The organism is uncultured Acetatifactor sp., assembly GCF_948601915.1.
Classification (GTDB): Bacteria; Bacillota; Clostridia; order Lachnospirales; family Lachnospiraceae; genus Acetatifactor.
This window is the reverse complement of sequence record NZ_CAPDXS010000003.1, coordinates 21,752-76,120: the sequence shown is the minus strand read 5'-3', so window position 1 is coordinate 76,120 and position 54,369 is coordinate 21,752. Positions and strand designations below refer to the sequence as shown.

At 57.1% G+C, this 54,369-nt stretch carries 41 protein-coding genes and 2 pseudogenes (1 of these 43 running past the window's edge); 7 read left to right on the top strand and 36 right to left on the bottom strand.

Annotated elements, in window-relative coordinates:
- Positions 1–140 precede the first annotated feature (140 nt).
- Positions 141–1,685 (top strand): S9 family peptidase, encoded by a 1,545-nt coding sequence (locus Q2B33_RS01130; protein ID WP_300563773.1) that lies wholly within the window; start codon positions 141–143, stop codon positions 1,683–1,685.
- A gap of 86 nt (positions 1,686–1,771) precedes the next feature.
- Here the strand turns inward: Q2B33_RS01130 and Q2B33_RS01125 are convergent, their stop codons facing one another.
- Both Q2B33_RS01125 and Q2B33_RS01120 read right to left on the bottom strand, forming a co-directional pair.
- Positions 1,772–2,506, bottom strand: a complete 735-nt coding sequence (locus Q2B33_RS01125) for an SGNH/GDSL hydrolase family protein (protein ID WP_300563775.1) — start codon at positions 2,504–2,506, stop codon at positions 1,772–1,774.
- Positions 2,507–2,545: 39 nt separating this feature from the next.
- On the bottom strand, positions 2,546–4,468 hold the full coding sequence (locus tag Q2B33_RS01120) for an ABC-ATPase domain-containing protein (protein WP_300563777.1): 1,923 nt from the start codon (positions 4,466–4,468) through the stop codon (positions 2,546–2,548).
- A 182-nt stretch (positions 4,469–4,650) separates the two neighbouring features.
- Between Q2B33_RS01120 and Q2B33_RS24415 the strand changes: the two are divergent.
- Together Q2B33_RS24415 and Q2B33_RS01110 are read left to right on the top strand one after the other, a co-directional pair.
- Positions 4,651–4,848: pseudogene (locus tag Q2B33_RS24415) on the top strand (PadR family transcriptional regulator); the annotation flags it as partial.
- A 359-nt stretch (positions 4,849–5,207) separates the two neighbouring features.
- Positions 5,208–5,795 carry a DUF2812 domain-containing protein gene (locus Q2B33_RS01110; protein ID WP_300563779.1) on the top strand — a complete coding sequence of 196 codons (588 nt, stop codon included), beginning with the start codon at positions 5,208–5,210 and terminating at the stop codon, positions 5,793–5,795.
- Between the two features lie 373 nt (positions 5,796–6,168).
- Here the strand turns inward: Q2B33_RS01110 and Q2B33_RS01105 are convergent, their stop codons facing one another.
- The 8 genes from Q2B33_RS01105 to truA form a co-directional block, all read right to left on the bottom strand.
- The gene (locus tag Q2B33_RS01105) at positions 6,169–7,071 is read right to left on the bottom strand and encodes a transglutaminase-like domain-containing protein (RefSeq protein WP_300563781.1); all 903 of its coding nucleotides are present in this window, start codon (positions 7,069–7,071) and stop codon (positions 6,169–6,171) included.
- Between the two features lie 76 nt (positions 7,072–7,147).
- Positions 7,148–8,311 carry an anaerobic sulfatase maturase gene (locus Q2B33_RS01100; RefSeq protein ID WP_300563783.1) on the bottom strand — a complete coding sequence of 388 codons (1,164 nt, stop codon included), beginning with the start codon at positions 8,309–8,311 and terminating at the stop codon, positions 7,148–7,150.
- Between the two features lie 96 nt (positions 8,312–8,407).
- Positions 8,408–9,364, bottom strand: coding sequence for an Rpn family recombination-promoting nuclease/putative transposase (locus Q2B33_RS01095; protein ID WP_300563785.1), 957 nt, complete (start codon positions 9,362–9,364; stop codon positions 8,408–8,410).
- A 212-nt stretch (positions 9,365–9,576) separates the two neighbouring features.
- The gene (locus Q2B33_RS01090) at positions 9,577–10,515 is read right to left on the bottom strand and encodes a DUF1848 domain-containing protein (protein ID WP_300563787.1); all 939 of its coding nucleotides are present in this window, start codon (positions 10,513–10,515) and stop codon (positions 9,577–9,579) included.
- An 8-nt stretch (positions 10,516–10,523) separates the two neighbouring features.
- On the bottom strand, positions 10,524–11,546 hold the full coding sequence (locus tag Q2B33_RS01085) for a helix-turn-helix domain-containing protein (RefSeq protein ID WP_300563789.1): 1,023 nt from the start codon (positions 11,544–11,546) through the stop codon (positions 10,524–10,526).
- Positions 11,547–11,738: 192 nt separating this feature from the next.
- Complete coding sequence (locus Q2B33_RS01080; RefSeq protein WP_300563791.1) at positions 11,739–13,508, bottom strand: ABC transporter ATP-binding protein; 1,770 nt, start codon at positions 13,506–13,508, stop codon at positions 11,739–11,741.
- 221 nt (positions 13,509–13,729) lie between these two features.
- Positions 13,730–15,502 carry an ABC transporter ATP-binding protein gene (locus Q2B33_RS01075; protein WP_300782563.1) on the bottom strand — a complete coding sequence of 591 codons (1,773 nt, stop codon included), beginning with the start codon at positions 15,500–15,502 and terminating at the stop codon, positions 13,730–13,732.
- A 74-nt stretch (positions 15,503–15,576) separates the two neighbouring features.
- The gene (gene truA, locus Q2B33_RS01070; protein WP_300782561.1) at positions 15,577–16,314 is read right to left on the bottom strand and encodes a tRNA pseudouridine(38-40) synthase TruA; all 738 of its coding nucleotides are present in this window, start codon (positions 16,312–16,314) and stop codon (positions 15,577–15,579) included.
- Positions 16,315–16,514: 200 nt separating this feature from the next.
- On the opposite strand from truA, the gene Q2B33_RS01065 reads away from it, so the two are divergent.
- Positions 16,515–17,852, top strand: coding sequence for an MATE family efflux transporter (locus tag Q2B33_RS01065; RefSeq protein WP_300771752.1), 1,338 nt, complete (start codon positions 16,515–16,517; stop codon positions 17,850–17,852).
- A gap of 71 nt (positions 17,853–17,923) precedes the next feature.
- Here Q2B33_RS01065 and Q2B33_RS01060 read toward each other — a convergent pair whose 3' ends face one another.
- From Q2B33_RS01060 to pdxA, 5 genes are all read right to left on the bottom strand, one after another.
- Complete coding sequence (locus tag Q2B33_RS01060) at positions 17,924–18,865, bottom strand: nucleoside hydrolase (RefSeq protein WP_300782558.1); 942 nt, start codon at positions 18,863–18,865, stop codon at positions 17,924–17,926.
- A gap of 71 nt (positions 18,866–18,936) precedes the next feature.
- The gene (locus tag Q2B33_RS01055; RefSeq protein WP_300913835.1) at positions 18,937–19,443 is read right to left on the bottom strand and encodes a GNAT family N-acetyltransferase; all 507 of its coding nucleotides are present in this window, start codon (positions 19,441–19,443) and stop codon (positions 18,937–18,939) included.
- 128 nt (positions 19,444–19,571) lie between these two features.
- Entirely contained in the window at positions 19,572–20,633 is a 1,062-nt protein-coding gene (locus Q2B33_RS01050) for a Gfo/Idh/MocA family protein (protein WP_296463681.1), read from the bottom strand.
- Between the two features lie 427 nt (positions 20,634–21,060).
- Positions 21,061–23,328 carry a UvrD-helicase domain-containing protein gene (locus Q2B33_RS01045; protein ID WP_300782553.1) on the bottom strand — a complete coding sequence of 756 codons (2,268 nt, stop codon included), beginning with the start codon at positions 23,326–23,328 and terminating at the stop codon, positions 21,061–21,063.
- A gap of 210 nt (positions 23,329–23,538) precedes the next feature.
- A complete protein-coding gene (gene pdxA / locus Q2B33_RS01040) occupies positions 23,539–24,576 on the bottom strand; it encodes a 4-hydroxythreonine-4-phosphate dehydrogenase PdxA (RefSeq protein ID WP_300782550.1) in 1,038 nt (345 codons plus the stop codon).
- A 139-nt stretch (positions 24,577–24,715) separates the two neighbouring features.
- Between pdxA and Q2B33_RS01035 the strand changes: the two genes are divergently transcribed.
- From Q2B33_RS01035 to pheT, 3 genes are all read left to right on the top strand, one after another.
- Positions 24,716–25,375, top strand: a complete 660-nt coding sequence (locus tag Q2B33_RS01035; protein WP_330684631.1) for an ABC transporter ATP-binding protein — start codon at positions 24,716–24,718, stop codon at positions 25,373–25,375.
- A gap of 484 nt (positions 25,376–25,859) precedes the next feature.
- Positions 25,860–26,897 (top strand): phenylalanine--tRNA ligase subunit alpha, encoded by a 1,038-nt coding sequence (locus Q2B33_RS01030; RefSeq protein ID WP_296478175.1) that lies wholly within the window; start codon positions 25,860–25,862, stop codon positions 26,895–26,897.
- A gap of 13 nt (positions 26,898–26,910) precedes the next feature.
- Complete coding sequence (gene pheT, locus Q2B33_RS01025) at positions 26,911–29,352, top strand: phenylalanine--tRNA ligase subunit beta (RefSeq protein WP_300782545.1); 2,442 nt, start codon at positions 26,911–26,913, stop codon at positions 29,350–29,352.
- A 114-nt stretch (positions 29,353–29,466) separates the two neighbouring features.
- On the opposite strand, the gene Q2B33_RS01020 is transcribed toward pheT, so the two are convergent.
- From Q2B33_RS01020 to Q2B33_RS24410, 21 genes and pseudogenes are all read right to left on the bottom strand, one after another.
- Positions 29,467–29,877: a type II toxin-antitoxin system VapC family toxin gene (locus Q2B33_RS01020; protein WP_296478171.1), complete on the bottom strand. Its 411-nt coding sequence runs from the start codon at positions 29,875–29,877 to the stop codon at positions 29,467–29,469.
- Entirely contained in the window at positions 29,874–30,104 is a 231-nt protein-coding gene (locus Q2B33_RS01015; RefSeq protein WP_296478169.1) for an antitoxin, read from the bottom strand. The genes Q2B33_RS01020 and Q2B33_RS01015 overlap by 4 nt, the downstream gene beginning before the upstream one ends.
- Before the next feature lie 322 nt (positions 30,105–30,426).
- Positions 30,427–32,712 (bottom strand): TIM-barrel domain-containing protein, encoded by a 2,286-nt coding sequence (locus tag Q2B33_RS01010; protein WP_300782542.1) that lies wholly within the window; start codon positions 32,710–32,712, stop codon positions 30,427–30,429.
- A 17-nt stretch (positions 32,713–32,729) separates the two neighbouring features.
- Positions 32,730–32,789, bottom strand: coding sequence for a DUF6783 domain-containing protein (locus Q2B33_RS24675; RefSeq protein ID WP_369124244.1), 60 nt, complete (start codon positions 32,787–32,789; stop codon positions 32,730–32,732).
- 468 nt (positions 32,790–33,257) lie between these two features.
- Positions 33,258–34,724: pseudogene (gene malQ, locus Q2B33_RS01005) on the bottom strand (4-alpha-glucanotransferase); the annotation flags it as partial.
- Positions 34,725–34,801: 77 nt separating this feature from the next.
- Positions 34,802–35,464, bottom strand: a complete 663-nt coding sequence (locus Q2B33_RS01000) for a hypothetical protein (RefSeq protein WP_300563818.1) — start codon at positions 35,462–35,464, stop codon at positions 34,802–34,804.
- A 22-nt stretch (positions 35,465–35,486) separates the two neighbouring features.
- A complete protein-coding gene (locus tag Q2B33_RS00995; protein WP_300563820.1) occupies positions 35,487–37,619 on the bottom strand; it encodes an alpha-amylase family glycosyl hydrolase in 2,133 nt (710 codons plus the stop codon).
- 248 nt (positions 37,620–37,867) lie between these two features.
- Positions 37,868–38,899 carry a helix-turn-helix domain-containing protein gene (locus tag Q2B33_RS00990; RefSeq protein WP_300563822.1) on the bottom strand — a complete coding sequence of 344 codons (1,032 nt, stop codon included), beginning with the start codon at positions 38,897–38,899 and terminating at the stop codon, positions 37,868–37,870.
- Entirely contained in the window at positions 38,896–39,996 is a 1,101-nt protein-coding gene (locus Q2B33_RS00985) for a sensor histidine kinase (protein WP_300794988.1), read from the bottom strand. The genes Q2B33_RS00990 and Q2B33_RS00985 overlap by 4 nt, the downstream gene beginning before the upstream one ends.
- Entirely contained in the window at positions 39,927–40,622 is a 696-nt protein-coding gene (locus tag Q2B33_RS00980; protein WP_300816068.1) for a hypothetical protein, read from the bottom strand. The genes Q2B33_RS00985 and Q2B33_RS00980 overlap by 70 nt, the downstream gene beginning before the upstream one ends.
- Positions 40,619–41,410 (bottom strand): histidinol-phosphatase, encoded by a 792-nt coding sequence (locus Q2B33_RS00975; protein ID WP_300563828.1) that lies wholly within the window; start codon positions 41,408–41,410, stop codon positions 40,619–40,621. Before Q2B33_RS00975 ends, Q2B33_RS00980 begins: the two co-directional genes overlap by 4 nt.
- Before the next feature lie 289 nt (positions 41,411–41,699).
- The gene (locus tag Q2B33_RS00970) at positions 41,700–43,031 is read right to left on the bottom strand and encodes an alpha-amylase family glycosyl hydrolase (protein ID WP_300563830.1); all 1,332 of its coding nucleotides are present in this window, start codon (positions 43,029–43,031) and stop codon (positions 41,700–41,702) included.
- A 96-nt stretch (positions 43,032–43,127) separates the two neighbouring features.
- Entirely contained in the window at positions 43,128–44,921 is a 1,794-nt protein-coding gene (locus tag Q2B33_RS00965; RefSeq protein ID WP_300563832.1) for an extracellular solute-binding protein, read from the bottom strand.
- Between the two features lie 56 nt (positions 44,922–44,977).
- Positions 44,978–45,865 (bottom strand): carbohydrate ABC transporter permease, encoded by an 888-nt coding sequence (locus Q2B33_RS00960; RefSeq protein WP_300563834.1) that lies wholly within the window; start codon positions 45,863–45,865, stop codon positions 44,978–44,980.
- A gap of 30 nt (positions 45,866–45,895) precedes the next feature.
- On the bottom strand, positions 45,896–46,786 hold the full coding sequence (locus tag Q2B33_RS00955) for a sugar ABC transporter permease (RefSeq protein ID WP_296476119.1): 891 nt from the start codon (positions 46,784–46,786) through the stop codon (positions 45,896–45,898).
- A 221-nt stretch (positions 46,787–47,007) separates the two neighbouring features.
- Entirely contained in the window at positions 47,008–48,141 is a 1,134-nt protein-coding gene (locus tag Q2B33_RS00950) for a glycoside hydrolase family 88 protein (protein WP_300563837.1), read from the bottom strand.
- 178 nt (positions 48,142–48,319) lie between these two features.
- Positions 48,320–48,658, bottom strand: coding sequence for a hypothetical protein (locus tag Q2B33_RS00945; RefSeq protein ID WP_300563839.1), 339 nt, complete (start codon positions 48,656–48,658; stop codon positions 48,320–48,322).
- Positions 48,637–50,295, bottom strand: coding sequence for a hypothetical protein (locus tag Q2B33_RS00940; protein ID WP_300563841.1), 1,659 nt, complete (start codon positions 50,293–50,295; stop codon positions 48,637–48,639). Before Q2B33_RS00940 ends, Q2B33_RS00945 begins: the two co-directional genes overlap by 22 nt.
- Before the next feature lie 12 nt (positions 50,296–50,307).
- The gene (locus Q2B33_RS00935; protein WP_300563843.1) at positions 50,308–50,937 is read right to left on the bottom strand and encodes a hypothetical protein; all 630 of its coding nucleotides are present in this window, start codon (positions 50,935–50,937) and stop codon (positions 50,308–50,310) included.
- Between the two features lie 98 nt (positions 50,938–51,035).
- On the bottom strand, positions 51,036–54,071 hold the full coding sequence (locus tag Q2B33_RS00930) for an AAA domain-containing protein (protein WP_300563845.1): 3,036 nt from the start codon (positions 54,069–54,071) through the stop codon (positions 51,036–51,038).
- 133 nt (positions 54,072–54,204) lie between these two features.
- On the bottom strand, positions 54,205–54,369 hold the 3' end of the coding sequence (locus Q2B33_RS24410; RefSeq protein ID WP_300913833.1) for a hypothetical protein. 582 nt of this gene lie beyond the right edge of the window; only the last 165 of its 747 coding nucleotides appear in the window; its start codon lies off the right edge, out of view — the gene reads right to left on this strand; the stop codon is at positions 54,205–54,207.

Sequence of the window (54,369 nt, the reverse complement as noted above, 5' to 3'; positions counted from 1 at the left end):
CCCTCCCTCTGCCAATAATAATTATACACTAACCACTAGCAGTATCATTATATGTCCCCGTCTTCCATTCTTTTGGATTAAGTGGTATAATATTGGCTCATAAGAGAACTGAAACTTAAAAGAAAAGGAAGGTAATTCTCATGAAAGCAATCTCAATCCGAAAAGCCTTTGCGCTTTTCCTGACCACGGCGACTATTTTCGCCACAGCCTCCTGCGCTTCCTCCCAGCCCGGGGAAAGCAAAAGCCCCTCGGGAGAAAGCGCGTCCCGGCAGTCCTCCGGGGAGGAGAGCTCCGGGGACGAGAGCGCCCGGGAGCAGACCTCTTCTCCCAAGAAAAATCTCCTGGCGAACAATGCTTCCGCCCAGGCCCTGGTAGAGAGCTACGGCAGCTTCGCCGAGGCCCATGACGCGTTCACCACCACCCTGGCCAGGCAGGAGAACGACAGCGATGCCGTCCCGGAGCCTCCGGAGGGCCTCTTCGACCTGGTCTCCTACTCCTCCAAGGTGGGCGACCTGGCGGCCTATGTGTCCAGCGACCCCGGCGACGGGGAAAAGCACCCTCTGATCATCTGGGTGGTAGGCGGCTGGGGCAATGGCATCGACGACTTCCCCTGGTGCTATCCGGCCTGGGACAATGACCAGACCGGCTCCGCCTTCTGGCAGGCGGGTGTCCTGACCATGTACCCCTCGTTCCGGGGCGGAAACGGCAATCCCGGCCATTATGAGGCCCTCTTCGGCGAGGTGGACGATATCGTCTCCGCTTACGAGTATGCCGCCTCCCTGCCCTATGTGGATCCGGACCGCATCTACCTGGGCGGCCACAGCACCGGCGCTACCAGGGCGCTTCTGGCCTCCGAGTACACGGACAAGTTCCGGGCGGTCTTCTGCTACGGCGCGGTGGACGAGGTGAAGTACCACAACAACAGCCAGTTCACCTTCGATACGGAGAATGAGGACGAGTTCACCATGCGCTCCCCCATCCACTGGCTGGACAATGTGAAAAGCCCCACCTTCCTCATCGAGGGCAGGGACGGCAATTCCGAGAATCTGGAGCGGATGCAGCAGGCTACGGACAATGAGAACATCCACGGCTATGTCATAGAAGGAGCCGACCATTTCTCCACTTTGGCCCCTCTCACCAGGCTGGCGGCAGAGAAGATCCTGGCGGACACCGGCGAATCCTGCTCCATCTCCATCACCCAGGAGGAGCTGGACGCGGCCATGGCCCGGGAGCCTGAGGTTCCTGTGCCTGTGATGGCTTCCCGCACCATAGACTGGCTGGGACTGACCCTTTCCTGTCCTTATGTGTGGGTGATCGATGATTCCGACGAGGAGGAGACGTCCCTCTATTCCCGCTATGAGGACGACAATGCCTGGGATATGTCCATGCTGTACCTCTCCGGCTTCACCCTGCAGGGCGGAGGGAGCCTGGCAGATCTGAAGGGCCAGTTGACAGAACAGGGCTATGAAGTCACGGATACCACAGTGGGCGGGCTGCCTGCCCTTGACTGCATTGGCAGCCCCCAGGATGACGATGGCAATTCTTTCTATGACCGCTATGTGCTGGTGCAGGACGGAGATGCCTTTGTCTCCCTGGACTACATAATCCACGACAGCTACATGGACGAGGCCGTGCCCCTGTTCCAGAGCATCCTTGACAGCGTGACCTTCGGAACCGCGCAATAAGCTCTGCAAAAAGCGCCGCAGACAGCGAGCATCCCACTTCTGTCTGCGGCGCCTCACGTGTTCCCCTGAGGCGATCCCAAATCCGGCTATTCCGACAGCGACATCTTTTCCCTTATGGCAGCCGCCACATATTCCGCGATGCGCTCCGCCCATTCCCCATCCGGATGGATGTGCCCATGGTCTCTGGCGATCTCCCCGGTAAAGCCGCTCTCATAGTACGAGTCCACGAAGTTCACCCCGCAGAAGCCGCTGATCTTCCTGATGATCTCCCTCTTTATCAGGAGCGCTTCCCGGCCTACGGCAGCCTGGTCGCTCTCGGGGGCGCAGGCCTGCAGGGGAGATGCCACGAAAATCTCCGCCCCGGGGCATCCGCGCTGCAAGGTCTCCACTGCCCAGCGCAGCGCGCTCCCCAGGCTCCTTCTGGTGAGGGCTCCGTATTCCTTTTTGCATACCTGCTCCGTGTCGTCCTCCAGGGGGACGGGGCTCTCCTCCCTCCAGTCCCTGGCTCCGTCATTGGTGGATATGGCGATGTAGATCACCCGGGGGCTGCGCCCCTTGTCCTCTGCCGCCTTCAGCAGGCGCCTCACCTGGTTGGACAATACGTTCTTCGGCGAGAATTCATTGGGCAGATCCTCCAGACAGCAGGGCGTCAATGTCTCCTCCCCGTCATGCCAGTCGGAGCCTGTGGCCCAGCCGAAGGCAAAATTGCCCAAAAACTCCATGCCCAGCTTCCGGCACACCATGGTTCCGATTCCCGTCACCTGCTCGCTTGTGATGCTGTCCCCCAGGCAGGCATACAGCATGCGCTCTTTTCCTCTCATGTACTTCCCCTCCATTCGGGCTCCCGTACCGTCTGTCCGCTATCCCCGGAACCGGTTCAGGCAGGCGTACAATTCCTGAATCCTGGGCTTGGCCAAGCCGCAGGGCACGAAGGAGCCCGCAAAGGGCTTCCAGTTCTGCTTCTCCCAGGCATTCCAGATGGCCTCCACGGTCTGGCGCACGGTCTTCTTTCCGTCCATGACCTCCTCTAAGCCGTACCGCAGCAGATGGGCCAGGGCATTCACCTGCTCCGAATCCAGGAGCTGCTCCAGATAGCGCACATTGACTTCCTCCCTGTCCATGGAGAAGGATTCCAGGCCGAAGGATTTCGTCTTCATGTGCTCATGGCGTCCGTCTCCGCCGCGGTTGCCGCCGCGTCCTCTTCCGCCATGCCCCCTGTCCTCTCCGGAGCCATATCCTCTTCCGTCTGCGCCGTTCCCCCGGCCCTCGGAGCCTCTATACCCCCGGCCTCCTCCCGCACCGCGGGACTCTGCCACGGTAAAGCTCCCGCTCTCCGCGTCGCCTGCGCCGTATCCGATGTTCTTCGTCTCCAGCTCCCTGCCGTCCCATCCTCTCCCTCTGCCCTTCTGGGCTTTCCGGAAGGCCGGGAGCACACGGTCGAAGGCGGGCACCGCAAATCCCGGCGCCTGCACCCTGGGCGCGGCATGCCCCTGGCACAGCCCCTTCACCCGTTCCGTGATGTCCACAGGGCGGTAGCAGTCCATCATCAGGATATGGTCCGCGATGTAGAAGAAGGCCCCGGAGCTGCCTGCCACCAGAATGGTGGAGATTCCCGCTTTTTCATACAGGTCCCCTGCCCGCTCCAGGAAGGGCGTGATGGGCTCCTTGTCCCGGCTGATCACCTGCTGCATGAACTCGTCCCGCACCATGAAGTTGGTGGCGGAGGTGTCCTCGTCAATCAGGAAAAGCCTGGTGCCCGCTTCAATCCCCTCCACCACCGCAGCCGCCTGGGAGGTGGAGCCGCTGGCATCCTCGGTGGTGAATTTCTTGGTGTCCTTCTTATTGGGCAGGTCGTTGATGAACAGGGAGATGTCCACGTTCCGGATAGACCTGCCGTCCTCCGCCCGCAGCTTCAGGGCCGTATCCTCGGTGATGACGAATTCCCGTCCGTCTCCTTCTATGTGGTCGTACACTCCCATCTGGATGGCCTCCAGCAAAGTGGATTTCCCGTGATAGCCGCCTCCCACGATCAGCGTGATGCCCTCCGGGATGGCCATACCGGTAATCTTCCCCCTGTGGGGCAGTTCGAAAGTCCGTTCCATGGACTGGGGGGAGGTGAAGACCACGCTGTCCGCCATGGGCAGGTCGGATATGCCGCTCTTCCTGGGCAGCACGGAGCCGTTGGCCACGAAGGCCACCAGCTTCTCCTCCCTCAGGATGCGCCGCATGGCGCTCTGATCCTCCGCCAGGTGCACCACCCGCTCCAGCTTCTTTCCGTCCAGCCTGGCATAGAACAGGCTGGACTCCACGCAGCGGGGCAGGAAGTCGAAAAGGATCTTGTCCAGCTCCCCCGCGTTGATGGTGCGCCCGAAGGCCGGGAAGCCCACATGGAACCGCACCGTCAGGCCGTCTCCCGTGATCTCGCAGGCACTGCGCTCCAGCACTGCCTGTCCGCAGCGGCTGATGGACAGCAGGCCGCTCTTCCCCGAGCCCTTAGCCTTGAAATTGTACTGTTCGAACTGCTTTCCCACCTGCCTCACCAGGAAGTCCTGCAGGGCGATGCGGGAGCAGTCTTTTGCGTAATAGGCCGCCGGGAATTTCGCCAGCCCGTGGGGGATCTCCACATGGAGGCTGGAGGGGGCGGCGAAGGGATCCCCCTGCACATGGTCGATGACCAGCGTGTACCGGTCGAATTTCCACGCGCCCGCCAGGGATTTGTAGGCCGGGTAGCTCTTATGGTCGATGGAGCGCAATAATGTCCTCAATTCATTCTGTGTCTTCATAGTCGTCCGTTCCTCTCTGATACAGATAAAAAGCGTCTCTGTTCCGCTCTCTATTCTAATATATAAAATACGCCGCGTCAATGCTTACGGATTTGTGTTTCGCGGCTGTTTTATGCTTGACAGATATTACGGTTAGTGATATATTTATTACAGTAAACGTAATAAATATAGAAGGAGGTTCTATGAGAGATTATGGCAAGGGCGGCGCGCTCACGGAGGTGACCTTCTATATCCTGCTGGCCCTCTACACTCCCAGGCATGGCTATGCCGTCATGCAATTCATTGAAGAGAAGACCGGCGGGCGGCTCGTGCTGGGGGCGGGCACTTTATACGGCGCGCTGAACACGCTGGCGGATAAGGGCTGGATCGCTCCCTGGGGAAAGGAGGACAGCGCCACATGCGAGGATAACGCCCCCCGGGGAAAGGAGGGCAGCGCCACATGCGGGGACAACGCTCCCCGGGAAAATGAGGATGCCTCTCCGTCGGACAGCACCCACCGGAAAAACCAGGGCGCCTCGGGCAACAGGGGCACTGCCCCCTGGAAAAGCAGGGACGGAAGGAAGAAGGAATATATGATTACGCCCCTGGGCAGAGAAATCGCCGCAAGGGAATACGGGCGGCTGCAGGAGCTGACCGATGTGGCGGCACATATCATGGATATCCGGCAGACATAAGGCGCACCGCGTACCGTTTTCAGAAAAAGAAGAACGAAGTCAAGAGCATAAGGAGGGATTCTGTTATGGCAAAAAAATATTATCGCTTTTTCGGCAGTTTTCTCATCGCCCAGGAAAGGTGGCTGAACAAGATGGCGGATAAGGGCTATCGGCTGATCCGCACGGAAAAGCTGCTGTATGAATTCGAGGAATGCCCGCCGGCCCGGACGAGATACCGCATGGAGTTCATCGGCGGGAAGTCGAAGCTAAGCGCCGCCCAGTACCGCGCGTTTCTGGAGGGCATGGGCTATCGGGTGTTCTACAAGAACATCAATCTGAACTACTCCGTGGGAAAGGTGCGCCTGCGGCCCTGGGCGGAAAAAGGCGGCCGGATCGCCACCAATTCCACCACCTTCAACCGGGAACTGTTCATCGTGGAGAAGGAGAATGACGGGCGGCCCTTCGAACTCCACTCCACCTACGAGGACAGGATGCAGTACTACAGGAACCTGCGGGCCCCCTGGCTGTTCCTCTTCGCCATGTCCGTGGCGCTGGGGATACTGGCCAGGGCCTGGTTGGGAGGCGTTTTCGCGGTATTTTCCTTGGTTCCGCTGGCGCTGTACCAGCTTGAGCTGATCCGGCTGGGGAAGGAGGCCAGAACCAGGGAATGGTAAGCGAATCGCCCGGCGCATTTTGGACTATCCGTACAATGCAATATGTGTTCTGATATGGTACAATCTTCCTGTTACCGCCCCAATACTGGTGACAGGAAGGGGGTGCTGTTATGGACATATTTCAGTCATTCGTTGTCTCTGTGTTGGCCAGTATAGTAGCATACTATCTGTGCAAGCGGTTGGACGGAGATGAGTAGTCGGTAATCCAGCCCAAGCGTTTCACTTCTCCGCCAAAAAGAAGGAGAAGCCCCGAAAGTACTGAGACTACTTTCGGGGCTTCGTTCCTTTTTGTGCTGTCATGCATATTTCAGTCGTCATAACCGTTTACATTATAGCATATACGGCTTCCGATTACAATATACTAAAAAATTTTTTATACGGATATCGCCACCAAAGGGCTGTTCAGGATCCGCAGCTTCCGCTCCCGCTCCCAGAGCCCGCACAGCTCCCCGAAATACCTGTCCGGATCCGCCATCCACCCGGCAAGGAGATCCAGCTCCCCCAGCTCCTCTTCCGTCAGCCTCTCCAGCCTCCCGTCCAGATAAGCGGGCAGGAAGGTGTATGTCAGCTCCTGATTCATCAATGCATGGAAATCATAGATCAGATAGCGAATCAGCGCGGGAAGGGAGCAGGTTCCCAGACAGTCCGCATAAAGGAACTGCTTCCCGTCCGTCTCCCCCCTGCGCACTGCCAGATAGGCCTGCGCCGCCCAGTCAAAGTTCTCCTGCGGTATGTCGTACTGGGTAAGGGGCATGCCGCTCTCCTCATAGAATCCGTCCGCGTCAAAGGTGATCCAGCGGCCCTCCTCCCGGCTGTAATACTGATTGATCCAATGATCCATGCTGACCCCTTCCCTGAAATAAGGGGCGAACCCGGCACGGCATCTGGCGGGAATGCCTTTGGCTTTCAGGATCGCGCTCATGAGCACGGACACATAGCGGCATGTGACTACTATTTTGTCTTCCGTCTTCCTGTCCCTCACGAACCCGCGCCCGTCCATGCGGAACAGCTCCGCCGTCATGGCCGGGGCCGTCAGCAGGACATCATCCTCGCAGCGCATCCTGTACCAGGGGTATCTGTCCATATCGCCGTAGAGCAGTGTGGCATTGGCATTGGTGTTGCCCTCCTTCAGGGTGACCCTGTGTATCACCTGGCCGCAGACCAGCCTGCCCAGCATGGGAATATCATCCGGCAGGGAGCGGAAATACTCCCCGTAGGCCCCCGCGTATGTATAGGTGCTCGTCTTCCTGTAATGCTCCAAAATATTCTCTTCCATAAGCCGCGTCCTCCGAATCGGTTTTTTCGGCATCTGCCCGGACAGGCTGTCCCGGATGCCATTGCCAGTATAGCATCTACCGCCGCAGCTTTCCTGATTCTGAATGCTTTCTTTTGTCCGCGCCCTTTTCCACCCAGTCCGCCATCTCCCGGAGCCTCCCCAGGCATTCCCGGAAGAACATCCTGTACCCCTCGCAGAAATAGCTCCTGTATCCCTTCTCCTCCGGGTAGAACAGCTTGCTCCTCTGGCATCCGCCCCGGCAGACCCTGTAATACCCGCAGCTCCTACAGACCTCCGAAACCTTCCCGGATTCCTCCACGAACGCGATTTCCCGGCGCTTCGCGTCAATGTGGTCCACCCGGTCCGTGTTGAAATTCCCCAGCCGGTACCTGTCCATCACATAGAAATCGCAGGGGTAGACGCTGCCGTCCGCCTCCACTACCATCTGCATGCCGCAGATGCCCCTCTGCTCGCAGGACTCCGGCATGCGCCCCAGGAGGATGGCCACATAGTTCTCGAACTTGCGGTTGTAGGGCATCCGCCCCCGCCGCCAGTCCTCATGCCACAGCGTGAACAAATCAACCAGAAACCGTCCATAGGCCTCCGGTGTCAGGGAGTGGGGCTCCTGTCCCCATTCCTTCTCCAGGGGATCCAGACACTCGATGTATTGCTGGTATCTCCATCCTTTTTTATCGTAGAACCGATATATCTCTTTGATGTCCTCCGCCACCTGCCTGGTCACCACCGTGAGGATGTTGTACTCCGCCCCGTGCTTCTCCAGCAGCCCTGCTGCGGCCGCCACCCTGTCGAAGGTAGGCCCCATGTCCCCTCTGCCCCGCCGCAGGGAATCATGGATTTCTTTCGTGCCGTCCACGGACAGGCCCACCAGGAACCGGTGCTGGGCAAAAAAGCGGCACCAGTCATCGTCCAGGGCGTAGCCGTTGGTCTGGAAGGCATTTGAGACACGGATGCCCCGCCTGTTGTACAGTTTCTGGTACTCCATGACCTTCCGGAAGAAATCCAGCCCCCGCAGGGTGGGCTCTCCGCCCTGGAAGGCATAGCTGATGGAGCCTTCGGCCCTAAGCAGCGTCCTGCGGATCACGTTCTTCAGGGTCTCCTCCGTCATGAAGCCGTAGGAGGGCTGCGTCCTGTTGCGCATCTCGTCACAGTAGAAGCAGTATGCGCAGCTCATGTTGCAGTTACCCGAGGAGGGCTTTATCATTACGCTAAGTGGTGGCATCTCTTTTTATCTCCTTGTCCGCAGATCCGATTTCTTATAATCAATTTCTTCTAAATCAATTTCTTCTGATTGATTTCCTCTGATCGCCTTCCCTGTTCAGATATGGTATTTCCGAAATAGCTGCTGTTGGAACACCCTGTCAGTGGCCGAGCGGAGCAGATCCTCCTGGCGCCCTTCGGCAAGGAGCAGCTGAATCAGTTTATTGGTGCGCTGATTCCCTCTCTTCTCACCTTTCTTCTCCGCATGCCTTTGTATATCATCCAGCGCTTTGCACATATCCCCTTCCTCCTCTCCGCTCTCCTCATTCAATGTATATCGCAGGCTCTCCCTGAGATCTTTTATATTCGTACAGGCATCGATGACATCCACTGCGCTCCTGGGAATCCTTGAGAAAAAATCCTGGTTTTCCCGGATATATTTCTCGTACCGTTTCCTGGAACCGGTATGCTTCATAAATCCCAGCACATATTTCAGATCCGAGTCCATCTTCTGCAGATCGCTCTCCGGAATGGCGCGCATGGAAATCAGGTTCACCCTGTAATCTCCCACCAGCCCGGCCATCCTCTCCGGCAGCGCCATGATATCCGTCATCATCTCTTTTAATGTCAGGGGCTTGCGCCACTTCTCCTTCCCCCAATACAGGGTCAGATGCAGAATAGGCTCAATCCGGTTTTCTTTTTTATAGCGGTACTTAAAATCGTCCCCTTTCCCATACTTTTCCCGGGAAAGCACATTCCGCTCCTGTACCTCCTCAATCCCCTTTCCATAGGCCAGGCAGTCCAGCTCCATCAGGCGCCATGGATAGGTCAGGTTCACCGAGTCCTGATTCTCCAGGGCCAGCTTGAAGCTTACCCCGCACATGCTGGCATTTCCTATGAAATCCCTCTGGCGGAAGGACAGCTTCCCCCTTGCGTTCCGGACAGTATAGAACCCTTTCGCCTCCACACACTGCCAGTCCTGCGGCAGCTTTTCTCCGATGTAATACTCCAGCACTGAACGTATCCTGTCAGGACGGTTCATATATACCGCCAGTGCATTGTTCGGCTCACCCATTTGCCCTCCTCATATTCATTTTCTGGTATTAAGCAGGGTTTCTGAATGACGGAATTACAGATTGAAAAGCCTTGCAGGCACATGGCCTGGATTTAGAATATCCTGCTCAAAGAATCTGGTTACTGCTTTGAGTATAACATATCCGGTTCCGGGTGGCAATGCTTGTTTTTTTATATACAAATATTTTGTTTTTCGTATATTTTTGTCCTGCGTCACAAGCCAGGCAGCCGCATCTGCCCGTCCCGGCGGCTCTTCATCTTCCGCTCCGTGATTCTGTCCAGCTCTGTCACCCGGCTGCACAACAGCGGCGCGTCCGGATCGTATGCCTGGAGATTGCGGCGGCGGGTAGTTTGGCTGTGGTTGGCATAACAGTAGGCGCAGCCGTTCTGGCAGGTGTCATAGAGCCCTATGTCGATGCTCTCGGCGCAGCCGCAGGCAGGCCGCTGGTTCTTGTCCTTTCCCAGGTCCATGGCGCATCCCAGCAGCGCGGAGGCAAGTCTGTCGTCAATGCAGCGGGCATGCTCTATGCCAAAGGCATCCAGGTCGATGTCCTCCGCGCAGGTGTCTATGTTCAGCTTATGGGCATGGGCAATCCCGGCGAAGCTCTCCGCCAGGGCCTCCTTCTGGCCATGGGACAGCTCATGGACATCCTTCCCCTGGATGCTGCCCCCAATCTTCGGATACAGGTCGATAAAGCTTATGGTGACCTTTTCCGTAAAATCGCCCAGTTTGTCCGCCATATATCCGAATCTTTCCCTGTGCCACTCCACCGGATACCTGCCGTTCACGATGACAGGGTCATACCGCCATATGACCCTGTGCCTGCCCAGCCGCTCCGACAGCCGCCGGAATGTATCCATCCTCTCGTCCAGAGGCGGGAGATTCGCCTCCATATCCCTTCCATAGGCATTCAACGTAAACTGGAAATAGTGCGCATATCCCTCCAGCCGCCCCAGCTTTTCCATCATGGGGGCCGGATTCTTGCTCCAGAACACGATGCAGTCCACCACCTCCGGCGCCAGGCTGATTTTGCTCACCTGGCGGGCGTTCATGGGATTCCTTACATACACATATCCCTCTTCAATCCGCTTCAGGAACCAGTCGGAAAAGAATGCCGGGATATCGGTTCTCCTGCTTGCGCTGATTATCATGTCCCCTCTCAGTCCCCCTTCTCCAGCCTGGCCTTCGCCACTTCCTTCACGATGTACAGAATCGCCACGAACAGCAGCGCCGCCACGGGCCAGATAAAGGCTGTGTACCTCCAGTTGTCGGTATACAGGCCCACGCCCAGGAACAGCGCGGTGACCAGGCACCAGTACACCGCAGGGAAGAAGGATGTCTTCTTATGGAGCGCCTTTTCCTCCACGGTGTAGTCCCCCTCCTGCAGGAGCTTGTCAAAGCTGCCCTGGATGCTGCCCGCCCATACGAACAGGAACACTGCCACAGCTACCATGGAGAGCAGAACTGCCGTACAATAGATGTAGGCCAGGTCTCCCGCGGAAAAGGCTGCCGCCACCATCAGGGGCACCACGCCGATGATGCACAGCGTGACCCCGGCCACGATACAGAAGCGGTACCGCCCCGCGAAATCCTCCTTCCGCTTCCTGACGATTCCCTCCACGCCATACTGCAGGGCCAGCTTCTCCTTCTCCAGATACCGGTACTTTTCCGTGTGCATATCGCCGAGGATCAGAATCGCCACGCCGATGGCCACCAGAATCAGGAGTATGACCATGCCTAAGCCCCCTGCCATGTCCTCGCTTATGGCCGCCGCCCCTCTTACTCCCGCATCCGCGCCGTACTCCGCCAGGCCGCTGAACACGATCATGGGGATGGGGGAGAGGACGCACAGTCCCGCCCCAAAGGCGATCCGCCCCGCCAGCTTTTTGACCAGGCCCATGAATCCGTTGGCCTCCTCCAGGGAGACCGCCCTCTCCTTTGCCGCCTCATAGACGTCCTCGGTCTCGGAAGGCTGCTCTGTCTCCAGCTCTTCCTTCAGAAGATAGTCCGTGCTGACCCCGAAGAGGCTGCTGAGGGCGATAATCTTGTCGATGTCCGGTAATGAAGCGCCGCTCTCCCATTTGCTCACGGACTGCCTGGAGATGTTCAGCTTCTCCGCAAGCTCCTCCTGGGACCATCCGTTCTTCTTCCTCAATGTCATGACCTTATCTGCCAGAATCATATTTTTTCCTGCCGCTCTCCGGCGGCTTTTCCTTTCCGCACCTGCCGTGCCCCTTTCCCGGACGACGTCCCCTTCCGGCCGCCCCGGGATGGAGCAATCGTAGCAAAAAAGCCGGTTGACAACTACCAATTGCGCTTGGAAATCTGTCAACCGGCGGTTGCATATGGCTCTTTATGGCGCGAAAATCCCGAATCACTCGAACTGCGCCACATACAGCTTATAATAGAATCCCTTCCGCTCCATCAGGCTCTCATGGTTCCCCTGCTCCACAATGTCCCCCTTGTCAACCACAAGTATGTAGTCCGCATTCTGGATGGTGGACAGCCTGTGGGCGATCACGAAGCAGGTCTTGTCCTTCATCAGCTCCCGCATGGCTTTCTGAATCTTGCGCTCCGTGCTGGTGTCCACATTGGATGTGGCCTCGTCCAGTATCAGCATCCTGGCATCGTAGAGCATGGCCCGGGCGATGGTGAGGAGCTGCTTCTGGCCCTTTGAGATGTTGCCGCCGTCCTCGCTGATGACAGTGTCGTACCCCAAGGGCAGCCGCATGATGAAGGGATGGATATAGGCGGCCTTTGCCGCGGCCACCACCTCCTCCATGGTGGCCCCCTCCCTGCCGTAGGCGATATTGTCGAAGATGGTCCCCTTGAACACCCAGGTGTCCTGCAGCACCATGGCATAGGCCCCCCGCAGGCTCCTCCTGGTATAGTCTCTGATGTCGCCGCCCTCTACCAGGATCCTTCCGCCGTCCACGTCATAGAAGCGCATCAGCAGGTTGATGATGGTGGTCTTCCCGGCTCCGGTGGGGCCTACGATGGCCACCATCTTCCCTGCCCCCGCCTCCAGGTTCAGGTCATGGATGATGGTGCGGCCCTTGTCATAGCCGAAGTACACATGCTCCAGGGCCACATTGCCCTTCACCCCTGCAAGCTCCGCGGCGCCGCTTCTGTCCGCCAGCTCCTCTTCCTCGTCCAGCAGGCCGAACACCCTCTCCGCCGCCGCCAGAGCCGAGTACAGCTCATTGGTGATATTGGCGATCTCGTTGATGGGGCCTGAGAACTTGCGGGAATACAGCACGAAAGAGGAAATCTGCCCCAGGGTGATGTTCCCCAGCATATACAGGAAGGAGCCGAACATGGCAATCAGGCACAGCCCCAGGTTGCTGATGAAGTTCACCGAGGGGCCCATGGTGACGCCGTAGTACTCCGCGTCATAGTAGGCCTCCGCCGCGTTCTGGTTGATGGTGTCAAAGCGCTCGGACACTCGGTCCTCATAGGCGTAAGCCATTATCGTCTTCTGCCCGGAGAACATCTCCTCCACGAAACCATTCATAATCCCGTAATTCTTCGAGCGCCTGGAATATCTGGGCTGGGTAATGCCCCGCATCTTCGCGGTGTAGATCACTGCCGCCGGAATGGTCACCAGCACCATCAGCGACATGGTGGGTGCGATGTAGATCATCATGGCCAGCGACCCCACCACCGTCACCAGGCTGGTCAGTATCTGCACCACGTCCGTGGCGATGCAGGTGCTGACTACATCTATGTCATACGAAACCCGGCTAATGATGTCCCCGGCCTGGTTCCGGTCGAAATACCCCACCGGCAGCCGCATGAGCTTGCGGAACACATCCCCCCGCATCTTCCTGGCAATCCATTTCGAGATGCACATCATCATCATATTGATGCAGATCGTGACCACGGAGGAGCAAACATAGCAGAACAGCATCCGCTCCGCGTAATAGTAAACCTGGCCAAAATCCACCTTTCCCGCCCCCGCCGAGGCCGCGTTGATGGCCGACCCCGCCATGCTGGGCCCCAGAAGCGCCAGGAAATTACTGACAAAGCACAGCGCCACGATAAAGGCCAGAAGCCATTTATACGCTCCTACATATCGAAGCAGACGCAATAGCGTCCCCTTCGTATCCTTCGGCTTTTTCCGCACAGTCTCCCTCGATGCCATAATCCCTCTCCTCCCAGACATCACTCCAACCTGAGCGCTCCATCCGCACCTGCCATCGCACCAGCCCGAGTACCCCATCCGCACCAGCCACCGCACCCACCTGAAAGAATGCCCTCCGGGCATTCTTTCGCGTGAGACTGGCTTGCAAAGCGAATCCCTTCGCTTGCAAGCCTAGAAGTTCTTAGCCTGCGTACTTTGCAGGCTTAGAACTTCTTCTCACGCTACGCCCCCATCTGAACCCGATAGATTTCCTGATACATAGGGCAGCCCTCCAGCAGCTGATCATGAGTGCCGTGGCCGATGATCTTCCCCTCTTCCAGGACTATGATGTCGTCCAGGCTCATGATGGAGCTGATGCGCTGGGCCACAATGATCGTAGTGGTATCCGCGTGATGCTCCCGGATGGCCTTCCGCAGGGCGGCATCCGTCTTGTAGTCCAGGGCGCTGGAGGAATCGTCCAGAATCAATATATCCGGGGCCGCAGCCAGCGCCCTGGCGATCAGCACCCTCTGGCGCTGGCCGCCGCTTAAGTTGGCCCCTCTGACTACAGCCCTATGTTCGTATGTATCTTCGTACTCCCGGATGAAATCCCGGGCCCTGGCGTCCGCTGCTGCGGCGTCCATCTGCTCCGGGGACACGTCCCGGCCGAAAGCGATGTTCTCCTTTAAGCTGTCCGCAAAAATCACGTCATTCTGGAACACCACGCCGAACATCCGGTGCAGCGCGTCCTTGTCATAGGTGCGCACGTCCTTCCCATCGATGAAGACAGCCCCTTCGTCCGCGTCGTAGAAGCGCATCAGCAGATTGATGATCGTGGTCTTTCCGCATCCGGTGGCGCCGATGATGCCCAGCGTCCCGCCCTTTTTCATGGAAAAGTCGATATCGTCCAGGGACTTCTGCCGCCCCTGGCCGTCGAATCTGCCGACAGCCTGCCCTGGGAAATGCTCCGCGCCCGCTGAATCCCTGCCGTAATGGAAGCCCACATGGTCGAAGACAATATAATCTTCCCGCTCCGTCACCGCAGCCTCCGCTTCCGGCAGCGGCGTCAGCTCGTCCTCCGCGTGCACCACCGCCGCGATCCTGGCCGCGGAGGCGTTTGCCTTTGACATCATCATAAAGACCCGGTTCAGGCCCATGACCCCCATGGATATCATGTTGAAATAGGTGAGAAAGGCCAGGATGACCCCGGGCCTGGTGAGCCCGCCGTCGACCCTGACAGCGCCCACCACCACCACGATGGTCAGGCCTACGTTCAGCACGAAAGTCATCAGGGGCCCCGGCAGGGCCATGACGATGCCCGCCCGGATGTCCTTTCCCGCCATCTGCTCGTTGGCCTCCCCGAAGCGGCGCATCTCGTAATCCTCTTTCGAGAGGGCCTTCACCACCCGGATGCCGGTGATGTTCTCCCGCATGATCCGCACGATGTCGTCCACGCACTGCTGCACCTTTTCGTACAGGGGAATGCCCTTCCAGGACACGAACACCACCAGCCCGATCATGATGGGCGCCAGGATGCACAAGACCGACGCCAGCCCCACGTCCATGGTCAGCGTGATTGCGATGCCTCCTATCAGCAGGATCGGGGCGCGCACCCCCATGGCCTGGAAGCTGCGGATGAAGTTCTGCACATTGTAGGAATCCGAGGTCATCCGGGAATTCAGTGACGGCAGGCCGAATTCATCCACCTGGTTCCCCGACAATCCCAGGGACTTCCAGAACAGATCCCTGCGGATCTCATAGATGCTCTCCTTGGCCACCTTGGTGGACATCCGGTTGGCCTTCACATTGGTCTGGCGCACGAAGACGGCCAGGGCAATCATCACCGCGCCCCAGCCGAAAATCAGCGCCCTGCTCTGCCTGGGCACCACATCGTCCACCATATGCTCCAGGACGTAAGGGAGCATCAGCTCCCCCAGGGCGGCGATGGACTTAATCGTCATGGCCGCCGCTATCATCCCGCGGTATTTCTTCAGATAAGAAAATATGAACCTCATGCTTTTCCACCTTGCGCGCTCCGGCGCACATATCAGTCAAAACTCTGAAAACCCGCTTCTTCCCAATTCATCCCCTAGTTATAATCCACATCCATCAGGCAAAGCCCCGCCGCCGGGGCCGTAGGGCCCGCCTTCTGCCGCACGAAGCCCGTGAGGGATTCCTTTACCTCCTCCAGGGTGATGTTTCCATAGCCCACCTCCAGGAGAGTCCCCACCATGACGCGCACCATGTTCTGAAGGAACCCGTTGCCGTGGATGGTGAAGGTCAGATACCCTCCCTCCCGTTTGATCTCAATGCTGTCCACATGCCGCACCGTGGACTTCTTCATCCTGGGGTTCACGCAGAAATTCCTGAAATCGTGCTCCCCCTTCAAAAGCTCCGCGGCCCTCTGCATCTTCGCAAGGTCAGGCCGCTCGTCCAGCCTGACGCAGTATTTCCTGTCGAACACGGACTTCACAGGCCCGTCCTGGCAGGTGTACCGATAGGTCTTGCCCGTGGTATTGTACCGGGCGTGGAACCTGTCCGCGGCCTCCCTAACCTCCCGCACAGCGATGTCGTCCGGCAGATAGCGGTTCATGTAATCCCGGATCTCCTCGCAGCTCATCTCCGTCTCCAGCCAGGCGTTGGCCACCATGCCTTTGGCGTGGACCCCCGCATCGGTGCGCCCCGCCCCGATGACCTCCGTCTCCTTCCCGCACATCAGCCCCAGCACATGCTCCAGCTTCCCCTGGATGGTGTTCTTCTCCGGCTGGCGCTGCCATCCAGAGTAGCGGCTCCCGTCGTATTCCAATAAAAATTTAAAATTCTTCATCCGTTCTGTCCTCTCCTGTCTTGCAAAATGTACTCCGAATCTGATAAGATGGTGGATATGTCATCATATATTGATTATAAGGTAAGATGCCACATAAAGCAAACATAATCGTCCCGGCGGGAAATGTCAAGACCTAATTTGAAAATATGCCCGCGGGCCTCCAGAGCCATCGCCCAAATCCCAGACAAGGAGCCCCAGACATGAAAAACGACTACCTCACACAGAAAAAGCCTCTCAGCGCCCTGATCGTATTCGCCCTGCCCATGATCGTAGGCAATCTCTTCCAGCAGACCTATACCATGGCCGACTCCGCCATCGTGGGCCGCCTGGTGGGGGAGGACGCCCTGGCCGCCGTGGGGGCCAGCTACGCCCTCACCAATGTCTTCATCTGCATCGCCGTGGGCGGAGGCGTGGGGGCCTCCGTCATCGTCAGCAGGCACTTCGGCGCGAAGGAGTACAGCAGGATGAAGCTGGCCGTGTCCACAGCCTTCCTGACCTTCCTGGCCGTCAGCATCCTGCTGGCCGCATTCGGGCTGGCCTTCTGCCGCCAGATCATGCTGGCGCTGCATACGCCCCCGGAGGTGCTGGACATGGCGGTGCAGTACCTGGGCATCTACTTCTGCGGTCTGCCCTTCCTGTTCATGTACAATGTGATTTCCTCCATGTTCAACGCCCTGGGGAAGTCCAGGATCCCGCTGTGCTTCCTGGTCTTCTCCTCCCTGTTCAACATCGGGCTGGACCTGGTTTTGGTACAGCGGTTCCGCCTGGGCGTGGCCGGGGTGGCATGGGCCACGCTGATCGCCCAGGGCCTCTCCGCCCTGCTGTCCTTCGGGGTATTCCTCTATGTGCAAAAAAAGCTGGAGTGCGGGAAGACAGGCATCTTTGACAAAAAAGAGCTGGCGGACATGACCCGGATCGCCCTGCCCTCCATCCTCCAGCAGTCCATCATCTCCATCGGCATGATGCTGGTACAGTCCGTGGTGAACGGCTTCGGCCCCCAGGCCCTGGCCGGCTTCTCCGCGGGCATCCGGGTGGAGTCCATCTGCGTGGTGCCCATGGCCGCCATCGGCAACGCCATGTCCTCCTACACCGCCCAGAACTTGGGGGCAAAAAAAGAAGACCGCATCGTAACGGGATACCATGCGGCCAATCTGATGGTCATATTCTGCGCTCTTGTGATCTGCCTGGCCCTGGAGCTGTTCCACAGCCCGATGATCGCATTCTTCCTGGGAAGCGAGGGCACGGAGACTGCCATGGCAACAGGAAACGACTACCTCGTCTTCATGGGGTGGTTCTTCTGCCTCATCGGCTTTAAGATGGCCGTGGACGGGCTGCTGCGGGGCGCGGGGGACATGAGGATGTTCACCATCGCCAACCTGGCCAACCTGTTCTTCAGGGTGGCGGCCTCCATGTCCCTGGCCCCGGTCTTCGGCATCGAGATGGTGTGGGTCACGGTGCCCGTGGGGTGGCTGATCAACTGGGCCATCTCCTTTGCCCGGTACCGCACGGGGAAGTGGCGGCAGATTACGCCAGGCTGACGGGTCCTGTCAGTGCCGACTGCCCGCTTCCTGCCCGCAAAGCCTTCCGAATATCCCCAATCGCCCGGAAGCTATCTGCGCAGCTTCTCGAACAGATCCCCGATCAGCCTGTCCCGATTCACATGATAGACATACCGGATGAAATGCCTGGTATTGTCAAAGGCGTACTTTCCGTCATACTCCGGGATCGGGCTGTGGATCAGGTAGTCCTGCATGAAGTCCCCGTCCAGGAGCCAGGCCACTGCGGTCACGTCCCAGATGACCCTCGACCAGAACCTGCCCGCATCCAGCAGGGTCACTTCGTCCAGCACATGCTCCAGGAGATAGTCGCACAGCCTGTTCCTGCCCTTAAGATGATATTCCAGCTCCGGCCCCGTGGTGGCGAATTCCGAGACCACGCCCATGCAGGGAAGCTGCACCAGGGGAACGCCGCAGCCAAAGACGATCCTGGCGGCCGCAATGTCCTGCACCATGTTGAACTCCTCCGTGTCCGGCCAGCCCAGCGCATGTCCCCCCAGCCATACCACCACTATGCGGCCTGTAATCTCCGGGTTCAGGAGGATGGCGGAGGCGATGTTGGTGATCGCGCCTATGCTGATCACGTACAGCGGATTCCCGGCAGAATACTGCATGGCCCGCTCTGCCAGGTCCTTTGCCGCGTCCGATATTACAGGCTCGTCTTCGTTTGGCAGGTAACCCGTGGAGCCCCTGTAGGTCACCTCCTTCAGCTCCTCGGCCTCCAGCAAGGTGAGCACCTTCAGGATTTCCTGGTAGCTCCTCTCCATGCCGTCCGCTGGGCCTGTGGAGTGATGGTTCGAAAAGGGCGCGGCGTAGATGGCCTTCACTTCCAGCTTTTCCACCGACCTGACCATATAGGACAGGGCGAACTGGTCGTCTATCTCGTTGTAGGTATCCGTATCCAGGACGACATGGATTTTTCCCGCGGGCCTTTCCAGCCGCCTCACCATTTCCGCATCGGACACTCTGTTCCATTTGGGAGCAGCGTTCATCATGTTGGTATCCTCCTAAATCTCGTGTTGGTTTTTGTGGTTCGCGATCCCCCTAAGGCCATGGCAGTGAGAACTTACAGGTTTCCCAGGGATATCCAGTACCTCTCCAGATCCATATCCCTGTCAGGTTCGTGCACCGTGCGCTCATAGATGCCGCCGTTCCTGAGGATCACCCTCCGGCTGCCCTCATTGTCGTCCCTGCAGCTTACCATCACCTTGTCCAGACCCAATCTCCTGCACTGGGAGAGGGCGTCATGTAGCATCTGCGCGGCATAGCCCTTCCTTCGCTCAGAGGGACGGACAGAATATCCGATATGTCCGGCATATTTTTCCAGATAATCGTTCAGGTAATGCCTGATCTGGATGGCCCCCACCATCCTGCCATCGTCCTCGCGGATATAAATGAACTGCGTGGCGGGAACCATCCCCTGGGGACAGGTCTCCTCCTTCAGATAGCATTCCACGTCCTTTATCCAGTCCTGAATCTGCTCCTGCCTCCTGAGGGAGCCGCATCCGTCCATACTCCCTCCCTCTGCCAGGAATTCCCGGCGGAAGGCCTGTATTTCCTTTTCATATTCCATTGTTGGTATAATCAGCTTCATCTGTCGTTCCTCCCAATGCTCTATCCGTCTCCGCTGTACGCCCTTTACAGACAATGCGCCAAAGCCCACAGGCCCTGGCGCACTGTATCACGTTCATCCCTGCGCCGTCAATCCAGCACGATCTCCCTGTGCTGCTCGGCGGAATCATAGATGGCCTGCAAAATCTTGGCCGTCTTCAGCACGGTGTCGATATGGGAGGGCAGCTTCTCCCCGGTGCGGATGCATCTGACGAAGGAGTCTATCTCCGTCTGGAACATGTCCTCGCTCTTTCCCTCGGGGGTGAATTTCACCAGCGCGTCATGCTCCGCGGTGTACACGGTGAAGTCCCCGCCGTACTGCAGGCGGATGCCGCCCTTGTCGCCCATGAAGTCGATGAAGGTCTCGCTCTCGCCGATGTTCTGCGCCCAGGCGCCGTGCATGGTGAAGGTGGGGCCGTCGGTGCGGATCAGGGCGGTGACGGAATCGTCCACGTCGTAGATGCCGTCCTTCACGGGAGGGCCTGCCCACATATCCTTGTAGGTATATCCCTCAATGTCCCTGCCCAGCTTGCAGAAGGTCTCGCCGGACACGGTGAGGGCCTTGGGATCGCCCAGGCAGTACATGGTCAGATCCAGATAATGCACGCCCCAGTCGATCAGCACGCCGCCGCCCGCAATCTCCTTGGTGGTGAAAGCGCCGCCCAGCCCGGGGATGCTCCTGTGGGCCCGGAAGCTGATGTATACATGGTAGATCTCTCCCAGGCGGCCTTCCTGGATGTACTCACGGATGCGGTTCACCTGGTTGTTGAACCGGTTCACCACGCCGATGTTCAGCACCTTGCCGCTCTCATGCTGGGCCTGCTGCATGGCCACTGCCTCCTCGTAGATCCTGGCCGCAGGCTTCTCGCAGAGCACGTTCTTCCCCGCCTTCAGCGCGTCTATGGAGATTACGGAGTGCATCAGGTTGGGGGTGCAGACGGATACGGCCTCCACCTCAGGGTCTGCCAGCACTTCCTTGTAATCCACCACGGCCTTGCCGCAGCCGTACTTCTCCACGGCGGCCTCCGCCCGCTCCGGGATGATGTCGCAGAAATACTTGATCTCCACATCCTCGTTCTTCATGTAAGAGGGGATGTGGGCGCTGTTGGCGATGGTTCCGCATCCGATGATTGCCACTTTCATTTTGTCCATAGCTATGTTCTCCTTTCAGGCCCCTGTCCCGGGGCACCCTATGTATCTTCATTCTGCCATAGATATAGTAAAAAGACAATACTTTTTTCAAAAAAGGAATGGCTCCGATACAGGCAGCCATTCCTCTTTTAGGGTATTCTATTCTCTATCCTCTCAGTGCTGTATCTGGGGCTTCTGCCTGGCCATCATCCTGGCAAGCACAGGGCCCAATCCTGGGTGTAGGGGGCAAGTTCGGTGTTGTGTGCACACCAGCAGCAGGCTCTCCCCATGAGCATCTTCCGGATCCGGCTCCTTCCCATGCCGATGGATTCCAGCATGCTTCAGGTAGTCAGTATAACATACCGCGGCAAAAAAGTCCACTTTCCGGCAGGCATTTTACGGGGATTTCCGGCAAGGCCCCGCAGCAATCCGGCCAGGGCCTGAGCCGCTACCGGACTTCAAGGGCGCTTTGCAGGCCAGTACATGGCCTTCCATAATAATCCACAATCTCCATATACCCCTCGCATTCCCGCAGCCCCTCCGGCAGCGTTTCCCTCTCCACGAAATACAGCTCGTGCAGCGCCCTGGTGCATCCCAGATACACCTTGCGCCTCATATGGGCGTTCTTTTCATTGGAACGGATGCAGCCGAACAGGATCACGGCATCGAATTCCAGCCCCTTTGCCAGCAGCAGGGGAATGACCGACAGCCTGCTTTTCATCTCGTCGTCGGGGGAGAGGAGGAGCTGGGCCTCCTTCTGCCCCTGCAGATGGGCCTTTACCGCAAGGGCGTCCTCCTCGCCGTCCACGATGACCGCCACGGAACGGTACTTCTCCAGCCGCTCCAGTATGGGCCCGAGGCAGGAGAACATGTCCCTGCATATCACATACTGCGGCTTCCTGACAGTCCGGGCGAAATAGGAGTACTCCTCCGCTATGGGGCGTTCCTCCTCATCAATCAGCCTAAACGCCAGCGCATTGATGTCGCTGGAGGAGCGGTAGCATCTGCCCAGCCGGATTCGGACCAGGCCAGACCCGAAGACCTTTTCATAGTCCTCATACCTTTGCATGGTGGTCACGGAATTCACGGTCTGATAGATGTCCCCCAGCAGGGTGAAGCTGCTCCCCGGGAACAGATATCTCACGATATACAGCTGGAGCAGGCTGTAATCCTGGGATTCGTCGATCACGGTATGGTAGATCTGGGAGAACGGGGCCGCCTCCCCCATCAGCTCCTTGATGAACAGATAGAAGAGCGCGTCCTCGTACAGGAGCTTCCCCCGCTCCAGCGAGCGGAACATCCTCTGCGCCTCCTCATCCCCCTCCGGCACTTCCGCCCGGCGCAGATACCTTGCGAAGACCTCCGCCATCTGCTTCCCGGAATCCAGCCTGTTCAGGCGGCCGATTCCGTCCATCGCCAGTTGGACATACTCATTCCTGGTCCTTTTATAGAGCGCATATATTTCTTTTTCCGATAACTCTTCATTCCGTTCCATCCCGCGCTCCGCGATGCTGTCGCGTATTTCCTCTTTATGGAGAAGGAAGTAATCCTCGATGGCCCTCCTGGCCAGGTATTCCAGCCTCTCCCGTCTGGACTGAAAGGTATGGTAATGCCCAGCGTCCAGCTTGCTCTGCAAAAGCTCCTGGGATACCAGGACCTCCCCCTCATAGCGGATCTCCGGAATCCGGAACGGGAATTCGGCAAAGTAGCGGATACAGTATTCCAGCAGCTCCGCCGAATACTTGATCTGGATCCACTTGATCCTCTCCTCGGCATAAGGGCCTTCGATGCTCTTCAGCTGGCTGTAATAATCCTCGATTTCCAGCCCTTCCCCCAGAAACGCCTCCAGGAAATCGCCGAAGACCTTGGTCTGGGCGGGCTTCTCCCCCAGGTCGGGAAGTATGGTGGAGATGTAGGAGCCGAAGATGTTGTTGTTGGACAGAATCAATATATTCTCGGACTTTATGGTCTCCCTGTCGCGGTAGAGGACATAGGCCAGGCGGTGGAGGCCTATGCTGGTCTTTCCGCTGCCCGCCAGGCCGTAGATCAGGCAGGAGCTCTTGGTGTCGCTGCGTATGGCCGCGTTCTGCTCCCTCTGGATGCTGCCTACGATGACCTTCAGCTTATGGTCGGAATATTCCGAAAGGGCCTGTCCCAGGATGTCGTCGTACATGGAGGAATCCGTGTCGTACACGGAGAGCAGGCGCCCATCCTCTATCCTGTACTGCCTCTTCCCCGTGATCTCCACCTGGTTCTTATGCCCATGGACCTCGTACCAGGCCGGGCCTGCATCAAACTGATAGAACATGGAGGAAATGGGGGCCCTCCAGTCCACCACGTATATCTCCTGGGACTCCTCATCCGTCAGGCTGTAGACTCCGATGTAGATGGTGTCCGCCTCCCCCGCCTCCTCCTGGAAATCCACGCGGCCGAAATAGGGGGATTTCTCCATTTTGGTGTGCTGCTGTATATCGGCTTCATTCCATGCGAGCTGCTGCTCCACGGATTTCACTATCGTCTCCTGGGTGTTCAGGAAGATCACATCGTCAAAATCCCGAATCAGGTGCCTGTTGTCCTCCCACATCTCCTTCCGCTCCCGCAGCAGCCTCTCCCGCAGCGGAGCCTTCTCCCTGTACAGCTTCTCCAGTTTGTTCCGGATGATTCCCTCCACTTCGTTAAAATGGATAAGTTCCTTCTGAAAATCGTCTTTTTCCATTGATGTCCCCCCGTTTTCCTTGTGTTTCCTATGATTATAGTGGGATGGGGCAAAAATGCAAGACTTGAAATTTTCGGAGTTTTATGGTATAATAGATATAGTGAAAAACACAGAAACAGCAATATACGCCGTAAGGACAGGGGTAGAGTGCCGCCCCTGTCCTTTAATTATACTGACGGCCGCTAAAGTATGCCATGAATGCTCTAAGCATCATGAACTGATGGCAAATTTTTCGCTCATGAGTATCGCTTTCCCGGTAAAGGCCGGCGCGTATTTCACGGCCAGGCGGATGGCTTCTTTCATGCTGACCGCATCCGCGATTCCCTGTCCCGCAATGTCCATGGCGGTGCCATGATCCACGGAGGTGCGCAGAAAGGGCATGCCGTTGGTGATGGCGATGGTGCGGGCGAAATCCAGCGTCTTGGTGGCGATATGTCCCTGGTCATGGTACAGAGAGAGGACGCTGTTGTATCTGCCCTGGAGGGCCAGGTGGAATACGGAGTCCGCTCCCACGGGACCCTCCACCCGGTAGCCCCGCCCGCGCATCTCCTCCACCGCCGGGGTTATCTCTTCCACCTCCTCCCAGCCGAACATTCCGTGCTCTCCACTGTGGGGGTTCAGGCCCGCCACGGCCATAGTGCCCCCGCGGACGCCCAGCTTCTCCAGAGCCCGGCTGCAGCGGCCGATATAGTCCATGACCCGCTCCTTCGTGACGCCGTCGCAGGCCTGCCGCAGGGACATATGGCGGGTCAGGAAAAAGACCCGCATGCCGTGGACCTCGAACATGGTCAGCGGATCGGCCGTGCCGGACAGGGCTCCCAGGATCTCCGTATGTCCGATGAAATCCACCCCTCCCGCCCGCAGGGACTCCTTATTGACGGGCGGCGTGGCCATGGCGTCCGCCTGGCCCGAAAGGCAGAGCTTCGCGCTCTTTTCTATATATTTGTATGCCGCCCTTCCACAGGCTCCCGATACCTCTCCCAGGCAGAAATCCGACCTCCGGATCAGGTTCAGGTCCATCAGGTTCAGGATGCCGGGGATATAGTCTCCCTCTTTCGGCGACTCTACGCGGTGGATGGCCAGGCCCGGCATGCCCGGAAATGTCATGGCCTGCTCTAAGACCGCCCCGTCTCCCACCACCAGACAGGCGGCGCATCCTGCGATCTCCGGATCCGCCAGAGCCTTGATTACGATTTCAGGGCCGACTCCAGCCGGGTCGCCCATGGGAATTGCTATGATAGGTTTCATGGTGGTACCTCCCTTGCCTCTATTTCTATACGGACATCTTCTCAGCCTTTAAAAGTATAACATGCTCCGCTCGATTTTTTAATAAGTATTTTTTCAAAGAAACAAACCATAGCCATTTCGACGGGAAGCGGATAAACGAATACAATATCGAGGAATATTATTCCCTGATCTCAGCCGTCTTCCAGGAGATCCGCCCGGTGGCCTTCACCATATTCCAGTACGTGACGAGCGCATCCTCATGAATGATTTCAATATCCGGAAATACGATTACCGCCAGTATCTGGACATCTTCTCCGTGGTGTTCCAGGATTACAACTTGCTGGCAGTCCCACTGGGCAACAATGTGTCCTGCGCGGCCTCCTGGAATCGGGAGAAGGCGGAGCGGCTTCTGAATGAGGTGGGCTTCGGAAAGCGGTACGGCGAGATGCCCAGGGGGCTGGAGACTCCCGTCTACAAGGAATTCGACTCCGACGGGGTGGAGCTCTCCGGCGGCGAGGCCCAGAAGGTGGCCCTGGCCCGGGCGCTGTACCGGGACACGCCCTTCATCATCCTGGATGAGCCCACGGCTGCCCTGGATCCCATCGCGGAGGCGGAAATCTACGCCAGGTTCGATGAGATCGTGGGAGACAAGACTGCCATCTACATCAGCCACCGGCTCTCCTCCTGCCAGCTCTGCGACCGGATATTGGTGTTCCACGAGGGAAGGATTGTCCAGTCCGGCACCCACCAGGAGCTCCTGTCGGACGAGACGGGGAAGTATTATGAGCTGTGGCATGCCCAGGCACGGTATTACGCTTAAAGCAAGCTTCCAAACCGGGCGAGTGGACGAATTTCCCGCTTGACAAGAGAGCCGATCCGTATTAAAATATACTGCAATCCGCCGGAATCTATCGTAGGAAAATGAGCTAAGGTATTCTGCCGGCGGGCTGCAGTCGGGATTCGTGACAAAATCTACCGGCGTGCAGCATCAATCATCGATCAGGCGTTGAACATATGTGAGTACGAAAGTATCCGTAAAAGCAGAGATGGGACGTCGTCGGCTGAAAGCGCCCCATACGGTTCTTTTGGAAGTTTCAGTATGGGAGCCTTCCCGCGAAAAGCATTGACTAAAATGCGTTAAGCCGGATGTCCGTGCAGCAGATCACAGTGCACAAAACGAGTGCAGGGTATGGAGATGCCCTGAAATAGGGTGGTACCGCGATTCACATCGTCCCTTGTCCAATGACAGGCGGCGATGTTTTTTATGCACAGGCCCGCCAAAAGACCAGAAAGGAGCATCCGCAATGAAAGAGAGAATCAACGGCATTCTATCTGAAGTAAAGACCAAGATAGCTGCGGCGGCAAGCGAAAACGAGCTGCAGAGCGTAAAAAGCGCCTATATCGGCAAGCAGGGGGCGCTGAGCCTTCTGATGAAAGAGCTTCCCGGCCTGGCGGCAGAGCTTCGCCCCCAGATCGGCTCTGCGCTGAACCAGGCCAAGAACCAGGTGACGGAGCTGGTGGAGTCAAAGAGGACGGAGCTGAAGCTGAAGGCCTCGGAGGTGTCCCCGGATTTCGACTGTTCCGTGCCGGGAATTCTGCCCAGACAGGGAGGCCTGCACCCCATCACCCAGATGTGCTATGACTTGAACGACACCTTCCGCTCCATGGGCTTCGAGATTTTCCAGGAGGACGACATCACCAGCGAGCTGTACGCCTTTGACAAGCTGAACTTTCCCCAGAACCATCCGGCCAGGGAGAGCATGGACACCTACTGGCTGGAGGGGCATGACAGCGGGGCGACCTGCGAGAAGCTCTGCCTGCGCCCCCACTTAACCGGCGGGAGCGTGCGCTATATGCAGACCCACAAGCCCCCCTACCGCTTCGTCTATCCGGGGCGGGTGTACCGCAACGAGACCACGGACGCCCATCACGAGAGGGCTTTCTTCCAGTATGAGGCGCTGATCGTGGACAAGGACATCACGTTCACTTCCGGCAAGGTGATGATCAAGAGCATCTTAAGCAAGGTGTTCGGCACGGATGTGCCCGTAAGGATGCGCTCCGGCTTCTTCCCCTTCGTGGAGCCGGGCTTTGAGATCGACATGCAGTGCCAGGTCTGCGGGGGCAAGGGCTGCAGCGTCTGCAAGCATGTGGGCTGGATCGAGGTCATGCCGGGGGGCTCTCCCCATCCCAATGTGCTCCGGGCGGCGGGCCTGGATCCGGATGAATATACGGGATTCTATGTGAACATCGGTCTGGACAGGCTGGTCATGATGCGCTACGGCGTGGACGACGTGAGGCTGTTCCACAGCGCGGACTTAAGATTCCTGAATCAATTCAAATAAGGGGGGCAGAGCGATGAAATTATCATTATCATGGATCCGGGATTACGTGGCTATCCCGGAAAATATGGATCTGAAGAAACTGGCTTATGACCTGACCATGTCCACCGTGGAGGTGGAGGATGTGGAATACCTGGCCGACCGTTTTGAGCACATGGTAGTGGGCGTGATCGAGGAGATCCAGGCCCATCCCAATGCGGACAAGCTCAGGGTTTGTAAGGTGGACATCGGAGGCGAGGTCAAGGAAATCGTCTGCGGCGGCATCAACCTGCGGGAGGGGATGCGGGTGGCAGTCTCCTGCCCCGGCGCCATCGTCCGCTGGCACGGGGAGGGAGAACCCGTGGTGATCAAGAATTCCAAGCTAAGGGGCGTGGAGTCCTTCGGTATGATCTGCGCCTCTGACGAAATCGGCTTGGGCGACCTGTTCCCCGCGTCCCGGGAGGCGGAGATCCTGGATCTGAGCGCCTTTGAGGTGCCGGCGGGCACACCTTTGGCGCAGGCTCTGGATATGGACGATGTCCTTTTGGAAATCGACAACAAATCCATGACCAACCGTCCGGACCTCTGGGGGCATTACGGCATCGCCCGGGAGATCGGGGCTCTGTATGATTTGCCTCTGACCCAGATCGAGCCCTATGCGCCGGATGGGCAGGCGGAATTTAAGGTGGAGATCCTGGATCCGGACAGGTGCCCCAGATACATCGGCGTGGAGATGTCCGGCGTGGAGGTCAAGGCATCGCCCTACCGGATGCGGAACCGGATCTGGAAAGCGGGCATGCGCCCCATCAATGCCCTGGTGGACATCACAAACTACGCCATGCTCGCCACAGGGAACCCCACCCACGCCTTTGACGCGGACCATATCACGGACCGCATCACGGTAAGGCCCGCCGCGGAGGGCGAGGTGTTGGCGCTGTTGAACGGCAAGGAGCTTAAGCTGTGCGAAGACGACCTGGTAATCGCTGATGCCAAAGAGCCTGTGGCCCTGGCAGGCGTCATGGGCGGCTCCAAGGATTCCATTTTGCCTGACACGAAGCGCGTGATTTTGGAGGTGGCGAATTTCGAGTCCACGGGAATCCGCAGGACGGCCCTGCGCTATGACAACAGGACCGAGGCTTCTTCCCGCTATGAGAAGGCCATCGACCCGGAGCGCTGCGGCCAGGCCCTGTCCCTGTGCCTGCAGTATTTCAGGGAGCTGTACCCTGAGCTGAAAGTCACCGGCTACTGTGACCGATATGTGAAAAAGCCTGACCGGGCAGAGATCGACGTGAACCTCACATGGCTGGCGAAGCGCCTGGGGAAGGAGCTGGCAAATGACGTGATCCGCAGGAAGCTGGAGCTGCTGGGCTTCGATGTGGCGATCGACGGCGACAACATGCATGTCACCGCTCCCTCCTGGCGCTCTACCGGCGATATCTCCATGAAGGACGATGTGATGGAAGAGGTGGCCAGGATGTATGGCTACGATCATTTCGAGGCCACGGAATTCACCACCACGTTTACAGGGTCCATCAATCAAAAGGACCAGGATCTCCTCCGGCATATCAAGGAGTACCTGGCAATCCGCTGCGGGATGCAGGAGGTCTACACCTATCCCTGGATGAGCGATGTGTTCGTGGACGCCCTGCTGCCGGGCAGGGAGGGCGTGCTGAAGCTGTCCACGCCGCCGGCGCCGGATCTAAGCTGCATCCGCTCTTCCCTGCTGCCCAACCTCTGCGAAGCAGTGGTAAAGAATGAACGGTATTTCAACGACTTCTCCCTCTTTGAGGAGGCCCAGGTGTTCTTTGACGGGAATTACAGTTCGCCTTATGACGAATCCGAGTCCCTGCCCCAGCAGAGCCGCCATATCGGAGGGGCCTTTGCCAGCAGCAAAAAGGACATCACCGAGCTTTTCCGGGAGGCCAAGGGCGCCCTTGCGTACATGCCCCGCTACACCCACATGGAAAGCTTTACCTTCCGGAAGGAAGAAAAGCCCGCCTGGGCGGACGATGTGGTGTGGCTGAATGTCTTCCTGGGAGAGGAGCGGATCGGAGACATGGGCCTTCTGGCCAAGAAAATCTCCATGGAATGCGGCGTAAAGAACCTTTCCGTGATGCTCTTTGAGCTGGACGCCACGAAGCTCGTGCCGCTGAAGTCCAGGACCAACCGGTTCGCGCATCTGGCGGAGTACCCGGAGACGGACTATGACATCTCCATGCTCTTTGAGCCCGATGCCACATGGACTGACATCTACGATGCCATCCTGGGCAAGAAGAAAGCCAGCGCCCTGCTGAAAGAGGCTGCCTTTGTGGACGAGTACAGAGGAAAGCAGGTCCCCGCCGGAAAGAAGTCCGTGACGATCCGCCTGACCATCGGATCCGAGGAGAAGACGTTGACGTCCCAGGAAATCGAGGCCGCAGCGGAACAGGTGATGAAAAAGCTCCGCAAGGCCATGGGTGCGGAGCTGAGGACGCAGTAGAAAAAGGCAATCGTTTCAAGGTATGGAAAAAGGAATGGCTCCGGTACGGGCAGCCATTCCTTTTTTGCATAGAATCCTGACGGATCCTTGCAGGCTGGAGCGGACCGCGTCCAGTCACGGTGCCGCCTGAGCCCAGTCTTCCACCGGCAGATTCTCCACCCGGCAGAATTCCCTTGTATTGTTCGTCACAAGGGTAAGCCCTTCTGCCTTGGCATGTGCCGCTATCAGCGAATCCATGGGGCCAATGGGCATCCCTTTCCGCTCCAGTTCCGCCCTGATTTTTCCGTATTCCTCCGCCGCTTTAGCGGAAAAGTCCAACACCGTAATCGGCGACAGGAACAGGGAAATAGCCAGCCGATTCTTTTCTGGCGCCATACTCTTTTCCACGCCATGCATCAGTTCCCCATAGGTGACGGCGGAAATACACATTTCTTCCGGGTCATGCAGGAGGAATCTCCTGATTACCGCCTCCGGTTTATGCTTGATGGCATAGATGCAGATATTGGTATCCAACATATACTTCATAGTGCATCCCGCTCCTGCGGTATGTCCTCTTCCCGTCCTCCGCTCATGAAGTCCTCGGAAAAAAGATTCAGGCTGCTCAGAAAACCTGACCATTTGTTTTCCTTTGGCATCAGAATCACGATATCCCCGATTTTGTTTACCGCCACTTCATCGCCGCTGAACCGGCACTCCTTGGGCAGCCTCACCGCCTGGCTTCTCCCGTTTTCAAATAGTTTCGCTGTCATCATACCCGGATACCTCCTTATGCCTCAAGTATATATCATGATATATATTATGTCAAGATATAACGTCATCCCCGGTAAGGCTCCGCGTCCTTATAGACGGAGCTTCCCGCGATCACTTTCAGCATACGCCCGGCACAGTATTATGCGTAAGCAAAAGAAGATGTAGCTCCAGCCATCAGGCCCTGGGCGGATATCCGCCCAGGGCCTGATCTGAATAACATATACTACACGTCAATGAAACTTGCAGTGACCTACAGCGAAAGACCGCCGGCCCTATATACATGTTTACGGCGGATTCGTAGATTCTGGCAGTCTTGAGCATAAATCACAGCACAAGCTTCTGCGCCTCCTCCGCATCTCCAAGCCGCATTGCCAGAATCTGCTCATAAGGCCTCTCATAGCCCTCATGGACTATCTCCCCGTTTACGGAGCCGTCCTCCTTCACCGTGAAACGGTACTGATGGTACTGCCCCTCTCTGTAGGCGAAGTCCTCCCCGTTGTCCAGGTAATGATCGTAGCTGCCCTCTCCGGGGTATACGTCCAGTAGCAGAGTATCAAACGGTTTCTCGCCTACATAGTTCTGCTCCTCCATCATGGGCAGGATTGCCCCCGCCTTCACGTAGATCGGGCAGGTGTCCAGCGGAGCCTCCCGCACGAACCACACGGGCCCCTGGATCCGCTCCTTGGTCCAGTAGTCGTACCAGATGCCCTCCGGCAGGTACACCATGCGCTTCCTCATGCCCTGCTGCACCACCGGTGCCACCAGGATCTGGCTGCCCACCAGGAATTCGTCATTGCACTCCCTGGCGGTCTCGTCCCTCTCGTAATGGTACACCAACGGCCGCATGATCGGCGCTCCCGTGCGCTCCTCCTCATAGAACAGGTCGTAGAAATAGGGAAGCAGCCGATAGCGCAGCTTCACGTACTTCCGGTAGATGTCCAGCACCTCCGTCCCGAACCGCCAGGGCTCCTGCTCCCTGGTGCCCATGGAGGAGTGGTTGCGGAACAGGGGCGAGAAGCACCCTACCTGCACCCACCTGGTCAGAAGCTCCGGCGTGGTGTCCGCGCCGAACCCGCCGATGTCCGTGCCCACGAAAGGCATGCCGGAGAGGCCTAGGTTGCAGAGCTGGGGGATGGCCATCTGCACATGGGCCCACATGCTGTGGTTGTCCCCCGTCCAGGCGGTGGTGTATTTCTGGCTCCCGGCGTAGCAGGCCCTGGTGATGACGAAGGGTCTGCGCCCGTCCAGCTTCTTCAAGCCCTCATAGGTGGCCTTTGCCATGAAATGGCCGTACACATTGTGCATCTCGCTGTGGTCGATCTCCCTGTCCTCGTCCGTGAACTTCACGTCGTCTGGCAGGGGCCCGTGGAAGCTGGCGGGCTCGTTCATGTCGTTCCAGATGCCCCGGACGCCCATGTCCAGCAGGAATTTCTGGTTCTCGCCCCACCATCTGCGCACGGCGGGATTGCCGAAGTCCGGAAAGGCCGCGTCCCCGGGCCAGACGGCATTGATGTAGATTTCTCCCTCCGGCGTCCTGGCAAAGTAGCCCTTCTCCACGCCCTCCTTGTATACATGATACGCTTCATCCTTCTTCACCCCGGGATCGTTGATGGTGACGGCCTTGAAGCCCCGCTCCCTCAGGCTCTCCAGGTAGTCTTTCGGATCGTCATGGTAGCGGCCCATGTTCCAGGTGAAGACCCGGTAGCCCTCCATGTAGTCGATGTCGAAGTGGATGACATCGCAGGGGATATCGTTGTCCCGCATTCCGGAGGCCACTTCCTCCACGTCCTCCTGGGTCATGTAGCCCCATCTGGACTGATGATATCCCAATGTCCAGCGCTGCGGCAGCGGGCAGGTGCCCGTGAGATAGGTATAACCCTGGAGCACCTGGGCCAGGGAATCCCCGGCGATGTAGTAGTAGTCCAGGTCGCCGCCCTCGGAGCCGAACCAGTAGTATTTATCCGACTCCTGTCCCATGTTGAAATAGCTCTTGAAGGTATTGTCCGCAAAGATGCCGTACACATGGTTGTCCGTCAGGGCCATGAAGAAAGGGATGGACTTGTACAGGGCCTTGAAGCTGTCCACCTGGGGATCCGGATTGTCGGTGTTCCACATTTCGTACTCATAATGACGTTTGTCCAGAAATCCCGTCTTGTCCCCCAGGCCGTAGAAATGCTCGCCGCCCGTGAGCTTCTTCACCACCTCGAATGCGCAGCCCTTCCTCCCGGCCAGGGCGGAATGCCCCTCGGCCTCCAGGAGCCTGATCATCTCGCCGCTGACCCGCTTTAAGGGCTCCCGCTGTCCTCTGTAGTCCGCGCAGACCTCCGCGCCCTCCTTGTCATAGAAGTCCACGTAGAAGCCGTCGCCGACCCGGACGGAGACCTCTCCCGTGTGGATCCAGAGGCCGTCCTCTTTCCGCTGGGTGCGGATGTCCACGGACACTGCCTTTTCGCCCTCGATTGCTTTGGAGCCGGCCCTGCCTGCGCCGCTGCCGCAGAACACGTTCACGATCCGCGGCGTCAGCGCCTCTATCCTGGCCTGTGCCTCCTCGAAGCTCAGCTCCACAATCTGTCCTTTTACCTCATATCCTGTCAGTCTGCCATATCCCATATTTTCCTCATTCCTCCTTACCTAGAGCGTGTTTGAAAATTCATTCCCGCCATATGCACGCCCCACATTTGCGGTATCTTTGGGTCAAATTCAGGTTACATAGCCCAAATGCATGAATCCTTGAGCAATCAGCACCCGCTGTCCGGACCCCACAGGCAAAAAGCCCTCCCGCCTGCTTTCTGCCCCCGCGATCCTGTTTCATGTCCTATAGTATACAAAACTGCCGGGCCTTAAACCACATGCGCCCGACAGCTTTCTTCCTATTTCTCCTGTTTCGGCGCTTCCGCTTTGCCGGTTCCCTTCCCTGAAATCTCCTCCCGCTCTTTCGCAGCGGCCTTCTTATCTTTCGTCCCTGCCGCCCCTTCTGCCTTCTCCAGAGCCATCTTCTCCTTCTGCGCCTTTTCCAAAGCCTCTTCCTTTGCCTTTTCCAGAGCCTCTTTCTCCGCCTTCTCCAGCGCTTCCTTTTCTTCCCGCTCCTTCCTCAGCTTCAGCTCCTTCTTCTCGTTCTCCTCCCGCTGCTTGGCCTCGGAGAGCCTGCTGCTGATCCGGGTGAGGCGGTAGATTTTCTCGATGGCCGCATCGTCCAGCATATCAGCGGACATGCGCCACTCCCAGTTGCCTCCAAGGGTGGAGGGGTGATTAATCCTGGCCTCCGCGTCCAGCCCCAGGTAGTCCTGGACAGGAATGACGCAGGTATTGGCGCTGCTCATCATGGCCATGCGGACAAAATCCCAGTATTTCTCATCGTCAGGCGTGGAAGCGTTGTCCATGTACTCCGCGGCGAAGGCCTTGGACTCCTGGTCCAGCCCCTTGTACCACTGCACCAGGGTCTCGTTGTCGTGGGTGCCGGTGTAGACCACGCAGTTCCTGTCGTAGCTGTGGGGCAGGTAGTCCGTCTCCTCCCTGGGGTCGAAGGCGAACTCCAGCACCTTCATGCCGGGATATCCGCTGTCCTTTAAAAGCTGCACCACGCTGTCCGTCAGGAAGCCCAGATCCTCCGCGATGATCTCCTTGTCCCCAAGCTGCCTGCGCAGGGCGTGGAACAGCTCCATCCCGGGGCCTTTCTCCCAGTGGCCCCGCTCCGCGGTCTCGTCCCCGAAGGGGATGCTGTAATACTCGTCGAAGCCCCGGAAATGGTCAATCCGCACCACGTCATAGAGCTTGAAGCAATGATCCAGCCTCTGGCACCACCAGCGGAAATCCGTCTGCCTGTGGTAGTCCCATTTGTACAGGGGATTCCCCCAGAGCTGTCCTGTGGCGGAGAAAGCGTCCGGCGGGCAGCCCGCCACGGCGATGGGCTGGAAGTCGGCATCGAACTGGAACATCTCCGGATGGGCCCAGGCATCCGAGGAATCGAAGGCCACATAAATCGGAATGTCCCCGATGAACTGTATTCCGTTATCATTTGCGTATTTTTTCAGTTTTTTCCACTGGACATGGAATTCGTACTGGAGGTACTTGTAAAATTCGATGTCGAAATAGCATTCCCTCCTGTAGTAGTCCATGGAGTAATCCCAGCGCTTCTTGATGTCCTCGGCCCACTCCTCCCAGGCGGCCCCGTCAAAGCGGAGCTTCACTGCCATGAATAGGGCGTAGTCCTCCAGCCAGTCCGCATTCTCCTGGACGAAGCGGATGAAATCGGGATTCTGGGCGATATTGCTGCGCTCGTAGGCCAGGTGCAGCAGGGGGAAGCGCTCCTCATAGATCTTGCCGTAGTCCACCTTGGCAGGGTCGTCCCCGAAATCGCAGGCCGCGCATTCCTCCTCCGTCAGCAGGCCCTCCTCAATCAGGACCTCCAGGTCGATGAAATACGGGTTCCCCGCAAAGGAGGAGAAGGACTGATAGGGAGAATCCCCGTAGCTGGTGGGCGACAGGGGCAATATCTGCCAGTAGCTCTGGCCCGCCTCCTTCAGCTTGTCCACGAAATCATATGCCTCCTTGGAGAAGCAGCCGATGCCGTACTTTGACGGCAGGCTGGCAATGGGAAGCAGAATACCACTTGCTCTCTTCATAACTATTTACCCTGTCCTTTCTTAGGAATTTCTTTCACAATTCCCTGCGTTCCAACGAACGTTTGTATCCTGATTGATTACGGCTCCCCTTTCGGGAAAGGGACTGATGCGTCACGGGAAACCCGAAAAAAGGTATGTCTGTACAGCGGCATCCTCAGCATGGAAGTGTTCCAGAGCCTCCGGAAATCCGCGTTCTCCACTTTCCGATTGTAACCATTCCCGCTGCAGTTCGACAGCTCTGCCAGAGAGTCCGCCAGGAAAAGGCCTGACTCGTCATAGCCTACTACAGGAACATAGTGCAGCCATTTCCTGCCGGGATATGTGCGGATGAGAACGATGGGAGGGGTCCCGCCGGCAATCTCCCTTTTCAGCGCGTTCAGGTTTCCGGTGCAGTAGACCGCTTTCAGGCCCTGCCGGGTCAATAGCTTCTTAACGCCCCGCGGGTACACGGAACCGTCCCTGCGCCTGCACGGCATTTCCCGGTACAGCCCCTCACCGGACGCATCCTGTCCGAAATGCCGCAGCACGAAAGCGGAGGCATAGGCGGAGCACTCCATGGCCGACTGGAAATCGATCCGGTTCGGGCCTGTCGGCAGGAACCGGGGCGGATAGCATCTCCGGGCAAAGCACGGGCGTAAAACCCCCATCAACAGGCAGTCTGCTATCGTGATGACCATAACTGTCTGTAGAACGGTTGCCGCCAAAAAACGGAGAAAAACCGGATTGCTGAGCATTCCCATGAAATCGGCCCTCCTTAAGCCTCTATGAGGCAGCGCCTTCCCCCGCCCCTGTCTTCCCCAGGAGCATGCCGCTGCGGGCCGCCACCCGGATGGGTCCTTCCGGCAGTTCCACCTGTCTGCGGCAGTCCGCTTCCAGCCCGTCCGCCAGAATCTCCCAGCGCCCCGGTCCCGGACCGTCCTCAAGCCCCGGGCTTTCCTCGGCCCACATACTATCCTCCGGCAGCCCTACCGCGAAGTCCTCCTCGGAACCGTTATATACGATGAACAGCTCTTCCCATGGGGAAGCCCCGCTGCCGGGATTCCGATCTGCGCCGCTCCGATTGTCCACCCGGAAGGACACCACGCCCTCCCTGTGGATTTCCTGGCAGCCGATCCGCTCCGCCGCGGAGGGGGATTTGTCGCACAGGCCCGGCAGCTTCTTCCGCAGGCGTATCAGTCCCCTGTAATACTCCACCAGCTCCCCGTACTCCGCCGCCCTGCTCCAGTCCAGCATGTTCAGCTCCGGCGGGGCGCAGTAGCTGTTCTCGTCCCCCAGCTTCGTCCGCCCGAACTCTTCCCCCGCCTGGAGGAACAGATTCCCCTGGCAGGTGAAATAGATCAAGGCAGCCAGCCTGTTGGCGGCAAGCACATCCTCGTACCTCGCGGAGAAATCCGCCTCCTCCCCGTGCATGGACAGCACCAGCTTATCCCAGAGGGTGAAATTGTCGTGGGCCGACACATAGTTCACTATCTGGCCGCAGCTTTTGGGCATATATCCGGCCCCGCCCTCCCGCCAGCCTGTCACTCCCTGGAGGACAGCCTCCTCAAACCCCGTCCCTCCGTTGACGAATCCGGGAACTGTCCCGTCGAACACGCTGCCCTTGATGGCATCCCTGGTATCGTCGCAGAAGATGGCGATGCCTTCCTGCAGCATGGCCACGTTCTTCTTCACCGCTGCTGTGGTCCCTTCCTCCATAGGGGAAGGCCCGGCGCTCCAAGGCTCTCCGTAGAGCAGCTTCTCCCCGGGGCCGAATGCCTCGTCCAGCTCCCTGCGGATGCGGTTCATGAGCTCCACGGTCATCAGGCCCATAAGGTCGAACCGGAATCCGTCCACATGGTACTCCCTGGCCCAGTACAGGACGGAATCCGCTATGTAATTGTCCGCCATGGCCCGCCCTGCCGCGATGTCGTTGCCGCAGCCGGAGCCGTTGGACAGCTCTCCGTCCTCCCCCCGGCGGTAGTAATAGCCCGGAGCCGTCCTCTCCAGCCAGGAATCCCCTCTGTGGGTGTGGTTGTACACCACGTCCATCACCACCCGCAGGCCCGCCCGGTGCAGCGCCTGGATCATCTCCTTGCACTCCCTGATCCTCACCGTTCCGTCACTGGCGTCCGTGGCATAGGAGCCCTCGGGCACATTGTAGTTCACAGGGTCGTAGCCCCAGTTGAACTGCCCGGCATCCCCCGCCTCGTCCACAGACCCGTAGTCGAAGAAGGGGAGCAGGTGCACATGGGTCACGCCCAGGCTCTTCAGATACGCCATGCCGGTAAGGGACGGGCCGTTGGCAGGACGCAGTCCTCCCTCGGGACACAGGCTTCCTGCAGCACCCGCGGCATCTGCGGAATGCGGGCTGCCCCCAGAGCCTCCCGCCCCGATGCCCTCCACCGTGAACGCCTTGTACTTCCCCCTGAAAGCTTCCGGCACCCCGCTGTCCGGGTCGTGGGAGAAATCCTTGATGTGCAGCTCGTAGATGATGCGCTCCCCGCATTCCTCCGGGGCCGCATCCGACGAAAAGCCCGGCGGATCCGTCAGCGCCAGGTCCACCACCATGCTCCGTGCCCCATTGCAGCAGCAGCCCACAGCGTAGGGGTCGGCTGTCCGCCTGTCCTTTCCCTCCGCCCGCACTACATAATCGTAATACATCCCGTGAAGGCTCTCCGCAAATTCCAGCACCCAGACTCCCCTGTCCTGAGCCTGCAGCTCCTTCTTCAGCCAGGCTTTGGAAGAGCCGCTATGGTACAGCCGCAGCTCCACCCGCTCCGCCATGGGGCTCCACACCTTGAACACGGTGCGCCCGTCCCTGCAGACCGCTCCCAGGTCTTTCCCGTCATACCCATATCTTTCGTCAAATTCCCTGCTGTAGGCCAAAGCCCCGTTCCGCTCCATATAGTCTGCCAATCCTCATTTCTCCTGATTCCGGCCCGGCTCCATGCTGTCCGCCCGGTTCCGGTTTTACGCGCCGCTGCCGCTTTCCCCATGGCCCCAAGGGCAACGGCACCGCAGGCCATGGCCGCCCGTCCATCCATGCGCCCGTTACAGGCCGTCCGCTCCTCCCGGACAGATTCCATCCGCCCGGTTCCGGCGCTGTCTCCAGTTTACATCACTCCACCCGCAAAGTCAATCGCCGCGCCGCATCCACAGGCGATTCAGCCCCCTGTCCTGCCCCTGTTCTTCCGAAACTCCATGGGGCTGCAGTTCACCGCCTTCCGGAAGACGCGGTTGAAGTAGTAGATGTCATTGTACCCGGAGGAAAAGGCGATCTCCGTCACGGAATCCGAACTGTTCAGCAGCAGCTCCTTGGCCCGCTCGATCCGCACCTGCTGCAGATAATCCCCGAAGGAAAGCCCCGAAAGCTTCTTGAAGATGATGCAGAAATAGCTCCTGCTGCAGCCGATGTATTCCGCCACGGTGCTGGTGGAGAGATCCTCCTCCAGATGCTCCTTCATGTAGATGACGGCCTTCAAGATCCTCTCCGCGTCGCTCCCCAGAGACCGGTCTGCCATGCTTTCGTATACTTTTGACCGGTAAGACGAAAGCCACTGCACAATCTCCTCCGTGTCGGAGAAAAGGGGCACCATGATTTCCGGCAGCTCCAGCAGCCCCTCCAACTCCCCGATATACCGGGCGATCATCATCTCCAGCCTCCGCACATTGGACGCCTTGGGCTCCACCTGCGAGATCAGCTCCTTCAGCCGCTCGAAGGCCCCGTCGGAGAAGAACCAGTGCTGGGTCCTGCACACCTCCCAGATAGCCGCCAGCTCCTCCCCCATCTCCTTGGGAGGCACGGCCTTGTTATTGCGCTGTTCGTATTTCTCCAGAATCCGCTGGAGGATGGCGTCCCCATTGTCCAGCTCCATGGAGGTCTTGGAGATATAGTCCAGGCCCCCCAGCCGCAGGGTGGCCTGGACATAGGAGAAGTTCTCGAAGAAGGACAGCACCACGAACTGCACCTCCGGCTTGATCTTCCGGCACTCCTCCATGAACTCAATCCCGTTCATCTCCGGCATGTCAATGTCCACGAACACCAGGTCCACCGGGTGCTCCCGGACGAACTGCAGGGCCGTCTTGCCGTTCTGCACGTCCCCCGCCACCACCATGCCGTAGGCCTCCCAGTCCATCAGGGACACCAGGCCCCGCCTGGCCAGTTTGTCGTCATCCACTATCAGAACCTTGATCATGTATGCTCCTTTGCTATCCGCACCGGAATGATGATGGTCACCTTGGTGCCCCTTCCGATTTCGCTGTTGATCGTCAGGATGGACTCTCCCTTATAGAAGCCCTCCAGACAGTGGCGCACATAGCGCAGCCCGATTCCGGCCGTATCCCCGTCTCCGTTGTTCTTGTAGCAGAAGGGGCGGTTGAGCTGCGCCAGCTTCTCACGGCTCAATCCGCTGCCGTGGTCCTGGATGGTGATGACCGCGCAGTCCTTGCGCTCATCCTGGAATATCCGGATGTCCACCACCCCCATATCTCCCAGGCCGTAGCGCAGGGCGTTCTCGATCAGGGGCTGGAGCAGCATCCGGATCGTCTCCGTCTCCAGGTATTCCCCCTCCTCCACCTCCATGGTGGCCTCGAAGTCATACCGCTGCCGCTGGAGGTTGATGTACTTCTGCGCGATCTCCACCTCCGTGCGCAGGGTGCTGCTCTTCTCCTCCTTGCCCAGGTTGTAGGCCAGCAGGGACTTGAAGTCCGCCAGGAACCTGCTGATGGACTCCTGGTGCTCCAACTGGGCCATCCACTGCACGGAATTCAGGGTGTTCAGGAGGAAATGGGGATTGATCTGGTACATGAGCTTCTCCCGCTCGGTCTTCTGCCGCTCCTCTTCCTCCGTCTGCACCTTGGTCAGGAGGTTCTTGATGTCCACCTTCATCTCGTTGATCTTGTGCATCAGCTCCCTGAATTCCCTGACCTCCAGGTCCTCGCTGACGGGCTCCAGCTTCCCCTCGCCCACCTCCTCGATCGCCTGTTCCAGAGATTTGATGGGGCGGCCCAGCATGTTCCTGGTGGCCAGCATGATCAGCAGGGCCGGAATCGCCGTGAGCACGCACAGCAGGAAAATCTTCTCATACCATGCGATCATTTCTTTCAGGTACTCTTCCTGGGGCACACCGTTCACATAGATGAATCCCATATCCGACCGCTTTGCCACAAGATAGTAGTCCCCGAAGACTCCCGAAAAGCTGCCGTCCTCATCCAACGCCAGATTCAGGACCTGTTCCCGGGCGAACAGGTCGCTGTTGGAAAAGAGCACCTTTCCGTTTTCATCCAACTGCATGGAAAGATAGGAAGCGCCCCCCCCCTGGGCGCATAATCCTCTATATTGGATTTCATCTCGATGTAGATGTCCAGCGTCCTGCCGTCAAAGACCTGACGTTCCTCCAGCAGGGAGACTACAACGATCTCGCTGCTCTTCCTTTTGGATTTGTGGAGGGCCTGGAACTGGTTCTCCCCGATCTGCATCACGCATCCGGCGGCAAAATCCTTGTCCTTGAAGGCCACGCTGTCGAACAGCTCCTCCTTGGTGTCGCTGTCTATGTATATGGCCAGGTTCACATAATTATTGATGAAGCCGATGGAGACGATCTCATTCTCCAGCTCCCGCCTGCGCTGGTATTTCTCGAAATTGTTCTCCGAATACAGGTAATCCTCCAGCATGGAGCCGATGCTGCCGTCCTCCCCCATCTGCTGCATCATGCGCACCATGGTGAAATAGCAGAATTCCAGATGGTCTATCTCATTGCTCATGTTGGCCATCAGGGAATTCTCCAGGCGATGCTGCTCGACGGACTGGATGGTGATGCTGGAGACCATGTAGAGGGAAAGGATGCAGGCCACCAGTCCGATCATGCTGATCAGGAGAATCCGTCCCTGCAGGGATTTCGTGATTTTTTCCCTCATCATATCCAGTCCGTCCTGACGGCGATCCCCAGCTCCTCCAGCTTCCCGCAGGCCATCTCCACAATCCCGTCATAGACCTGTTCCGGGTCGTGGCAGTCGGAGCCTACGTACACCGAAAGCCCTGCCTCCCTTACCTTTTCCCAGAATCTGTCGAGGGGATATTGGTAGCGCTCCCCCTCCGAGAACTGTTTCTTCCCTCTGCGGAAGCCATTGGCATTGTACTCCAGCGCGAAGCCGTATTTGGCCGCGCCCTCCACGATGATGTCGCAGGCCCTCTCGCAGTGTGCATCCCAGGGCAGGTCGTTTAAGAAAATCAGGTCGGGATGTGCGGCGTACCTGAAATACCCGGTGCGCATGGCTTCTACGATGTTCGCGGCGTAGATTTCGTAGTCCCGGGTATCCGGCAGCTGGTAGACATTGATCAGCTCGCCGTTCTCCTTTTCATAGAAGTGCTGGCCCAGCAGCAGATAGTCGCAGTCCTCCCGGGATAGGAGCTTTTCATAATAGGCCCTGTCCTCCCGGACATACTCGCCCTCGAAGCCCCGGGTGATTGTCAGGCTGTCGCGGTAGGCCTCACGGAGGGCAGTAATCTCCCCCAGGTACTCGTCCAGCTCCTGATAGGGCATGCGCAGGCCGAATCGGTCGTCATAAAAGGGCATGTGGTCGGAGAAGCCCAGCTTCGATACGCCTGCCCTGACGGCTTCTTCCACGTATTCTTCTGCGCTTCCTCTGGCATGGCGGCATCTGTCACAGTGAGTGTGGTAATTTACACGTTGGATTGTTTTGGTCATGGTCCTTCTCCTTTTTTCTGGTTGGGATTGCACGTAAAGGAGGTTCCGGTCGGGGGTATCCCCGGGCATTGGCCGGGGTATCCCCGGTCGTTGGCCGGGGCATCCCAGGTCGTTGGCCGGGGCATCCCAGGTCGTTGGCCGGGGCATCCCAGGGCATTGGCCGTGATTCCCGGCGCCGCAAGAGCCTCGCGCCCCGTCGCGCACCCGGAACCGGAGCCCTGCACAATGCCCCGGATGGGGATATTATACCATATCCCGTTTTCCCCGCACAATAGGAATGGAACAACCTTTATAGATACATCCGCATTTCTCTTTCCAGGAGGGCGTCCGTATGCGTCCTGATGATAATCGGCGTACCGTCATGAGTGAGACGTCCTTCCGATACGCCCACCATCTCTTCCGTCAGAAGGTTCTCATAGCTGCCGTCCGCCATGTGGGCGGCTATCTCTCCGGTGTAGCCCTTCAGGCTGAATATCCCCACCACGCACTCCTGTCCCATCTTGCACCACAGATACGCTACGTCCTTGTCGTCATCCCCGAAGCTGCCGTAGATGCCGTCTGCCGTAAGCTCCGTCCTCTTGATTTTCGCACACCTGGCGATGAAGCCGGAGATGTCCTCCCCGCCTGAGAAATCCGTGGCGTCTTTTTCGAAGATACTGGGCCTGTGGGAAAGCATCCTCTCCTGCCCCGCGTATACGAACGCGGTCCCCTTCAACAGGAAGCTTAGGGCCGTCCAGTTCAGGATGGACCGCTTATCCTCCACATGATGGGCGATCCTGTCCTGGTCGTGGTTCTCCAGGCAGCGCAGCTTCACGAAGTTCTCCGGGTATGTCCCCTCCTGCTTCTCGATTTCGTCCAGGTACAGGGACAGCGGATGCGCGTCCTTTCCTTTCACATAATGCAGGAAGGAGGGCCAGATATCATAATCATAGCAGATATCGAACACCTCGTACAACTGGGAATCCGTTGCGCAGTACCCTCCCTGGCTGCGGATGAACTTGATGAAATGCTTCTCCGTGGACTCTGCCAGCCAGATGGCCCCGGGCCTGACCTGCTCCACCGCTTCCCGGGCCTGCCGCCAGAACTCCACGGGGACTCTGGGGGCCACGTCGCAGCGGAAGCCGTCCACCATCTCGGCCCACATCTTCAGGGTGTCGATCTGGTACTGCCACAGCTCTTCCTTGCCATAGTCCAGATCCGCGATGTCGCTCCAGTCCGGCACCAATGTCACGGTGTTCCCCTGTGCGTCCCGCTTGAACCAGTCCGGGTGATTCTCTATCAGCCAGGAATCCGGCGATGTGTGGTTGTACACCACGTCCAGGATGCACTGCATGCCCCTTTTGTGGATTTCGTCCGTGAGGTGCCTAAAGTCCTCCATGGTGCCCAGGGCCGGATCCACCTTCCGGTAGTCCTTTATGGCGTAGGGGCTCCCGTCCCTGCCCTTCCGGTTCAGGACGCCCGTGGGCTGTATGGGCATGAACCAGATGATGTCCGTGCCCAGGGCCTGGATGCGGTCCAGGTCCTTCTCCACCGCCGCGAATGTCCCCTCAGTCGTATGGTTCCTGACGAAGAGGGAATACATCATTTTCTGTCTCAGTTCAATATTGGTATTTGCTGCCATATCGTCCTCCGCCTCTATCTGTTTTTTTAAAAATAGAATCCCTGATACACGAACGGCGGCGGGATAAAGCGCCCCGCCGCCTCGTCTCAAAAATGCTTATTCGTTCACGGCTGCCGTGACTTCATCAACGATTTCCTGGCCGCCCTCAGCGTACCACTTGGTCACGAAGTTGTCGAATTCATCGATGGGAGCCTGGCCCAGGATGATCTTCGCGAAGGTCTCCTCCTCCAGCTTCTGCAGGTTCGCCCACTTGGTAGCCATGGTGTCCGTCTGGCCGCTGAACGCATTGTAGATGGGCTCATAGCCTTCCTCCATGAGAGGCCTTGCGCCTACCATGATGGATACCAGACGAGGGATGTTGGAATCCGCGATTTCATTCTCCAGATCCCAGTACTCCAGAGAGAAGTCGTCCTTGGGATCCTTCTTCAGCACTTCGATGGCATCCAGGTCGCCCTTCAGCAGCTTACGGCCGGTGGTGTCGATGTCTTCCTTCTTCACCTCGCCCATGTTGAACTTCTTCAGCCACTCGTAGGAATACTCGATTTCGTCAGCATTGTCATACACGTTGAACAGAGGATACACGGCGGAAGTGGAAGTATCCGCAATCTTGCCCTCGTTGATCCAGTCCTGCTCGTAGGCGATCAGGTAGTTGATGATCTGCACTGCCGCTTCCGGATGCTCATAGCCCTTGCGGACGCACACATACTGGGTGGTAGGATCGGACATGGGAGAGTAGAACTTCCCGTCGCCTGCCAGAGGAGCCATGTAGGCTGCCCATTCCTGGCTGCCGTCCAGGGTCACGCTGTCCACGGTATAGCCGCACCACCAGGGTCCGAAGAATATGCCGGCCCTGCCTGCGGTCACAGGCTCAAGGGCATCGCTTCTTACGAACACTTCGGGGTCGATTACGCCGGCAGCATACATCTCAGCCAGCTTCGCCAGGGCCTCCTTGGTCTGGGGCTGTACGGAACCGTACTCCACCTTTCCGTCATCGCCCTGGAGCCAATACTCGGGATAGGACTCATAAGCGCCGAAGATGGGATCCAGTCCCCAGCGGTTCTGTCCTACGGCAATCAGCTGGTCGCCGGAAGCAGGGCCTACGATACCGATCGTATTGTCGCCGCCCAGCTTGGCCTCCACGAACTTCTTCGCCACATCGAAGACTTCGTCAACGGTCTTGGGCACTTCCAGTCCCAGCTCATCCAGCCAGTCCTGGCGGATCCACATGGTGTTCACGCCGCTGGCCGTCAGGTTGGGCGCAGGGATGGCATACATCTCTCCATCCACGGAGATGGCATCCATCAGGGCATCGCCGCCGGAATGGACGTACTGCTTCAGCCTGTCGGAAGCATACTCTTCAAACGCAGCCGTCAGGGGCTGAATCTGGTCGTATTTCAGCATGGCCAGGTACTGGGTCTGGCCTACGTTCATTGCGTCAGGCAGTGTGTTGGACGCGATGCACAGGTTGATCTTCTGGCCGAAGTCCGTGTTGGAGCAGATCCAGTCATACTGCACATCGATATTCAGATCCTCTTTCAGCCACTGCAGATAACGGCTGTTCTCAAGAGACTCTCCCTCCCCGAAAGAGGTATTGGGATCCAGGCCGTGGCCCATCTTGATGGTAACGGTCTCGGCAAAAGGCTGCAGGGCTTTGGAGTCACCGGCAGCCGCCTCGCCGCCTTCCCCGGAGCCTTCTCCCGCCTCAGACTCCTGCCCGGCATCGGCTTCCTCGCCGCTGGCCTCCTCGCTGGACTCTTCGCTGGACTCCTCGGGAGCCGCGGAAGACTCGGATTCAGGCGCGCTGCTGCTGCTGTCTCCGCCGCCGCATGCAGTCATGCCCAGAGCCAGGCTGCCGACTAACATGAGTGACAAAAGCTTCTTCAATTTCATAATACTTCCCTCCATTTTTTATTTGTATTTTCATCGGGATTCCTTCTAAGGACATATTATCCCTTCACAGAACCCAAAGTAATACCTTTGACGAAATATTTCTGCAGGAACGGGTATACGATCAGCACGGGCACCATGGCGATGAAAATCTTCGCCGCGTCCAGGGACTGGTTGTTCAGCTTGGAGGCCGCCGCAATCTGCTCCGCGTTCATGGTGGAGTAGTCCAATGTCACCACCATCTGCTGGATGTAGGTCTGCAGGGGATAGCTGGCCTCCTTGGTGCTCAGCACCAGGCCCTGGAAGAACTCGTTCCAGTAGCCCACGATGGTGAACAGGGTAATGGTGGCGATGCTGGGCTTGGCCAGAGGGATATAGATGGAAGCCCATATCCTCCAGGGGCCGGCCCCGTCCACCAGCGCCGCCTCCTCCAGCTCGGAGGGGAGGTTCTTGAAGAAATTCATGGCCAGTATCACATTATACACCGGAAGCCCGCCTGCCAGCACCAGGCCCCAGATATTGTCGATCAGCTTGTAGTTGCGCATGGTCAGGTACCAGGGCACCGTACCGCCGTTGAACAGCATGCAGAAGATCAGGAGCCACATGAACATGTTGCGCTTGGGGAACTGGGCCTTTGTCCTGGAAAGGGGGTAGGCCGCCATCAGGATGCAGCCCAGGCTCACCAGAGTCCCCAGCACCACCCTGCAGATGGAGTTCCAGAAGGCCTGGAAGAAAGCGCCCTCGCCTACGATCTTCTTGTAAGAGTCCACATTGAAGCCCACGGGCCAGAAGGATACCAGTCCGGCATTCACCGCGTCCTTGGAGCTCAGGGATACGCAGAGCACGTACCACAGGGGCAGGAGGCAGAGCAGGCCGATGATCACCAGTACAATGACATTTATCACATCAAATATTTTCGATCCTACGGAATTATCTTTTATATTCATAGCGCCCTCCTATTCCAGTTCCGCTCATTTTTAGAATAATTTATATCCCGCGAACTTGTCGGCCATCCAGTATCCCAGCGTGATCAGCACGAAGCTCACGACCGACTTCAGCAGACCTACCGCGGTAGCCAGGGAGAACTGCAGGTTCACAAGACCGGCTCTGTACACCCAGGTGTCCAGGATATCACCCGTGGAGTACACCAGCGGATTGTACAGGTTGAAAATCTGGTCGAAGCCCGCGTTCAGCACATTGCCCAGGGACAGAATCGCCAGCAGGGCCACTGTCATCTTGATGCCCGGCAGGGTGATGTGCCAGATTCTCCTGAAGCGCCCGGCGCCGTCCACCGCCGCCGCCTCGTACAGCTCAGGGGCGATTCCCAGCATGGTGGCCAGATAGATGATTGCGTTATAACCGAAGTTCTTCCAGATATCCGTTCCGATTACCAGGGGCCGGAACATGTTCTCCATACCGAAGAAGTTCACGCTGTCCCCGCCAAAGAAGTTGATCACCGAGTTGATGGGGCCCACATAGCCGAAGATGTTCAGCACGATCTTGGCCAGGATGACCCATGACAGGAAATAGGGAAGATATACGATTGTCTGGATAGGCCTGTACAGTTTCTGGATGCACAGCTCATTCAGCAGGATTGCGAACACCAGCGGTACAATCAGGTTCGCGATAATCTTGCCCAGCGCGATCACGATGGTATTGACCATGACCTGTCTGATGTCACTCATCTGGAACATGTACTCGAAGTTTGCGAATCCCACGAACGGCGACTTCCACATGCCCAGCCCGGGGTTGAAATCCTCGAACGCCATCACGATGCCCACCATGGGCACAATGTTGAAAAGCACCAGCCAGATAATTGCCGGTATCAGCATTATGTAATAATGCTTCAGGAACTTTTTGTTGAACATATTCCCGCCCTCCTTCAAGTTTATGAAGTTTTTATTTGTTGATAATGCAGATTTTATCATTTTTACCAAACGCTTTCTATGTGATATTGTCAAAAAATAAAAGTGATCCATTTCCAATTTCGACTGCTTTTATCGGAAATATGATCACTTTTAAGTCAGTTTTGTAAAATTTGTTATTTTTGAAGAGAACATTTTTCATGCCGCTTTGGCAATATGCTGTCCTACCAGATGAAAAGCTCCCTGCCGTTCAGCTTCATTAACGCCTCCAGGAAATAGTAGTCTCCGTAGATGATGGAGAACTCATGCTCCTGGTCGTGGTAGGCCGCGGTGCATTTCTCCAGGAGATTGTCCTCCTCCTCGTTCCAGCGCACCCGCTCCTCCGCCAGGGCCCCCAGCATCTTCAGGGCCGCTGACAGGTAGATCCTGCTCTGGCGGCCTTCCTTCAGCTTGGCCAGCTCTATCAGGCCGCAGGAGGCGATGGCAGCCGCCGTGGAATCCTCCAGCGCCACATCCACAGGCTGGCGGAAGTCCACGGGGATGAAGCCGCTCTCCGGGATGTTGGCGATGAAGTAATTCGCCACACGCTCGGCGGTGGCCAGGTAGGCCGGATCCTTGGTGTGCAGGTGGCTTAATGTAAAGCCGTACAGCGCCCAGCTCTGGCCTCTGGTCCAGGAGGAGCCTTCCCCGAAGCCCTGGCCGCCGTAGCTTTTCACCATTTCGCCGGTCTCTAAGTCGAACTCCACGATGTGGTTGGAGGAGCCGTCTCCCCGGATGAAGCTCTTGCCTGCCGTATCGGCATGGCTCACGGCTATCTGGGAGAACCTGGGGTCTCCGGTCTCCTCGCTGGCCCAGTACAAGAGCGGCAGGTTCATCATGCAGTCGATGATGGCCCATCCCCTGTGGTCGTCCGGCCCCCAGTCGTTCCAGGCCCGGATGAAGTTCCCCCGGTTGTTGAAGCGCCCGGCCAGGTTCCCGGCGGCCAGCAGGCCTCTGTTCCGGGAGGCGGGATTCTTGGTCACGCGGTAGTCCGCAACGGCCGTGGGGAGCCACCGGAAGCCGTTGTCGTGGTCGAGCCTGTTGATGTCCATCAGGCAGGCGTCCAGCTTCCGCTCGTTGTCCTCGGCAATCTCCTTGTAAAGTTCCTTTCCGGTCAGGGCGTACATCTGCCACATCATGCCGCCCCAGAAGCCGTTGGTCCACCAGCCGATCTCCTCCCCGGACTTGTCGTCATGGACGCCGTGGAGGGTGGTGTAGGGGATTTTGTCCTTTGACCGCTCTGCCACTCTCTCCAGCTTGTGGGCCACCCTGTCCAGGGTCTCCTGGGCCCATTTGATTTCCTGTCCGTTTAGCTGCATTGTTCCTCTCCTTTCTTAATATCAAGGATGCTCATCAAAATGTTTACTTCTATTTTATCATAAACAGCTCAAAGTCTCCATCTGGATTTTGTCAAATAAAAACGAAAAGAGAAGACCTCCATATATATTCCTCAAGGCCCTCCCTTTATTTCAGTTTCCCACTTCCGTCAGCCGAACCTTATTTACCACCCACAGTACAACGGGCGGCAGCATGCATACTCGCTGTGCGTTCTCTTTCATTCTGCCGTATCTTTGGCTCAATCGTCTTGTTCAGCTCTGCGATATCACTGCGCGTCACTGTCCGCACCACATGCTTCTGATGCGACTTTGACGATGCCTTTTTCCCAAATGAAAGAACTTTACTACCCATAGAAGCCATTTTAATCCCTTTCCCTTTTCGTAAGAGCGAGGCCACAGATACCGAATCCTGCCCCAGCTCACTGAAACGATTCGATTGTATCATAAAATCATATGCTTTGCAATCCTTAACATGCGCTAATAAACAGAATTTATCCATGCATTAGTGTCCAGATTATCATGAAATGCCTGAAACAGATGCCAGTCTTTTATTTCCTCAAACTCCGCGTCCCTTACCTCAGCGCAGTCCTCTGGCATCCTCCTGCAGATTACGCCGGGGTAATGTATTATGATAAAGCTGTCCGTCTTTCTATCTGCCGATGATGTGGCATCGATAATCACCTCTCCCATGACTCGCCCTTCTGCATATAGCTCTCTGGTGGCAAGCTCACAAACCCATATGAATTTAGGGAAAATTGTCATATTATACAGATCCCTCACTTCATAATTTTTTTCTTGAAACTGTTCGTCGCGAGCTTTCCGGAATGTCCGCGACGATGCCATGAACAGGCGGACGACTACCGGATTTTCTTTCGTTCCGCACTCCTCTGGCATGTATCTGTGCATAAAATCCTTTATACCGAACTGTACACTCGCCAATATGGTCAAACAGATATCGTAGGCATCCGCCGCCTCCATAATCATCCTTTTGTAAAGCGGAACCATCATATACTCCACCTCACACCCGTCCAGCTTCAGTAAAGGCATGTCTGCAATATCATCCTTTTCTTCAGTGCATAAGCTGAACTGATAAGGGGTTTTGTTGTCATCCATGATGCAATAAGAACCTACGGTATCTGCCGTATCGCATATCCAAATGGCACATCGGCTCTGGGAATCATATGCACAGGAAAGCTCTCTTCCAATATGTTCCTTATCCGGCGCAACATGTCCTATGCTAATTACAGAATGCTTGTTCTCGTCACCCAATTTCAATCCCAAAGCAACAGGAATCCCAGATTCAATATAATAATACAACATATGCCGAAATTTTGTTTTTGCCATTTTCTGAGCAGAATAAAGACGTGGGTAAAAGCCTACCTCACAGAAAATCTTGGATATCAATTCATAACTCAACCCTGTAGTCGGCATTCTGCGCTCAAAGCTGTTCATCTCTGCCAATTTGCTGATTTCACTTGGCAATATGTAGTGATATTCCGGATAGGATTCGCTATAGTAGTCCAACAGATTCAGAATCGTGATTTCCGCACAGGATGTAGTCTCTCCATCCTGCATGCTGTAAGGGAATGCCCTTATGTGCAGTTTCTTCCCGTACACAGTCACGTTATATTCTGCCAGTCGGATTTTCCATGGCACTTCATGTGGCAGAAAATATCTGGGGTTCAGCAGAGTACGGCCTATAGAGCGGTTTACAATCGGTCGGAGCACTATGGATCCCATAAAAATCTCTTCCAGCTCTCCGGACAGATAATCATAAAAATCCTTCTCTAATCTTCCATAAAAAAGACACAGCCTTTTACAAAAACGGGCATAATTGAAATGTTTGCTGGAGAAATAGAAATAATAGCTATCGCGGTATACGCGGTCAACGTAATAATTTTCCACGGTTACTGTAAATACGTCCAAATAAGAAAACAATCTCCATAATACGCAGAATGATGTATTATGATCCTCCAAAAATTTACTGCCCTGCTTGAATTCCTGTTCCGATATGTCCAATATCCAAGCGATAAATTCAAATTTCTGTTCATCACTGCTAATCTCAAATACTATGCATTCTTCATCATTTTCCAGACTTACGGTATCTTCAGCCTTCTCTGTATCCCATGCATCCATATCGTCCCTTCCTCACCTCGTAAATCTATACATTCCGTTAAACTCTACAAATACTTTTCGCTCGCATAAGCCGTTTAAAATAGCACGAAAAGAGTCCGCCCTTGCCGTACATTCCTCCCCATGGCAGGAATTGCACTCCCACTTCTCCTCCTGAATCTTATCCAGATAAGAGCAGCCTCCATCCCCATGTGGCATAATATCATCTATTTTGAAGTATTCCAAAGACGCATGTGTCGCTTTCCATCCAAGAGCCTGATAATATACACAGCACTCTTCTTTCCTGATATGTGTCCCTGCGCGGTAAACGGCCAAAAGACAGCTCAATATAGTCGAAAAAGCCAGCGTATCGCCATCCACAAGCCATCCCCCAAACTGGACAATCAGTTGTTCAAGCAAATCCTTCCGGGCATCTGTCAAAGAAACGGAATAACGAGTCTTAAAAATAGGGGCTGTAAAACGCTCTCCTTTTTTAAAATACCATAATTCGGTCTCTGACTCATTTAATCCATTCACAGTCTGCTGTTGTTCCCTGACCAGCAAGCAGACCGCCAGCTTGGCTACATCCTCTCCCATATCGAACTGTCCTTGAAGAATCTCCTGTAATTCCGATAGAGACCCATTTAAATGATAAACATGCTCCATATACAAATATCCCCTTCTATATTATACTACATTGGCATAATCATTATATAAGACATGCACTTTGCTTGTCAATCAAATTTTCCTGTTGCCCAGCCCCCTCAGTGCCGCACCGAGAAATAGTTCATCAAGATCCCCTTGATATGGCTGTAGCGCCTGGCGTAGGAATTCTCCACCCGGATCAGCTGCAGGCCGTGAGCCACGCAGATCTCGCTCTTCCTCCTGTCTCTGCTCAGCACCACCTCATCCTCGAAATGCTCCTTGCCGTCCAGCTCGATGGCCAGCACCGGGCGCGGCTCCTGGCCCTGCTTCTCATAGACCACGAAGTCGAAGCGGCCTGAACGGAACAGGTCGCTTTGGTCCATGTCCTCCGCGAAGACCTGGGAGATGGGTACCTCTTTCTGTATGGTGAAGCGGTTCTGGGACAGCCAGATGTTCTCCAGGGCGTGGTTCAAGTTCTCCAGAAAGGCCTCCTCCGTGGCGGTGCTGAAGGGCTTCACCCCCAGGGCCCTGGAATTCGCCGTCTTGCGGGTGACCCGGGTCTCGCCGTTCTTCTTCACGTACTCCACCAGCTCATACAGGTCGTCCTCCGTGCCCTGTCTGTGGAGCCTGGCAAGGTTCGCGGAGTCGGAGAGCAGGATGAGGCGGTCCCTGGCCCGGGAGGTGGCCACGTTGATCAGCTCCTTATTGTTCTTCAGCCATTCGTAAGTACCCGCCTGGGTCTGGTCGGTGATGGCTGTAGAGAACAGCACCACGTCCTTCTCATCCCCCTGAAAGGCATGCACCGTGCCGCAGGACACATGGGAAAGCCCCTCCCGCTCCAGGGCCTCCTCGATGAGCTTCCTCTGGTTCACGAAAGGCGTGATGACCCCGATGCTCTGCTCCCTGTGGCACCTGGCATAGCCCAGGATTTCCTCCACTTCCCCGGGGGCTGTATTGCGCAGGGCCTCCCCTCTGTTCTTCACGTCCACGTACACCAGCGGGCGCGGCTCTTTGCTCTCGCAGCAGATCTGGAGCCTGGCATTGTAATACTTCTGATTGTTGAATTCGATGATCTTGCGGTTGCAGCGGTAGTGATTGTGCAGCAGCACCTCATCGCTGACCGCGTCGCAGGCCAGGAAGGTCTTGTAAATGGAATTCTTGCAGTAATCGTACTCCTCGGCTACATTGTACTTCTTCCGCAGCTTCCGGTTGGGCGCCTCCTCCAGGAGGATCACCGGGTTGAGCTGCTGGGGGTCCCCCACCAGCATCAGGCTCTCCCCCCGCAGGATGGGCACCAGAGATACCGCCGTGTTGCACTGGCTGGCCTCGTCCATGATGACCATGTCGAACATGGGGCCCGGCTCCCCCAGCTTGTGGGCGGAGATACAGGTGGTGATGATGATGGGGAAGATTTCCTGGAGTTTTTTCACGTTTGCGGTCTCTGTCAGGTATTTGGAAAAAGCGGACGTCTGCTCCTTTTCCTCCATGTCGAATAAAATTTCCCGTAATTTCGCATATTTCTTATCATCCAGTTTCTTCAGATACCGGGCCGATGTGTAATAGAGATACTTGCGCAGCTCCTCCAAGTCGTTGTCCAGCAGAGCCAGGGCATCCCCGTCCGTAATCTCCCCCATCTGTCCGATCCGGTTCTGAATCTGCCTAAGCTGTCTGCCCTGGAGATCCGCCTGGAAGGGCAGCATCTCCAGGGACATCTGCATCCGGCTCTGGTACTCAAGCATCCGGTTCAGGGTCTCGCGGCGCTCCTTCAAGTCCAGCATTTCCTCATATCTGCGCAGCAGGTTGGACAGGTCCTTCGCCCGGCGGGCCCTGTCGTCCTTCCTCCGGTCCAGGGTACCCTCGAATACGGTAATCCCCCGGGCCTGTTCATACAGTTCCCGGATATACCCTATGGCCTCCCGGACCTTGTCCACGTTTCCCAGCCGCAGGACGGGGAATGGAATCCGCTTCCCCTGATACTCCATGGCTGCCAGCTTCTCGAACACCGTATTGACAGGGTGATTGTTATAGGAAGCAAAAAGTACCGTCTTTTCGTTGAAAAAGGCGGTGACGATGGTGTTGAGGATGGTATTGGTCTTCCCTGTGCCGGGCGGGCCCTGGATGTAGGCCACCGGGTACTTCATGGCATTGTGGATGGCCAATAGCTGGTCCAGATTGGTCTGGCGGCCGATCAGGGCTAATGGATAGTTCTTCCTGCGCAGGGGCCTGTCCAGAAGGTCTCCGAAAAAGGCCTTCAGGGGCACCGTGGCCCTGTCCTCGTCATACATCCTGATGATGGCCTGGTATTCCCCGTGGAGATCCAGGGCGATGTCCATCCCCAGACCGATGATGTATGGCATGTCGTCCACCCCTGACACCCTGCCGCTGTGCTTCATGACGCAGTCCTTGATTTTCTCCTGATTCCGCTCAAAATCGCCCAGGAGCTCGTACTCGTCCCCGTCCAGGTATCTGCGGATGTTCTCCTTGGTCTCCCCGTAGCGGAATTCCGTGCAGATGGTGATGTCCTCCTCCGGGCGCAGGAGACGGCTTTTCACGTCCAGCTGGAGCTTGCGGCAGGCCAGCACATAAAGCCCCCTGGCGGTATGGATGCTGAGCACGTTCATGGCCAGCTGCTGGATGGAGAGCCTGGTGGCCTTTTCCTTTTCTTTCTCCGTCCTCCTCTGGAAATTCCGGACAATGGCGCGGAACTGCTCCCCGTCCAGCGGATAGCCCTCCCCGGTAAAGCTCTCCCTGTCCAGGTAACGAATCAGGGCGAAGTCTGAACGGTAGGGCACTGTGTCCATGCGGTTGCACATTTCCAGGTAATTCAGAATCTTCAGGTTGGGGGAGTTGCGGAAAAGGGATCTGTATCTGTAGGGATTCAGGTAGATGTCCTCCACCAGCTTTTCATTGACAGGCTGATAAGACCCCTCCACGATCTGAGAGGCGAGAATGGAATCTATATAGATGGTGTCATAGCTCTCCGTGGTAAACCGGCCAAGGTGCAGGCCGTCTACGGACAGGGTGCGCTTTTCCGGATTCAGGCTCCGGATGCCGATCCAATACTTCGTGACCTGAACTTCTCTGTTCCTGTACTCGATCTGCAGCCATTTTCCCTCGTGGATGGCCCTGAAAATGTCACGGCAGATATTGTTCATCGGAATGCTCCTCTTCCATGGAATGCCCTTCTTCCATTGGCTCCCTGCACCTCTTTATACATGTTTTTGCGGTTTGTCTCATGGCCGCCGGGTCTCCCTCCCTTTCAGAGCGCCGGGAGAGCGTTCTCTTCGCTTAAAGCTTGGCTACATATTTGGCGCGGTCATCCACGGGAAGCTTCAATGCATCCATGGCCTGCTCGGCTGTCCATTTCATGCTGTCCATCAGGTTCTGTATGGATGCCAGGATGGCGTTTTCTCTGCCCTCTGCCCTGCCCTCTGCCCTGCCTTCTGCCCTGCC

What these genes read in the sequence shown, in the direction of transcription:
- pheT (WP_300782545.1), top strand. Translation starts at nt 26,911, where the DNA reads ATGAAATTATCATTATCATGGATCCGGGATTACGTGGCTATCCCGGAA.
- Q2B33_RS00965 (WP_300563832.1), bottom strand. Translation starts at nt 44,921, where the DNA reads ATGAAATTGAAGAAGCTTTTGTCACTCATGTTAGTCGGCAGCCTGGCT.
- Q2B33_RS01110 (WP_300563779.1), top strand. Translation starts at nt 5,208, where the DNA reads ATGGCAAAAAAATATTATCGCTTTTTCGGCAGTTTTCTCATCGCCCAG.
- Q2B33_RS01085 (WP_300563789.1), bottom strand. Translation starts at nt 11,546, where the DNA reads ATGATTCTGGCAGATAAGGTCATGACATTGAGGAAGAAGAACGGATGG.
- Q2B33_RS00930 (WP_300563845.1), bottom strand. Translation starts at nt 54,071, where the DNA reads ATGAACAATATCTGCCGTGACATTTTCAGGGCCATCCACGAGGGAAAA.
- Q2B33_RS01055 (WP_300913835.1), bottom strand. Translation starts at nt 19,443, where the DNA reads ATGGAATATGAAAAGGAAATACAGGCCTTCCGCCGGGAATTCCTGGCA.
- truA (WP_300782561.1), bottom strand. Translation starts at nt 16,314, where the DNA reads ATGAAGAATTTTAAATTTTTATTGGAATACGACGGGAGCCGCTACTCT.
- Q2B33_RS01020 (WP_296478171.1), bottom strand. Translation starts at nt 29,877, where the DNA reads ATGAAGTATATGTTGGATACCAATATCTGCATCTATGCCATCAAGCAT.
- Q2B33_RS00950 (WP_300563837.1), bottom strand. Translation starts at nt 48,141, where the DNA reads ATGCAGCTAAACGGACAGGAAATCAAATGGGCCCAGGAGACCCTGGAC.
- Q2B33_RS01045 (WP_300782553.1), bottom strand. Translation starts at nt 23,328, where the DNA reads ATGGAAAAAGACGATTTTCAGAAGGAACTTATCCATTTTAACGAAGTG.
- Q2B33_RS01080 (WP_300563791.1), bottom strand. Translation starts at nt 13,508, where the DNA reads ATGGCATCGAGGGAGACTGTGCGGAAAAAGCCGAAGGATACGAAGGGG.
- pdxA (WP_300782550.1), bottom strand. Translation starts at nt 24,576, where the DNA reads ATGAAACCTATCATAGCAATTCCCATGGGCGACCCGGCTGGAGTCGGC.
- Q2B33_RS00935 (WP_300563843.1), bottom strand. Translation starts at nt 50,937, where the DNA reads ATGGAGCATGTTTATCATTTAAATGGGTCTCTATCGGAATTACAGGAG.
- Q2B33_RS01030 (WP_296478175.1), top strand. Translation starts at nt 25,860, where the DNA reads ATGAAAGAGAGAATCAACGGCATTCTATCTGAAGTAAAGACCAAGATA.
- Q2B33_RS00945 (WP_300563839.1), bottom strand. Translation starts at nt 48,658, where the DNA reads ATGGATAAATTCTGTTTATTAGCGCATGTTAAGGATTGCAAAGCATAT.
- Q2B33_RS00970 (WP_300563830.1), bottom strand. Translation starts at nt 43,031, where the DNA reads ATGGCAGCAAATACCAATATTGAACTGAGACAGAAAATGATGTATTCC.
- Q2B33_RS01095 (WP_300563785.1), bottom strand. Translation starts at nt 9,364, where the DNA reads ATGGGTGAGCCGAACAATGCACTGGCGGTATATATGAACCGTCCTGAC.
- Q2B33_RS01050 (WP_296463681.1), bottom strand. Translation starts at nt 20,633, where the DNA reads ATGGACAAAATGAAAGTGGCAATCATCGGATGCGGAACCATCGCCAAC.
- Q2B33_RS01105 (WP_300563781.1), bottom strand. Translation starts at nt 7,071, where the DNA reads ATGGAAGAGAATATTTTGGAGCATTACAGGAAGACGAGCACCTATACA.
- Q2B33_RS01060 (WP_300782558.1), bottom strand. Translation starts at nt 18,865, where the DNA reads ATGATGAACGCTGCTCCCAAATGGAACAGAGTGTCCGATGCGGAAATG.
- Q2B33_RS01130 (WP_300563773.1), top strand. Translation starts at nt 141, where the DNA reads ATGAAAGCAATCTCAATCCGAAAAGCCTTTGCGCTTTTCCTGACCACG.
- Q2B33_RS00990 (WP_300563822.1), bottom strand. Translation starts at nt 38,899, where the DNA reads ATGATCAAGGTTCTGATAGTGGATGACGACAAACTGGCCAGGCGGGGC.
- Q2B33_RS01120 (WP_300563777.1), bottom strand. Translation starts at nt 4,468, where the DNA reads ATGAAGACACAGAATGAATTGAGGACATTATTGCGCTCCATCGACCAT.
- Q2B33_RS00980 (WP_300816068.1), bottom strand. Translation starts at nt 40,622, where the DNA reads ATGATGAGGGAAAAAATCACGAAATCCCTGCAGGGACGGATTCTCCTG.
- Q2B33_RS01015 (WP_296478169.1), bottom strand. Translation starts at nt 30,104, where the DNA reads ATGATGACAGCGAAACTATTTGAAAACGGGAGAAGCCAGGCGGTGAGG.
- Q2B33_RS00955 (WP_296476119.1), bottom strand. Translation starts at nt 46,786, where the DNA reads ATGTTCAACAAAAAGTTCCTGAAGCATTATTACATAATGCTGATACCG.
- Q2B33_RS00940 (WP_300563841.1), bottom strand. Translation starts at nt 50,295, where the DNA reads ATGGATGCATGGGATACAGAGAAGGCTGAAGATACCGTAAGTCTGGAA.
- Q2B33_RS01065 (WP_300771752.1), top strand. Translation starts at nt 16,515, where the DNA reads ATGAAAAACGACTACCTCACACAGAAAAAGCCTCTCAGCGCCCTGATC.
- Q2B33_RS01000 (WP_300563818.1), bottom strand. Translation starts at nt 35,464, where the DNA reads ATGGGAATGCTCAGCAATCCGGTTTTTCTCCGTTTTTTGGCGGCAACC.
- Q2B33_RS00985 (WP_300794988.1), bottom strand. Translation starts at nt 39,996, where the DNA reads ATGCAGTTGGATGAAAACGGAAAGGTGCTCTTTTCCAACAGCGACCTG.
- Q2B33_RS01125 (WP_300563775.1), bottom strand. Translation starts at nt 2,506, where the DNA reads ATGAGAGGAAAAGAGCGCATGCTGTATGCCTGCCTGGGGGACAGCATC.
- Q2B33_RS00975 (WP_300563828.1), bottom strand. Translation starts at nt 41,410, where the DNA reads ATGACCAAAACAATCCAACGTGTAAATTACCACACTCACTGTGACAGA.
- Q2B33_RS01100 (WP_300563783.1), bottom strand. Translation starts at nt 8,311, where the DNA reads ATGCCACCACTTAGCGTAATGATAAAGCCCTCCTCGGGTAACTGCAAC.
- Q2B33_RS01090 (WP_300563787.1), bottom strand. Translation starts at nt 10,515, where the DNA reads ATGATAATCAGCGCAAGCAGGAGAACCGATATCCCGGCATTCTTTTCC.
- Q2B33_RS01075 (WP_300782563.1), bottom strand. Translation starts at nt 15,502, where the DNA reads ATGAGGTTCATATTTTCTTATCTGAAGAAATACCGCGGGATGATAGCG.
- Q2B33_RS01010 (WP_300782542.1), bottom strand. Translation starts at nt 32,712, where the DNA reads ATGGGATATGGCAGACTGACAGGATATGAGGTAAAAGGACAGATTGTG.
- Q2B33_RS00960 (WP_300563834.1), bottom strand. Translation starts at nt 45,865, where the DNA reads ATGAATATAAAAGATAATTCCGTAGGATCGAAAATATTTGATGTGATA.